We start from the raw sequence: 42401 nt of genomic DNA, 5'->3' as shown, positions 1-42401 counted from the left end.
CCACCGAAACGGCGCCGGCGGCCGGGAACGTCGCGCCGACCACCACGCCGGCGACGGCTGGGCCGACGGCGCGCTGGAACACCGGTCGCACAACGCCTTCGACACCGTTGGCCGCGAGCAGTTGTTCGGCGGGCAGAATCCGCGGCAGGATCGCGCTGTAGGCGGGGAAGAAGAACGCGGCTGCAATCCCCAGCGCGCCGTCGGCCCAGCCGTCGCCGGCGTGGTGGTCGGCGCGACGTTCCCGGCCGCCGGCGCCGTTTCGGTGGCCGTCCTGCTCGCGGCGGGCCTGCTGCTGCTGATCGGAACCAGGCCGGCACTCAGAACCGTTGCACCCCAGCAGGATTCCCGCCCGCGCGTGATGCGGGATCTGCGCGACGGCTTCGTCTTCGTGCTCGGCACGCCGTGGCTGCTGTGGACGCTGCTGTTCGCGAGCGTTTTCGTGCTGGTGGTGCTGGGGCCGATCGAGGTGTTGCTGCCGTTCATCGCGAAGGACCGATTCGCCGACGGCGCACGGGCATACGGTTTCATCCTGGCGTTCTTCGGCGTGGGCAGCGCTCTGGGCGCGCTCGCGGTGTCGTCGCGCCGGATGCCGCGCCGCTACCTGTCGGTGATGATGGCGATGTGGGGCTTCGGCGCCATCCCGCTGATCGTGGTGGGCTTCACCGCCTCGTTCCCGTGGATGGCGGTCGCGACCCTCGCCATCGGGTTCACCGACGGCGCCGGCATGGTCATCTGGGGCACGCTGCTGCAGCGACGGGTACCGACTGCGATGTTGGGCCGCGTCTCGAGCCTGGACTTCTTCGTCTCGCTGGCGTTCATGCCGGTGTCGTTCGCGGTGGTGGGTCCGCTGTCGAAAGTCGTTTCGATGCAGACGATCTTCCTCGTCGCGGGCGCCGTCCCGGTGCTACTTGCAGCGGTCGCGCTGTGGGCGGCCGGGATGCGGCGCGACGAGGTGGCGCACCCGCTGCGGTGAGCTAGACGCCGAAGATCGGCGGCAGAGCGAGCACCATGACCAGGCCCCAGAAGAAGTGGGTGAGCATGGGTGCGAGGATGCCGCCGGTCGCTCGGCGCTCCAGCGCGCACACCGCACCGAGGATGATCGCGGCGAAGCCGAGCATCGGGTTGCCGGTCGTCGCGGATGTCGCGACGACGTAGACGACGGTCGAGATCAGCACCGGATGGAACCGGCCCAGCGCGGTGTAGAGCGCACCGCGGAAGAACATCTCCTCCGCCAGTCCGTTGATGACGGTGATGAAGGTGACGAGCAGCAGCGGTCCGTAATCCGCGAATTCCAGTACCCGCGTGATGTATTCGCGCACTGCCGGGATCTCGCGCGCGATCAGGCCCCCGACGACGAACGCCCCGCCCATCGCCAATCCGATTGCGGTGCCGGTGATCACCGGCCGCTGGTTTCGGCCACGGAACTTCACGCAGCCCAGGTGCAGCGGTCCGGAGAGAAACGAACCGAGGGCCCACACGCCGGCCAGCGCCAGCGTCAACCAGTAGAACGAGTCGTCGCCCGGCGGTCGGGTCAGCGAATAGCCCAGCAGCGCAGCGCCGATGACCAATACCACGGCGACGATGATGCGGCGGCGCTTGACGGTGGCGGGCGGCTCGTGGTGGGGCACCGCGGCCGTCATGGCGATCTCGCGGACCTCTTGCAGGAACCCGGGGCGGTTCTGCGTCGTGTCCGTCATGCCGGGCTCACCTTGGGTACCAGATGCAGCAGCGTGTCCAACCCGGTGCGCACCGCCCCGGCGACGGGGCCGGGGACGACGCCGATGAGCCCGAGCGCGGGCCGGACGAGGTCCGGCGTGACGGCACCGGCCACCTGTCGCAGGCGCAGCGTGTCCCCGCCGGCCCAGCCGGGGTCGGTGTCGGCGAGGTGGTGCAGGTCGGTGAGCTCGTCGACGGGCCTTCGCCCGCGGCTTCCGAGCGCGCGCTTGATTGCGTCCTCAATCCCGATCAGGCCGCCCGGCGGGTCGGGGACGATGTCGCGCAGCCGGGTCTCCGAAGCCATCATCGGGTGATCCAGCGACTGGACCAGGTCGGCTGCCAGTCCGCCCGGCACCGGCAGCACCGCCGCCGTCACCCAGGACACGAGCCCGGTGTCGACGCCATTGACCGGCAGTTCAGCGCGCCACTTGCCGGCGATGCGCGCGTAGGTCCGCAGCAGATCGCCGTACGACGTGGTCTCAGCGCCGGTGATGTCGTACGCCCCGGCGGGCACCCGCTCGGTGTCGGCGGCCGCGACGAGGTAGTGCAGCACGTCACAGATCGAGATCGGGTCGATCGGATTGGCCGACCATGAGGGCATCGGGATGACGACGAACCGGTCGCCCACGTATCGCAGCATCTCGAAGGACGTCGAACCCGCCCCGATGATGATCGCCGCACCCAGCCACACGACGTCGGCTCCGTCCTCGACATGCAGCGCCTCGGCGACTTCGGCACGGCTGGCCAGATGCTCGGACAGGTCGTCGCCGTCGGGCACGAACCCGCCCAGATACACGATTCGCCGGACGCCGGCCTCCTTGGCTGCCCGCGCCACGTTCTCCGCCGCGCGGTTGTCCGCTTCCCGGAAGTCCGGCTGCCCGATGCCGTGCACCAGGTAGTAGAGGACGTCGACGTGGCCGGCGTCGGCGAATGCCGATCGCGCCGAAGCCTCGTCATGGGCGTCCATCGCAACGGTGGTGACGCGGTCCTGCCAACCGAAATCCGCGAGCCTGTCGGGGTTTCGGCTTGCCGCGACCACGTCATGGCCCTCGGAGAGCAGGGCAGTGACGAGCCGGGAGCCGACGTAACCGGTGGCGCCGGTCACCAGGGTGCGCAGACGTTTCACGGTACGCCTGTACCCGGATTGGGCCCTGGAGAATCTAGGCCGTCGCGTCGCGGTGCAGATCGATGAGGTGCTGGTAGACCTGCGCGTTGTACCGATTGTGGTTGACCTCGGCGTCGCTCAGGTCGCGGCGCACCTTCGCCGGCACGCCCGCGACCAGTGACCGCGGCGGCACCGCGAAACCTTGGGGCACCACGGCGCCGGCGGCGATGAGCGATCCCTGGCCGATCGTCGCGCCGTTGAGGATGACCGCACCCATGCCGATGAGTGCGCCGTCCTCGACGACGCAGCCGTGCAGTACGGCGTTGTGCCCGACGCTGACTTCGGCGCCGATGCTGACCGGGAACTCCGGATCGACGTGGATGGTCACGCCGTCCTGGATGTTGGTGCCGAAGCCGATGTCGATGGGTTCGACCTCTGCACGCAGCGTCGCGCCGTACCAGACGCTGGCCCGTGCCGCGAGCGTCACCTGTCCGATCAGGCTTGCGTTCGGGGCCGCCCAGGCTTCGGCATGCAGCGCAGGCGCGCGACCACGAATGGGGACGATCAGCGGTTCAGGCATGCGGGCCATCGTAGTGTGGGCAGTTCGGCAATGTGCAGGTCACACCGGTTGCCGGCAGCGTTTGGCGAGGTGACGACTTTGGTGCTGGCGCGCGACTGCCTCTAACATGCGTTGCGACCTGTCTAGCTGAGGAGCCGTAAGTGAAGACCAGCACCAGCAAAGCCATCGGCGCCGCGACCGGCATCGCGGCGATCGCCCTTTCGGTGCCGCTGGCCGTCACCGCGTACGCCGATCCGCCGGCGCCCGCGCAGCCGGCCACGCCGACCACGCCCACCACGTCGGTAGAGGCCGAGATCCCCAACCCTGAGGGCAAGGGCTGCGACGCGTTCAAGGAAGCCGTGCCGGACTGGAAGTCGCTGAAGACCCTGCCCGTCGGCCGGGCGCTGCAGGCCATCCCCGACGCCAGCACCTTCTACTCCGCGATCTCGGGCGGCTTCAACCCGGCGGTCAACGTGGTGCCGGTGCTGGAGAACGGGCCGTACGTGGTCTTCGCGCCGACGAACGAGGCGTTCGCCGCGCTGCCGCCCGCCCAGCTCGACGCACTGAAGGCCAACCCGGCGGCGCTGACGGACTTCGACTACTACCACGTGTTCCTCGGGCTCCTCGGCCCGAAGGACGTCAAGGGGCAGCGGCCCACGCAGCAGGGCGCGGAGATCAAGGTGACGGGCGAGAACGCCGACGTCAAGATCAACGACACCGCCAAGGTGGTCTGCGGTGGCATCCAGGCGGCGAATGCCCGGATCTACCTGATCGACGCGGTGCTCGACCCGGCCAAGCCGCCGACGGCGGTGACGCCGTCGGGCACGTCGACGTCCGAGACGACGACGACAACCACGACGACCACCACCACCAGCAGCGGCCAGCCCGCCTGATCTCGTTCGCCCAAACCGACGTTTTGGCGGAAAAGTGCGAGTGCAATCCGCCGAAACGTCGGCCTCGAGGAGTTAGACGCCACGCCGGCCAGCCCGCTTAGACCCCCAAGTCGCGGCCGATGATCTCCTTCATGATCTCGGTGGTGCCACCGAAGATCGTCTGGATGCGTCCGTCGACGTAGGCCCGGGCGACGCGGTACTCCAGCATGTAGCCGTAGCCGCCGTGCAGCTGCACGCAGCTGTCGACCACCTTCTTGGCGACCTCGGTGGCCCACCACTTGGCCTTGGCGGCCTCGACCGCGGTCAGCTCACCGTCGACGACGGCACGCAGGCAACGGTCGATGTAGTTCTCGGTGACCTCGAGTTCGGTCTCCATCTCGGCGAGCAGGAAGCGGTTGTGCTGGAAGCTGCCGATCGGTTGCCCGAATGCCTTGCGGTCCTTGGTGTATTGCAGCGTCTCGTCGAAGACCGCGCGGGCGCCGGCGATCGCTGAGATCGCGATCGACAACCGCTCCGACGGCAGGTTGGTCATCAGGTGGTAGAACCCGCGACCCTCTTTGCCCAGCACGTTGGCGCCCGGCACCCGCACGTTCTCGAAATGCAGCTCGGAGGTGTCCTGCGAGTGCAGGCCCATCTTGTCGAGCTTGCGGCCGCGGCTGAAGCCCTCCATGTCGCGCTCGACGACCAGAAGCGTGAAGCCTTTGTGGCCGGCTTCGGGGTCGGTGCGGGCCACCACGACGACGAGGTCGCAGTTGATGCCCGACGAGATGAATGTCTTGGAGCCGTTGACAATCCAGTCGTCACCGTCGCGCACCGCGGACGTGCGGATGCCGGCGAGATCGCTGCCCGCGCCGGGTTCGGTCATCGCCACCGCGATGATGGTCTCGCCGCTGGCGATGCCGGGCAGCCACCGCTTCTTCTGCTCGTCGTTGGTCAGGTCCTTGAAGTACGGGCCGACGACGTCGTTGTGCAGGCTCAGCGCCGGACCGTGTGCGCCCGACCGCGCCATCTCCTCGTCGATGATCGCGTTGAAGCGGAAGTCGTCGGATCCGCCGCCCCCGAACTCCTCGGGCATGTTGAACCCGATCAGCCCGTACTTGCCTGCCGCGGTGTACGCCGAGCGGTCGACGATGCGCTCGGTCTCCCACTTCTCCTGATTGGGGACGAGTTCGCGCTCGATGTACTCGCGGACGGTCTCGCGGAACGCCTCGTGCTCGGCGTCGAAAATCGTTCTCTTCACTGTTACTTGGCCTTCCAAACAGGCTGGCGCTTCTCGGCGAATGCCAGCGGTCCTTCCTTGGCGTCCTCGGAACGGATCAGCGTCCCGATCTCCCGCATTGTTCGTGTCCATCCGGCTTCGTCGCCGGTGATGACACCGTCGTCGACACCCATCGCCACGCGCTTGCTCGCCCACACGGCCAGCGGGGCGTTGCAGGTGATCCGGTCGGCCAGTGCGAGCGCCGCCTCGACCGCGGTGCCGTCGGGCACGACCTGGTTGATCAGCCCCCATTTCAGCGCGTCGGCCGACGACATCGGCTCGCCGGTGAACAGCAGCTCCATCGCGACCTTGCGCGGCAGATGGTCGACGATGCGGAACACCCCGCCGGCGGCGGCGATGAGTCCCCGCTTCACCTCCGGCAGACCGAATTTCGCGCGTTCCTCGGCGACCACCAGGTCGCTGGCGAGCGCCAGTTCGGTGCCGCCGCCCAGCGCGGTGCCGTTGACTGCGGCGATGGTCGGCTTGTCGATGTAGTGGTGCACATACCCGGCGAAGCCCCACTCGCCGTGCTCGGGGTGAAACAGGTTCTCGCGACGCGAGATCGCCTTGAGATCGGCTCCAGCACAGAACGATTCGCCGGCCCCGGTGATGACGACCGCGCGCACCTCGGGATCGTCCTGCGCCTCCTGAAGGGCGTCGCCCACCGCGGTGCTCACCGCGCTGTTGACCGCGTTGCGGGCCTCGGGCCGGTTGAGCGTGATCACCATGACGTTGCCCCGCCGCTCGGCGAGAGCGGCGGGCGCTTGGACGTCTGAGGTCACAGCAGTTCGATGATGGTGGCGTTGGCCTGGCCGCCACCCTCGCACATGGTCTGCAGACCGTACTGAATTCCCTTGTCGCGCATGTGATAGAGCATCGTCGTCATGATGCGTGCACCGGAGCCGCCCAGCGGGTGCCCGATCGCGATCGCGCCGCCGTTGGGGTTCAGCTTCTTCTCGTCGGCGCCGATGTCCTTCAGCCACGCCATCGGAACGGGAGCGAACGCCTCGTTGACCTCGAACACGCCGATGTCCTCGAGCCGCAGGCCGGACTTCTTGAGCGCCTTCTGCGTGGCGGGAATCGGCGCGGTCAGCATGATCACCGGGTCGGCGCCGGCCAGCGTCGCGGTGTGCACCTTCGCGATCGGCTTGAGTCCGAGTTCACTGGCCTTCTCGGCGGACATGAACAGGATCGCGGCCGAGCCGTCGGAGATCTGCGACGAGTTGCCGGCGTGGATCACGCCGTCCTCGCGGAAGGCGGGCTTGAGCTGACCCATCTTCTCGATGGTGGTGCCGCGGCGGATGCCCTCGTCCTTGAGCACCGGGTTGCCTTCTTGGTCCTTGATCGCGACGATCTGATCGTCGAACGCGCCGGAATCCTGCGCGGCGGCGGCCTTCTCGTGCGAGCCGAGGGAGAACTCGTCGAGCATGGTGCGGTCGAGGCCCCACTGCTCGGCGATCATCTCGGCGCCGATGCCCTGGTTCGGTGTCTGGCGGTAGCGGTCCTTGAAGCTCTGCGGATACGGGTTGCCGCCGTTGGCCAGCGAGGCGCCCATCGGCGTGCGCGACATCGACTCCACACCGCCGGCGACGACGACGTCGTAGTGGCCGGCGATCACACCAGCGGCGGCGAAGTGGATGGACTGCTGGCTCGAACCGCACTGGCGATCCACTGTCACGCCGGGCACGCTCTCCGGCCAGCCCGCGGCGAGCAGCGCGGTGCGGCCGATGTCGAGCGCCTGCTCGCCGGCCTGCATGACGCAGCCCCAGATCACGTCGTCGACGAGCGCCGGGTCGACACCCGCCCGCTCCACGAGACCGTTGAGCACCTGCGCGGACAGTTCCGCCGGGTGGACACCCGACAGCCCGCCGTTGCGTTTCCCGACGGGCGACCGCACTGCCTCGACGATGACGGCTTCAGCCATGACACTTCTCCTTCGAATGTGGATTCCACCCGGGTTTCCCCGAACGTAGTGGAACAAAGTTTACTAGGTCAACCTACTGGTTGGTAGGCAGAGGGCGGGCCAGCTCCCGGGCCATGGCGACATGCCCTTCGAAGTCGAGTTCGGTCGCCATTCGGAGGTAGCGACCCGCGAGTTCCCCGAACGCTTCGGTATCGGCGCGGGCTTTCGCGAGCAGAGTACGCAGCCGCAGTCCCCAGAGTTCATTCAGCACGTATCCCGTATCGGTGGGGAGCGCGGCCAAACGCTCGATGGCTCGTTGCGCATCTGCGAGGTCGCTCGCGTCACCTCGCTGTACCAACGCTTCCACGAGGACCCCGACGCACATCGGCATCCAGACGATGTGGCCGATAGTGAAGTAGTCGTCGACGACCGACCGCGCAATCCTGATGGCGCCGTCGAGCTCGCCCCTGGCGGCCATCTCCCTGGCAATGAACGCATCGACGACCGGCCAGTCGTCCGCGGCGAACCGTTCACGAAAGGAGGCGTCGCGCACCTTGGACAAGATCTCCAGACCGGCCGCCCGCTCCTCGGTGCTCACGCAATGCACGAGCGCCACCCCGCGGGCGAGTTTCGCCAAGTACAGCCCGAGGTCCTCGGAGAATTGCTCGGCGAGCGCCAAGATCTCTTCTGTCTCGCGGAGTATCTCGACAGTAGGGATCATCACCCCGTTCGCGATGGGATGAATCCGCGCGTGATACATCACGCTGGCCACCACGAAGGGATCGATGGTCCGCGCCTTCGCGGGGTCGACTCGCCTGGCCAAGGACAGGCCCTGCTCCAAGTCTTCCCGCCACCCGGGCAGGCCGAGATAGCAGCGCGCCATTCCCCGCGACGCGAATACATCGCCGTGCGGCATGATTTGGAAAGTGTCAGCGTCGCCCGGTTCTGCGCCCGACGATGCGACAATCCATTCCGCCAGCCGCAGCACTTCTGCAAGCTCGGCAGTCTCGAACTTGGCGCCGATGGCCCCGCCGGCCAAAGCGGCCGTGACCGCGGGATCGCCGATCGATTCGAGCAGGCGGACGAGCTCGGTGCCTAGTTCCGACGCTTCCTCGCTACGAATGGTGTTCGACTGCGCCGCAACCAGACCCGCCATACCGGCCGCTAAAGACACCGAATCACCTGCGGCAGCGCACAACTCGCGCAACTCGACGTAGCTCCGATCGTCCGGCTCGATACTGCCGACCCGCCACACCGTTCCCAGGAGCATGGCGCGGGGTGCGATGCGCATCGACATTCGGTCGGGGTCATCATCGGGCAACCGGTCGGCCACCTGGCACGCCCGACTCCAGCTCGTCCGCGCCGCGGTGATATCGCGGGAGATCGACCAGCCACCGGCACGCATATGCCAGGCGTATGCGGCGTGGAGATCGCTCGCCGCCTCCAGGTGTTCAGCAATCAGCGACGCGTACTCGTCGGTCAACCCTCGCCCCTCGAGTGCGCTCGCCAGCGCCCGGTGTCGTTGCGCCCGATCGGATTTGAGTTGCGACTCAGACGCGACCGCACGGATCAGCGGATGCCTGAACGCATATTCCGGGCGTGGGCCGAACGCGACTCGGTCGATGAGCTGCGCCTCGATCAGCGGCTGCAGATCCGGACCGTCGACGAGAAGCCTCAACATGTCTTCCTCGAACCGCGCGCCGATGACCGCCGCGGCATTCAGCGTGGTCTTCGCCACGGGCTCGAGCCGGTCGATGCGGGCACCGATGGTCGCCTGCAACGTGGCCGGGACGTTCGCGTCGACGATGTCGGCCTGCAGGCGGTAGCTGCCGGGCTGACCGCCGATGACGCCACGTTCGGTCAGGTCGCGAACGATTTCCTCTGAGAAGAACGGATTCCCGCCGGCACGGCTGCAGACCAGGTCGGCGAGTTCGTGAACGGAGGGGTCGCTGCCCAGCAGTTCGACGGTCAGCGTGGATGCCTGGGTGTTGGTCAACGGACGCAGGACGAGATTCTGGGCGCCGGCCAGCCGGGCTAGTGGTCCGTCGTATTCGGGCCGATGCGTGATGAGTGTCAGCGAGGGTGTCTGGGGAACCACCGAGAGGAAATCCGCCAGCAGCGACTCGCTGGCCTCGTCGATCCAGTGGGCGTCCTCGATCACATAAACCGCCGGTTCGGCACGAGCGAGTGACGCGGCGTTGATCAGGCTCGTCAGCCGCCTGCGCCGTGCTTCTGCGGCAACTTCGGGCAGCATTGCGGTGGCATCACGCAAGCCGAGGAGATCCTCCAGCAGCAATACGTCATCGGGATCGGCGTCGGAAAACTGCGCTCGGATCTGCTCACCGGCCGTGACTGCGTCGAAGGCCTCGATCCCCAGCGCCGCACGCAGCAACCGACTGACAGCGCGGAACGGAATGTCGGTGGTATGTGACTCGCAGTAGGTGGTGAAGACAGGCACCCCACGATTGCTTGCCAGCGCCGATGCTTCACGGACAAGCCGACTCTTGCCGATCCCGGCCGGACCCGCGAAGGTGACGACACATCCCGCGCCGCTCACCGCTTCGTCGAGGAGCGAGGTGACGGTGTTGAGCTCCCAACTGCGGCCGACCAGCGTCGATTCACTGCGGCGCTGCGGCCTCTGCTCAGTGACGGCCAGCAACCGTCGCGCGGATACCGGTGCGTCAGCCCCCTTGATAAACACCAGTTCTGGAGCGGCGAGCGCGACCGTGTTCTCGACGAGGCGGGCCGTGGAATCGCTGAGCATCACTGCACCCGGCGGCGCGACGGCCTCCATGCGTTGTGCCATGCCGACTTGGGCGCCGATCGCGGTGTAACCCAATGCGGCAGAACCGATTTCCCCGGTGATGACCTGCCCGGAGTTCAGGCCGATTCGAAGTTCGAGCTTGGTCTCGGCCTGGATGTCGAGTGCCGCGAGGCAAGCGCGAAAAGCGTGGTCCTCCAGCGTGGCTGGGGCGCCGAACACCGCCATGATGCCGTCGCCGGTGAATTTGTCGACGGTGCCGCCGTAGCGGCGCACCACCTTCGTCGCGAGGTCGACGAGTTCGGACATGATTTCACGCAGCCGCTCCGGCCCGACCTCGGCGGCGATGTCCATCGACCGTACGACGTCGGCGAAAAGTACAGTCACCTGCTTGTATTCAGCGGGCGTCTGCGCGGCGATCGGCGCTCCGCACTGGTGGCAGAACTTCGCGTCGTCCTGCACCTCGCTGGCGCAGGCCCCGCACGCCGTCATGGCAGCTATCGTGTCACCGCCGACACGGCTACCGTGGCAAAACGGTAGTTACCTGCGCATATGCGCGCCCCCGACTGGTTGAACCCTCGACATGGTTTACTGAGTTGCACAGCTGGCCGTCCGGTCGGCTTACGTGTCGTGGGAGTGGGAGTGGCTGGGAGTACACCGCTGGCGCCGATGATCGGCCCGGATGGCGTCGGTGCGGGAACGACGGTCCGGTCGCCGAAGACGGCCGAGCTCGTCGCGGGAACGCTGCGCCGCATGGTGGTCGACGGGCAGCTCAAGGACGGCGACTTCCTGCCCAACGAGGCCGAGCTGATGGCGCACTTCGGGGTGAGCCGGCCCACCTTGCGCGAGGCGGTGCGCGTACTGGAGTCCGAGCGCCTGGTCGAGGTTCGGCGCGGCTCGCGTACCGGCGCCCGCGTCCGGGTGCCCGGTCCCGAGATCGTCGCCCGTCCCGCCGGCCTGCTGCTCGAGTTGTCCGGTGCGACGATCGCCGATCTGATGACGGCGCGCTCGGGCATCGAGCCGATGGCGGTGCGGCTGCTGGCCGAGAGCGGATCCGCCGAGGCTTTCGACGAGCTGGACACGATGCTCGAAGAACACGTGCCGTCCGGTTGGCAGACCGACAGCCTCGCCGAGACGACCGGCGACTTTCACCTGCGCGTCGTCGAGCTGTCGGGTAACGCGACGCTGTCCATCATCGCCGGGATGCTGCAGGAGATCACGGTGCGCCACAACGCGTTTCTGTTCAAGGAGCGCCGACCGGTCTCCAAGGCCGATTACGACAAGCTGATGCGGTCATACCGAAAGCTGATGCAGCTGTTGCGGTCCGGGGATGGCGCGGCCGCCGAAGCGCACTGGCGCAAACACCTGGACACCGCGCGCGATCTGCTCCTGCAGGGCCTCGAGGACGTCAAGGTCCGCGACGTCATGGGCTAGGGGGCGTCCGCGCTGTCCCGTTGCCAGGTCACCTGTACGGGCACGGTGTCATCCCACGGTTGCCGCGTCACCACGTCAGCGACCCGGAAGTATCCCCGCTCGAATTCCCCTGTGGCGGCGTCCACCAAGCGGTACTGCTGGGTCTGGCGGTGAATCGGTTGCCCGTCGATCAGCACGACGCGGATCTCGCCCGGTTCGAACTGGCAACGTTTCTGCAGCGCGGCGATCAACTGTTCGCTGTGCATGTGGCCGTCACCGAAGTTCCAGCCGATCGCGGTGCTGCAGATCCGCTCGCCGTCGGTGAGCACGTAGTCGTCCTCGTCGAGGCCCGCCATCGCCCGGTGCGCGAGCGTGAACATCGCACGGCCGTGAGTGTTGAAGGCGCGGAAGGCATATCCCATGTAGAGGTACATCTGCGCAGTTTCCGGGCTGCCGTAGTACCGCTCCATCTGCGCCTGTGGCATGCTCGCGATCGAGACGATGTTCTGCTCGATCTTCGCCGCTGCCGACGGCTTCACACACCACAGCCCGGTGTCCCAGTTGCCCGCGTAGTACCGCATGCCGGGCAGGAAGGACACCTTGCGCGGGAACAGGTTTCCCGTGACGACGGTGCCCGCGACGACCGCGAACAAGACGATCGGCCACGGGCTCTGCAGATCGCCGAGGCCGATGTCGGTGTGCCCGACGAACAACGCCAGCACCGAGAACATCATGAAGACGTTCCATTCCAGCGGCACCCCCATCGGGATCGACGACAGGATGCCGAAGTGGAACACCAGCATCACGAACGCCGCGATGTACGTCGGCCAACCGCCGGGCGAGAAGAACAACACCAGCGGGACCAGTCCTTCGATCGCCGTGCTGAAATGCGCCAGCCAGCGTGACCGCCGGCCGGGCCGCAGATCGTCCGGGAAGTGTTCGAAGAACTTGCGTTTGATCCACTTCGGCCGGAACACCGGGTTGTTGCTCATCATCGTCGAGATGACGAACGGGAAGTGCTTGTTGAGCTTCGACGTCGCGGCACCCAGCCAGATCACCAGGCACACCAGTTTGGCCGCGATGATGATGTCCGCACCGGCGAACAGGAAGCACGCCGCCAGCGAGGCGTAGACCTCACCTCGCGCGGCCAGGAAGATCACCTTGTCACGCAGGCCGAGAACCGCGAGGACACCGAGGATGGCCGCGATCTGCCACACCGGCAACACGCCCACCGTCGTGCCGAGTGCAGGTATGGGGCCCGTGCCGTCGGATGACAACGCCACGACGAGCAGGATCAGCAGCGCCGCGTACAACAGCGCATCGAAGGGCGTGCGGGTGTCCCCTCTGGTCAGCGGGACGCGGGTGGGCCACGGCGGCAATCGGATCGTCTTCGGCCGCAGCCAGTAGAGGATCGAGCCCATCGGCGGGAAGAACCGGTTGTTCAGCGGCCCGAACCCGCAACCCAGCCCGACGACCTCGAAGAGCATCGTGTACAGCACGACCTTCTCGAACACGATCGGCTCGTTGTACCAGGCGGCCACGTTGGTGAACCCGTCGACACCGGTGGTCGTCAGCGCCACCAGCCAGGCGCCCAGGATGTAGAGCAGGATCTTCACGACGTAGAAGAGGTGCAGGACGACCGGCGTCCCGAAGCCCACCTCGGCCCAGTGCCGTGCCATCGGCACGATCTTCTCGGCGCGGGTGCCCTTGTTCCACTGCTCGAAGTCGACGACGGGCGCGTCCTGCTTCAAGAACCCCATGGCATGACAGATTAGAACGTGTTCTAGCTACGCAGAAGCGGTTCAGGCGTCGGTCTTGGCCGGCGGCCGGTAGAAGATCGCCAGCTGGCCGATGCCTCCCAGCAGGCCCAGACCGAGCGCGATCACGAATCCCCACCACCCGTGCAGCAGATCGGCGAAACCGGTGTCGCGGAACAGCAGGTAGTCGAGGCTGTACTTGCCCGCACCGATGGTCGCGATCGCGACGGCCGTCGTCGCCAGGATCAGGTTGTACTCCCAGCCCTCCTTGACGATGAAAAAGCCGTTCGCCCGGTGCACGGTCCAGGCCGCGACGAGCATCAGCGCGACGAAGCCCGCGGCAGGCACCGGTGTCAGCAGCCCGACAGCCAGGCCCAGACCCGCGGCCATCTCGGTGGTCGCAGCGACCCGGGCATGGAAGGTGCCCGGCTTCATGCCGATACTCTCGAACCAGCCGGCCGTGCCGGGTATCCGGCCGCCGCCGAAGAACTTGTTGTAGCCGTGCGCGGCCATCGTCACGCCCAGCACCACTCGCAGGAACAGCAAGCCGAAATCCAACGCTGAGTCGTAGGCAGTCATAGCTACAAAATCTAGGCCATGTGTTAAGCCGTTGCCCAGCCCCATGCCACGAAACCCCGAACACAGTGCGCGGGTCAGGGCACGAGCGCCGCAGCCAGCCGCTCGACGTACGCGTCGATGTCGCCGATCGCCGACTCCGCCGCGTGCACGCTGATCGCGATCGTGTCACCGATGCCGTGCACGCCGTGGGTCAGCCCCATCATCGGGGACAGGCCGGGGTAACCGGCCGTCAACACGACGGGCGTCCCACCGAAGTGCACATCGGCCGGACCGCGGTTGACACTCGACACCACGGTGTTGCCGGTGACCGTAGCGGACCGCGTCGTAGCGTCGAAATGCGCCACACCCCAACGTATCAGCGCGGCGGGCACTGCCCCAGACGCGCGGTCGGAGGCCGCGAATGCCGGGTGGGCTGCCCGCCGGCGCCGCTGCGCAAGTTCGTGAGCGATCTGCTGCACACGCGCGTCGTGGGCCAAGTCGGGATGCAGGCCGACACCGACATTGCCGAAGTGGTTGTTCGCCTGGCGCACACCGGCCTTCGCCATCGGTACCTCGGCACGCAGGTGCGACGCGTCATCGCCGAGTTCGCGCAGATGTGCCGACAACGCCGTCGAGACCGCCGCCAGCACGCCGACGGTCACCGTCGGATCGGGCAACTCTGCCCGTCGCCTGAGCAACGTCCGCACGTTGCGCACACCGTCAGGCCGACAGTTGCTTCGCAGCGCCGGGCACAAATCCGCCTGCGGCACAACAAGACCAGCCGCGGTATCGCGGAGCAGCTGTCGCTGCGCGCGGGCAGCACGATAACCGCGCCACGGCAGGGCCGCCCCCAGCAGGGGCCGCCGACTCGCCACCGGAGGGACTCGAGCCTCGCGCCCCAACAGCCACGCCGCCAACGCCGATGACCGGACCCCGTCGCCCAACGCGTGCGCGACCTGGACCACGACGACCGTGCCCAGGCCTGTGCCTGGAAGCTCATGGACGGCCGGGAAGATGTGCAGACGCCACGACATGATGCGTGCGTCGAGTTGGTCGGCACCCAAACCGGCCACCACCGCCAGGCACTGCGACCAGTTGGTGCCTGCGGCATGCATGACGAACTGGCTCTCCGACACGTCCCCTACGACCCACCGCGGATACGTCAGCGGATTGCGGTCACGCACCCGCAGCCGCAACTCCGTCGAGTCACGCGCCCGGGCCCCAATTTGCGCCACCGCGGCCGGGATATCGGCGACTGGTCCCGCGAACCCGTAGAGCAGGAACTGGTCACTCGGCACCTTCGCCGACATCCAGTAAGTCTGCGCATCCACCGCAGCCAGTCGACGGGCCATGCACCCAGGCTAGGTGCGGCCGATGAAGTCGACGATGTGACCGGCCACCGCATCCGGTTGTTCCAGCTGCAGGAAGTGCCCGGCTCGCTCCACAGTCGCCACCCGGCTCCCCTCGGGAAGGACGCGCTGCACCCAGTGCGCGTAATCCGCTGTCGCACAACCGTCGTCGAGCCCATGCAGGTACAGCGTCGGCAGCTGCGGCGCGGACAGCCAATGCCGGTGCAATTCGGCGTACTGCACGGGCGGCTTGCTGTTACGCACCGTGGCGCGGTAGTAACCGAGTGCGGCGCGCCAGTTCTGCGGCGCTCCGATCGCTTCGTTGACATGGGCGATGTCCTCGGCTGCGTCGAAACCGGGTGACCACTGCCGCCACAGCCGTGGCACCACCCAGGACGCGGACCGTTCGGGAAGCCCAGGCAATTGGAAATACGTGATGTACCAACTGCGCAGCAGCTGCCGCGGCAACTGGGCGGCCAGTCGGCCGCCGTTCGGAAGCTTGCCCAGCGGCCGAAACGTCGCGGCAGGCGGCACCGACATGATCACCGCCTTCGCGAACGGGCTGTCGGGCATCGCGGCAAGACCGGCACCCGCGATCGCCCCCCAGTCGTGACCGATGAACACGTCGCGGCCCGTCGGCCCGGCGGCGTCGAGAACCCGCAGCGCATCGTCCATCAGCGCACCGACGTGGTAGCTGCCGTCCGATGCCGTCGACGACGGCGCGTATCCGCGCATGAACGGCGCCACCACCCGCCAGCCGGCGTCGGCCAACAGCGGCGCCACCTTGCGCCATCCGTGTGCCGTGTCGGGAAAGCCGTGCAGACACAAGGCAACTGGCGCGTCAGCGGCACCCCACGTCAGCGCACGCAACCGCACCCCCGGAGCCTCGACGTCGAGCAGTTCGGGTTCCGCCGCCACGACTTATACCGGGTCGAATTGGGAGATGAGCCAGCGCCCGTCGATCTTCTCCAACGTCACGCGCACACTCGATGCCGTGTCCGTGGGAGCGTCCTGGCCGACGACCACGGTCTGGTTGACGAACACCAGCACCACGGCCTTGTCGGTATCGGCCGACACCGAGGCCGCCGCCGGCACCGACGCCACCGCCGAGATCTGCTTCTGCTTCGCGCCGGGGATCACCACGTCGTTGATGAGCCCGGTGTAGGACTCCTGGAACTCGCCGGTCAGCAAGTTGCGGGCATCGTTGAGCTGCTGCTCGACGGTGTCCGGCTTGTACGACAGCATCGTGACGGTGCTGTCCTTGGCGACCTGCACCGTTTCGTCACGGGCGGCCTCCGCATTGCGTACGGAGTTGTCCACCCATTTCAGGTAGCCTGCCGCGCCCGCCAGCAGCAGTGCGATGGCCGGCAGCACTCCGAAGGCGAAGACGCGTGCCCAATTGATCCGCCGCTTGGGCGGGCCGGCGACGGGCGCCTCGTCAGCAGGCTCGTCGGCGGACTCGGCCGCATCGGCGTCCTCGGTCTCGTCTGGCACCGATTCGACCTCGGTTTCCGGCTCCGGAGTCGCCGTCACTTCCTCGGCGGCCGAGGTGTCCAACTCGACCGCCTCGGCGGTCTGTCCGGTGCTCTGCTCGCCGGATTCAGCCGTCACATCGGCGTCTTTGTTGCGCTTGGGCAGTCGGTGCCTGCTGCTCACGGTACGAACTCCACGTTCGAGACCTTCGCCTCATCCTCGCCGGTCTTCTGCACCGAGATCCTCATCCGCCACGCCCGTGGCTGTTGCTCCGGAGCGCCGGCGTTGGTGGTGTTCACGGTGACGGCCACCAGCACCTGCCCCTCGTTGTCGTTGGACGACTCCAGACCCGCCTCGGAGATCTTGCCCTCCGACTTGGACTGCGCCTGCTTGACGACCTCGACGAACGGTCCCGCACGCTTCTGGAAGTCGTCGTAGAACGTCCCGGTGGACGAGTCGAGCACCCGCTGCACGTCGGCATCGGCGTGCTCGAAGTTGATCGTCGTGAGGTTCAGCGCTCCCTGGCGGCCCACCTGCAGGAACAGCTTCTGCAGCTGGTCGGCCTTGTGGGACTCGTAGGCCCGGTACCCGAGCCAGCCGACCAGCCCGCCGAGGCCCACGACGAGCACGAGTCCCACGATGGTCGCCAACCGCAGGTGCGACATCCGCCGTTTGACCGGGGCAGGTTCGGCGACGGTTTCGTCCGCGTCTTCGGCCTCGTAGTCGGCCACGTCGTCCACTTCGGGTGCGGGCTCGGCAGCCGGGGCCGTCGACTCGCCGAGGTCCGCCGCGGAGTCGACGTCTGACGTCGACTCGCTCGCTTTCTCCTCGGCGGGAGTGGTTTCGTCTGCCATCTACGTTCCTCTACGGCTGCGGGCCAGGTCGGCTCAAACCTACGTGCCCGCACACCATAGCGTCGGATTCTGCGTCACCGACCCGGTGGGACGAGCATCGACTGCCACGGCCGCTCCCCCGCCGCCCCGGTCGCCAGGTTCGACTGCGTGTACACCTTGCCGTCCGGGCCGACGTATTCGCCGGTCGCCGGGTCGTACTCGGCGGCCGCGACGGGCAGCGGCGGCGTACCCGGCGGAGGCGGCGTCACAGCGACCGGAATGTCCGGCGGCACGTGCGGAATGGCCTGGCCGGACAGTGTGGCGTTCGGGTCGCCCTTCCAGTTGTAGCCGTCGTTGAGCGGCACGTACTGCTCGTCGCTCTCGCACTGCTGCCACGTCGGAGCACGCTTGCCGGGCACCGTGATGCACGGCAGGTTGCGGGCGCCGCGCACGTTGAACGGCGCGTCCTGCGGCGTGCGGCAATACAGATCGCCCTTCGGCCGGTCGGGATAGTCCTCGAAAGTCGGCACCCGCTGCTGCTTGGCCGGCAGGAACCCGGTCGTGCACGGCGGCGGCAGGTTCTGCGGAGGCAGCGGCAGCGGCGCGGGCAGCGCAGGCAGGATCGCGTTGAGGTTGAAGATCAGCGCATCACCCATGTAGTCCTGCTTGGTGTTTCGCTTGTGCACACCAACGGCCTGCGTGACCGCGGTGCCTTGCGGCAACAACACCAGCAGCTGCTCGAGGCTCGGCTGGTAGGCCACAGCCACGTCGCCGACGCTCACCAGGTTCGCCAGCACAATCGGCAGCGTCGGCTGCAGCCGCTCGAACAGCGCGCGCGCCTCATCTGCCGCCCCCGGCGCCCTTTCGAGGATCCCCGCCAGCGCCGGATCCTGGCTGCGCAGTTGACCGGTGATGCTCGCCAGGTTCGCCGCCCACGCCTGGACGGAGCCCGCGGTGTCGGTCTGGGTGTCCAGCACCGGTTTGGACTGGTCTATGAGGGTGACCAGCGGGTCGAGGTTCTTGCGGGCGTCGATGGCCAGGGTCGCGCTTCCGGTGACCAGCCGGCGCAGTTCGGGCCCGAGCCCGCCGACCGCGACGTAGGCCTCGTCGACGACCGTCCTCAGGTTCTCCTGCGGAATCGCCTGCAAGCCGCGAGTGGTGTCGTTGAGGACGACGTTGATGTCCGTCGGCACTTTTGCGCGGCTCGCCGGGATCACGTCGCCGTCTCGCAACTCCGGGCCGTTACCGCTGCGCGGCAGCAACTGGACGAACTGCTCGCCGACGGCGGAAACGCTGTGCACCTCGGCTTCGAGATCGGCGGGGATCTTGACGCCCGAGTTCAGCGACAGCACCGCCTGTACGCCGGTACGGGTCAGCTCGACGCTCTTGATTTCGCCGACCTGCACGCCGCGGTAGGTGACGTTGCCGCGCGGATACAACCCGCCCGTCTCGGGCAACTGGAGGGTGACGCGGTACTGCCCGACGCCGAGCAGCGACGGCAGCCGCATGTAGCCGAAGACCATGATCGCGAGCGCGACAACGGCGATGACGGAGAAGATCGCGATCTGGATGAGGATCCGCCGGGTCATTCGCATGTCATCGCCCCTGATCCCAGCGGTACGGCGCGACCAGCGGGTTGCCTTGCGTCCCACCGCCGCCGGCCAGACACGGATTGGGGAATTGGCCGATGGTGCGTCCCCACTGCAGCTCCAACCACGTCAAATTGCATTCGAACCGCGAGCCGGTGAAGAACCCGGAGTCGATCCGGCTCAGCGTGAGGTCCAGCACCAGCGTCAGGTTCGCGTAGTCACCACGCATCCAGTTGAGCAGCGTCTCCTTCGGGAACGGGAAGGTGGGGAGGAAGCTCAGCGCGCGGGTGAGCGCCGGTCCGGCGTTGGCCAGTTCCTGCAGCACCACCCCGAGGTCCTTGAGTTCTTGCACCAGGGCTTCCTTGGTCTGGTTGACCGAGTCGGCGGCCAGCGCGCTGAACCGGCCGAGCTGGGTGAGCGCTTCGGCCAGGTTCTCGCGCTGGTCCCTGAGCACGGCCAGGGCTTCGGGCACTGTCCGTAATGCCTTGTCCACCACCGGCTTTTGCTCTGCGACCTGGCCGACCAGATTGTTCAGGCTGTCGGTGGCCTCGATGATGTCCTGTTTCTGGTCGTCGAGATGGCCGATCGCGATGTCGAGCTGCTCGATGAGGCTGCGCAGATCGTTCTCACGCCCGGTGAACGCGATGCTCAACGCCTCGGTGATGTCGTGGATGTTGCCGATGCCGCCGCCGTTGAGCAGCAAGGCAACTGAGGCCAGCGCCTGCTCGGTGCTCGGGTAGGAGCTCGACGACGCCAGCGGAATCAGCGAGCCCTCCTTCAGCTTGCCCTGCGGCGCGGTGTCGGTGGGCGGCGCCAGCTCGATGTGCAGCGAACCCAGCAGGCTCGTGATACCGAGCTTGGCCGTCGCGTTGGCGGGCAGTTGGACGTCACCGTTGAGCTCCATGGTCACCAGCGCATGCCAGTCCTGACGCTGGATCTTGGTGACGTGGCCGACGTTGACGTCGGCGACGCGGACGCGGGAGTTCGGTTCGATGTTGTCGACGTCCGGCATCTGCGCCTGGATGGTGAACGCGTTCGGGCCGGTGCCCTCCACGCCCGGCAGCGGAACCGAGTTCAAGCCTCGCCAGTCCGAACAGCCGGACAACACGGCGGCGGCTACCGCGAAGACAGCGGCTATGCGAAACCCCTTGCGTCTCATCGCGGCCCCGCCCCAGGCGGCACCATCAGGCCCTGCAGACCGTCGGCGGGATTCGTCGAGACCGGCGTTTCCGCAGGCAACGGCGGACCGGCGGCGGGCGGCGGCGCTTCCGGCGACGGTGGCGGGGCCTGCCCCGGAACAGGTTGCGGCGGAATGTAATCGGGGCGCAACCAGTCCTCGCTGTAGGTGAGCTCGTTCGGGCGTGTCGAGGCGCCGGAGAAGACGTTCTGCATGATCGGCAGGAAGTTGTACTGGCGGTTCTTCAGGATCGGCGCCATGTACTGCACGCACAGTTTCGCCGACTGCTCGGCGCCCAGCCGTGACGCCGCCTGAACGGCGCCGCACAGGAACGACAGCGGATTGGCGAAGTTGTTGAGCATCGGCACGCTGCTCACCGCACCCTGCGCGGGCTGCCAGATGTTCACGTAGTTCTGCAACGTGTTGGGCGCGACGTGCAGGAACTGTTTGACGTCGGCGAGGCTGTCCGTCAGCGCCTGGGTCACCCCCGCCAACTTGTCCGAGGTGGTGCCCAGCGTTTCGCGGTTGTCGGCCACGAAGGACTGCACCTCTCCGACGACGTTGCTCAGGTCGCGCACCGCGTCGGCGACCTCGTTGGGATCATTGGCGAGCAGGCTGGTCACGCTCGCCAGGTTCTGGTTGAGCTGGCGCATCACGTCGGTGCTGTCCTGCAGTGCCGAAACCAGGATCGCCAGGTTCTTGACCGTGGAGAAGATGTCGGTGCTGTGGTCGCCCAGGGCCGTCACGGCCTGCGACAGCTTGATCACGGTGTCGCGGATGTTGGCGCCCTGGCCGCGCAGGTTGTCGGCGGTGGTGTTGATGACCGCGCCCAACGGGCTCACTCCGCCCGGCTCGGTCGGCTGCAGCGTCTTGGCGAGCTTCTCCAACTGCTGGCGAACCTCGTCCCACTCCACCGGAACAGCGGTGCGCTGCTGCGGGATCACAGCGTTGTCGGCCATCACCGCACCGCCGGTGAAGGCCGGCGTGAGCTGGATGCTGCGGGCGGTCACCACCGACGGCGACAGGATTGCGGCCTTGGCGTCGGCCGGCACCTTGTACTTGCTGTCGTACCAGAACGAGATCTTGACCCGTTCGGGCTGCGGCTCGATCGACTCGATCTCGCCTACGCGAACCCCGACGATCCGCACCGCATCTCCGGGGTAGATGCCGTTCGCGTTCTCGAAGTAAGCGACGACGTGAGTGCGGTTGACCCGTTCCGTGTTGCGGAACAACAGGATCGCGCCGCCGGCCAGTATCACGACCAAGGCGATGGCCAACATGTTGCGTGCGCTGCGCGTCATCGTCCGGCCCCCTCGGGTGCGAGGTGGTCGGTGCCGCCGGGTGCGGGCACCGCGACCGGAGACGGTGTCGGGTCCGGCGTCGACTGCAGACCGGGCGGCGCCTCGGCGGGCGGTCCCGGGGGTGGTCCGCCGGGCGGCGGCGCGGGCAGCGGCGCGCGGGCCGGGTAGCAACCGGGCCCGGGCAACGGCAGGCCCGGCGGGCCGCACGGCCGGTCACCGGGCTTGCCGGTGATCGCGTCGGGAACGGTCAACCGCGGTTCGCCGCCCTGGCCCGTGCGCGGGAACGGCACCGGCAGTGCCGGTGTGCCCGGTTGCCCGACCTGCGGGTCGGACAGCTCCGACGGCAGCAGCACGTTCGGGTCCACGCCCAGGTCCGAGAACGCCGCGTCGATGAACGGCTGCAGGAACTGGCCGGGAAGGAGGTTGGCGACGTAGGTCTTGAAGAACGGCCCACCGGAGACGGATTCACCCAGGGACATCGAGTAGTCGGTGAGCAACTCCAGCGACTTCTGCAGGCGCTGCTTGCGGTTGTCGATGATCGTGAGCACACCGTTGAGCTTCTCGAGCGCCGGCTTCATGGTCTCGCGGTTCTCCCCGATGAAGCCGTGGAGCTGCCCGCTGAGTGCCGAGATGTTGCCGGAGACCTGATCGAGTGCGGCACTTTGACTTTGCAGTTCGGCCAGCAATGCATTGGTGTTGTTGACCAGGCTGACGATCTGGCCGCTGCGATCGGCCAGCACCTTGGTGGCCTTGTTGGCGTTGCCCAACAGGCCCCGCAGCTTCTCGTCGCGTTCGTTGAGCGTGTCGGAGAACCGCGCCACTCCTTCGATCGCGACCTTCAGCTCCGGCGGGGTCTCGGAGAACGTGTCCGCCAGCACGCGCAACGAGTCCGACAACTGGTTGGTGTTCAAGCCGCTGATCGCCATTGCCAACTCGCCCAGCGCATCCGGCAGTTCGTAGGGAGACGTCGTGCGATCGAGCGGGATCGTGCCTTCCTGCCGGCCTTCGCCATGGGAGGTGACTTCGAGGATCTTCGTGCCGAGCAGGCCCTTCGTCTTGATCGCCGCCTCGCTGCGGTCGCCGAGCCGGATGTGTTTGGCGACGGTGAACTTCACCAGCGCGCGTGACCCGTTTAGCTCGATCGACTGGACCTTGCCCACCTCGAACCCCGAGACCTGCACGGCTTCACCGGGTTCCAGGCCGCCCACTTCCGCGAAGTAGGCCGAGTACTGCGCCCCCTGCAGGAACGGCAGACGCTGGTAGTTCAGCGACCCCAGCACGATGCCGATCGTCAGCGCCAGCCCGATGGCGCCGATGACGAACTGATTGCGCTCAGAGAATGACCTCACCGGGGCGCACACCTCCCCGTGGACTGCCCGGCGACTTTCACATACACCGGCTGACCGCCCTTACCGTTGAGCTTGAGCACGATGTCGCAGAGATAGAACGTGAAGAAGTCACCGTAGATCCCTTGCCGCGCAAGCGCCTGGTACGCGTCGGGCAGCGTGTTGAGCAGGTTGTCGAAGTACTCGTGGTCGGCGACCACGATGCCCGCGGCCCGGTCGGTCTCGTGGATCGTCTTGGCGAACGGCGGCCGCGCTTGGGCCAGCAGGTCCGTGATCGTCGCGGCCGCGGCGTTGGTGTAGGCCAGCCCGTTGCTGATGTCTTCCTTGCGTCCGCGCAGCGTCTCGACGAGCTGGGTCAAGGCGTCGACCGCTTTCGCGAACTGGTCGTTCTGGTCACCGAGCGACCCCAGCACGACGTTCAGGTTGACGATCACGTCGCCGATCAGCCGGTCGCGGTCGGCCAGCGTGGTCGTCAGCGCGGCGGTCTGGGACAGGAACGAGTTGATCGTGCCGCCCTGGCCTTGCAACGCGTGGATGAGCTGGCTCGACAACGCGTTGACCTGATCAGGGTCCAGCGCCCGGAACAGCGGCCGGAAGCCGCCGATCAAGGCGTCGAGGTCCAGCGCGGGTGACGTGCGGGCCAGCGGTATCGTGCCGCCGGGTGCGAGCTTCTTGACTCCCCCGGCGCCCTCCTCGAGCGCCAGGTAGCGGCCGCCGATGAGGTCGTCGTAGCGGATCACCGCCTTGCTGCCCTCGGTCAACACCACCGACTGCTCCGCGGTGAACTCGACGCGCGCAGTCGTATCCGGCTGTATCTCAACCTTTTTCACCTTGCCGACCTCGACACCGGCGATGCGCACGAAGTCGCCGTTCTCCAGGCCCGTGACGTTGGTGAATTCGGCCACGTAGCTGTTTGTGACCTCGCCGAAGCGCATCTGCCCGAAGACGGCGAACAGACCGAACACGCCGAGCACGCACACGGACAAGAACACGGCAAGGCGCCACGCGTCGTGGCGAACCTTGGCTGCCATGCCCGGCATTACGTGTCACCTCTCATCGTGTTGTCGGTCATGGGAACGGCGGTCCCGGCCGTGCGGGGGTGGGCAGGGGCGTCGGCCGTAAGGGGGTCGGTTGCATCTGGGCAGGCGAATGGACGATGAACGGTTCGGAACCCGGTGTGGCGCCCGGGTCGCGCGGCGCCATCGGCGGCGGTGCGGCCGGCAGGCCCGGCCACAGCGGGGTGCCGTCGTCCGCATACAGGTCGGCGCCGTAGGCCGGCGCGCCCGGATACGGGATCGGTCCGATCGCCGGTCCGCCGAAGAGGTTGCGGATGCTCGGCGGTTCAGGCACGGCACGAGTGACGGGCAGGTAGTTGGCGTATCCGGGGAAACCGATGCCCGGGTTGGGCCGCCAGTCGAGTCCCGTGCCGAAGCCGGTGTTGGTGACGAGGTTGCGCACCGGCCAGTTCTTCGCCACGTCGGGCAGCGAGCCGCAACTCGGTTTGCCGCCGGGACCACCCTTCGCGCCGATGATCGGCAGGTTGTTGGGGTACCGATAGGGGTCGTCGCCGAGCGCCAGGCCCACGTCCAGCACCAGGGTCCGGCCGTTGCCGCCCGGTCCCTCGTACCCGCCGGTGTCCAGCAGGGTCTTCGCGCCGGTGAGCAGGCAGGTGTATTCCGGGCTGTACTTGAAGAGCAGGTTCGTCGTGGGCTCGAGGACGTTGAGCGCCTTGATGAGGTTCTGCTGGTTCGGCGCGAGCAGGTTGATACCGCTGTTGGAGAAGCCGATCGTGGCCAGCAGCAACGCATCCAGCTGGCTGGCGCGCGCGGCGATGGTTGTGCTGGTGGTGCTGGCCGCATCCAGGGTGGTCAAGATGTCCTGTGCCGCAGCGCTGTACGTGTCGTTGAAACCTTTGAGCGCACGCAGATCCTGGGTCACCGTCTCGTGGCGCGGATTGAGTTCCAGCAGAACCTGATTCGCATCCGTGGTGGCCTGACCGATCAGCTCGCCCTGACCGCGCACCCCCTGGGCGAGCGCGTACAGGGTGCTGTTGAGCTTGGCGGGGTCGATGTTCTCGAGGACGTCGACCACGTTCTGGAACACGGTGTTGGCCTCGACGGTGACGTTGCGCGACTTGATCACCTGGCCGGGCGCCAGGTGCTGCGAACTGGGGTCGCTGGGATAGATCAGATCGACGAACTTGGCGCCGAACACCGTGGTTGCGCGGATCTGCGCCTCGACGTTCGCGGGGATGAACTCCATTTTGTTTCTGTCGATCTCGAGTTTCAGCGCGACGGGTTCGCGGCCGCCTTGGATCGACGCGACCCGGCCCACCTGCACACCGCGGAGCTTGACCTTGGCGTTGGTCTCCATCACCAGGCCGGCTCGTTCGGAGGTCAGCGTCACGGTCTCGGTCCGCTTGAAGGAACCGACGAACAGCGAATAGGTCAGCCACACTGCGACCACCAGGAAGACCACCAGGAACAACGTCCACCACCCGGGGTGCAGGCCCTCTTCTCGTCCTTCCATCGTCACCCGGCCAGGTTGAAGTTGCCGGATTGGCCGTACACCGCAAGCGAGAGCATGACGAGCACGAAGGCGGCGACGATCAACGACGTGCGCACCGCGCGTCCGACGGCCTCGCCCACCCCGGCCGGTCCGCCCTTGGCGGTGAAGCCGTAGTAGGTGTGCACGAGCATGATCACCACAGCCAGAGCGATGCACTGGCCGAACGACCACATCAGGTCGGTGGGGTTGAGGAACGTTCGGAAGTAGTGGTCGTACACGCCGGTCGACTGGCCGTAGATGACGGTGGTGCCGAATCGCGCCGCCCAGAAGGCCATCAGCACGCCCACGCAGTACAGCGGGATCACTACGACGAATCCGGCGATGACCCGACTCGAAGCGAGGAATGCGATGCTGCGGATACCCATCACCTCGAGCGCGTCGATCTCTTCGTTGATCCGCATGGCGCCCAGTTGCGCGGTGGCGCCGGCCCCGATGGTGGCCGACAGTGCGATCGCCGTCGTGGCCGGTGCGATCAGGCGCACGTTGAAGTACGCCGAAACGAATCCGGTGAGGGCCTCGACCCCGAGTTCGGAGAAGTCGCTGTAGCCCTGCACCGCCACCAGTGCACCGGTGGTCACCGTCAGGAAACCGACGATCGCCACCGTGCCGCCGATGATGATCAGCGCCCCGGCGCCCAGCCCCATCTGGGCGATGATGCGGATCAGCTCGACGCGGTAGTGGATGACGACGTAGTGCATGTTGCGCAGCGTGTTGCCGTAGAACTTGGTCTGCACGCCGATGCGGTTCCAGGGGCCCGCCACGCTGCGGAACCGGCTTTTCAGCCAGGGGAACTGGGAGTGCGGCCGCGATACCGTCATTGCGTGATCTTGATCGCTACGGCGGTTGCGACGATGTTGATCGCGAACAGCGCCATGAAGGTGAACACCACGGTTTCGTTCACTGCGTTACCGACACCGGCCGGGCCGCCACGCACGGAAATCCCTTTGTAACAGGCGATCAGGCCGGCCGACAGCCCGAACAACGCCGCTTTCACCAACGCGATGATCACGTCGGTGGCGCCGATGATCAGGGTCAGGCCGGCGGCGAAAGCGCCCGGCGAGACGTTCTGGATGTACACGACGAAGAAGTACGCGCCGGACAGGCCGACCAGGATCACGGTGGCCGACAACGCGAGCGACACGATGGTGGCGGCCAGCACGCGGGGAACCACAAGAGCCTGAATGGGATTGACGCCCATCACGCGCAGCGCGTCGAGTTCCTCCCGGATCGTGCGGGCGCCCAGATCGGCGCACATGGCGGTGGCGCCGGCGCCGGCGACCACGAGCACCGTCACGATCGGTCCGATCTGACGGACGGTGCCGAGGGCGGCGCCCGTTCCCGAGAAGTCGGCTGCGCCGATCTCGCTCAACAGAATGGTCTCGATGAATGTCAGCAATACCGTATAGGGAATCGTCAACAACAGCGTCGGCACGATCGACACCCGTGCCACGAACCACGACTGCGCGATGAACTCGCGCCAGGCGAAGGGCGGCTTGAACATCCACACAAAGGTGTCGAGCGCCATCGAATAGAAGCCGCCGAAGGCGCGCACGGGTTTGGCAAATGCGGTGGAAGCGACCATCACTCGAGCCTTGCCCGCGTGCACTGCACTGACATAGGTCGCCGACCTTCCTCGACACCAACAACCCGCGCCCGTGATGGCTGTTGCCCGAGGTTACACACGGGCGGACGCGGGGGAACCGTATATCGAGAATTTGCGTTCGGCAAAAGCAGACGTCGGATGCCGAAACTCAGCGCCTGTCGGCGGCGTGTTTCTCGGCGCCCAGGGCGCGCAGCGCGAAGTCGAGAACGCGCGCCTTGGCCCGTCGCAAACCTTCGTGGTCGTCGTAGGTTTGCAGGACCATCACCCGGCTGATGATCGCGTTGACCGCGAACGCATCCTGTTCGGGGTCGGCGAGGGGAAACGAGCCGTCCTCACATCCGCGCCGCAGGATCTTCACCAGCGACCGCTCGCGGTCGGCGTGGGCCTTCTCGCGCGTCTCGCGGTAGCCCTTCGCCGCGCGGACCTCATCGGAGTCGATGACGGTGAACTGCATGCGGACCTCGTCGTCGTGAAAAAGTCCGAACATCACCTCGATCCAGGCCTCGAGTCGATCCGCGGGCGCACCCGAACCGTTCTCGGCGACGCGGTCGAGCCGGTCGGCCAAGGCGTCGGTCTCGCGCCGCAGCATGGCAAGAAACAGCTCGTCCTTCGACTCGAAATGACGATAGAAGGCTCGCGTGGACACTTGGGCGCGCTGCAAAATCGCGGCGACCGGGATGGGGCCGGTGTGCGGTTGCGAGAGGCAGGCGTAGGCAGCCTCGATGATGGACTCACGGTCAGGGCGGGCGAGCTCCGGCTGCACGGTAGCAAAGTCTATTGACGCCCTCAGCAACGAGACCGGCAAATCGAGATTTTCACCGCCTGAGTAACGTGAGCCCCGGGGTGAGCCGGAGAGGACGGCCGTGAGCGCGACTGAAAGTCAACTGCAGACCGTTGAGTTCCGCGGGTCCGAAGACGTCACCCTGGTGGCCGACGAGTGGAACCGCGGCGTCGACTCGCAGCTCTCCTCGGTACTGCTGCTGCACGGCGGCGGCCAGAACCGTCACTCATGGAAGAAGACCGCGCAGATTCTGGCCGACCAGGGCTTGCACGTCGTGGCGCTGGACAGCCGCGGTCACGGCGACAGCGACCGCGCACCGGATGCGAACTACACCGTCGACGCCTTGTGTTCGGACACGTTGCAGGTCGTCGAGCAGATCGGCCGACCGGTCGCGTTGATCGGGGCGAGCATGGGCGGGATGACCGGCATGCTGGTGGCCGACGCGGCGGGACCGGAGAAGGTGAGCAAGCTGGTGCTCGTCGATGTGGTACCGCGCTACGAGAAGGACGGCAGCGCCCGCATCCGCGATTTCATGTCCAGCGGTGTCGAGGGTTTCGAGTCGCTCGACGAGGCGGCCGACGCGGTTGCCGCCTACTTGCCGCACCGGAAGCGCCCGCGCAACCCCGAAGGCCTGAAGAAGAATCTGCGGTTCCGCGACGGGCGGTGGTTCTGGCACTGGGACCCGGCGTTTCTCACCGCGCCGGCAGACGACCGGTTCGTGCGCGAGGAGAAGCTGGAGCAGGCGGTGATGGGCCTGACCATCCCGATCCTGTTGATCCGCGGGAAGCTCTCCGACGTGGTCAGTGTCGACGGCGTGAAGGACTTTCTGGAGAAGGTGCCGCACGCCGAGTTCGCCGAGCTCGCCGCGGCGGGGCACACCGCCGCCGGCGACGACAACGACGCGTTCTCCGAAGTGGTGGTGCAGTTCGTCTCGCGGTGACGTCAGGCGAGCAGCGGCACCGCGTCATGACGGGTGTCGGTGAGTATCTCGAACATCGCGCGACGGTCGGCTGTCAGCTCTGCGCGCTCGAAAGCTTTGCCCGCCACCTGAATTCGGCATGAGGCGATCGCCGAGTTGTAGCAGTACTTCGTCCCGCCGTTCGTGTCGGTGTACGTCAGCCCGATGACGTCGGACGGCTCGGTGACGATCTCGCCCTCGATCATCTGCTCGCCGACCCGGCCGCCGAACGTCCACGAGAAAGGCCGATAGCTTCCGTGCGTCTGCAGGCTGCCGCGGATCGACCGCACGGCGAACTCCTGTCCGGCGTGCCGGAACACGAACAGCGTCGCCGACGGCAACGGGATCGGTCCGAGAGTGGCACGAGCCGTGACGATTTCGAGGGTGGTGTCAGGCGCCTCGTCGAATCCGCAGACCTGCCCGAACGCGTAGGCCGGCGTGTGCTTGCTGCCCCAGTTGTGGTTGACGCTGCCCGACCAGCCGTCGACCGCGAACCGGACGTCGTCGAGTTCGAGCAGCCCGTCGAAACGGGCCAACGGGTGACGCACCATCGTCTTGGCGGTGGGAAACCTGGCGGCATAGGCGCGTTCGGTCAGCAGCCTGACCGGATCCTCGCCGCCCGGTGTGATCCGCAGGTCCCAGCGCGCGGATCCGGCGACGCCTTCTGCCGTCCGGTCGTCGAGGACGTTGGCGTCGATGCGGGCGGTCCAGTCGTCGTAACCGAAGGTGGCCGAGTCGATCGGATAGGACTGCTTGAGCGCGCGGTTTCCCGCGCCGTCCGGATCGAAGACCATCACCCACACGTCGGCGGCGGGCTGACCGGCGGTCGGCAGCAGCAAGGTCTGCCGCAACCACAGCGCCCGGGGCAGGTCCGGGTGGTTGGCGCGGATGAAACGAGATTCGTAATACGGGGGCAGCGCGGGCGTCACCCGGTCAGCATCCAATACTTGAGCCGTGACGGGAGCACACATCGCGGCTTACATACTCGCAATCGTGGCGGCGGCCGAAGCCGTCGCGCTGGCAGTGCTCTGGATCCGCTACACCCGCCAGCGCGACGAACTCGACGACGCCCGCAAACGCGTCGACGCCAAGAACATGCTGCTCACCGGCGGCCGGGAAGCGGTCAAGCAGGTGTGGCAGACGGCCAACATCCTGCGCAAAGACGGTCTCGGTGCGGCGGTGCGGTCGTCGATCGAGGACCTCGCGGACTGGGCCGAGGTCGAGCGGCCCGATCTCGCGCGCCTCTCTCCGAGCGGCAAGATGGTGATCCTGTTCTCCGACATCGAGGAGTCGACCGCGCTCAACGAGCGGATCGGCGACCGGGCATGGGCGCGGCTGATCGGAAGGCACGACAAGATGGTGCGCCGCCACGTCAGTAAACACTCCGGTTACGTGGTCAAGAGCCAGGGTGACGGGTTCATGGTGGCGTTCGCTCAGCCGGAGCAGGCAGTGCGATGCAGCATCGACGTGCAACGGGCACTTCGCAAGCAGCCCAACCGGATCAAAGTGCGGATGGGAATCCACATGGGCAAGTCGGTTCGACGCGGCGACGACCTGTTCGGCCGCAACGTCGCGATGGCCGCCCGCGTGGCGAACGAGGCCGACGGCGGCGAGGTGCTGGTCAGCTCGGTGGTGCGAGACGCCTTGGCGGAAGTCGAAGACATCTCGTTCGACCATGGGCGCGCCGCGGAACTCAAGGGCTTCAACGGGTCACACCGGCTCTACTCCGTCGCGACCTAGCCGTCGCGGCTCTCGGACTCGGCGACCCGCTGATGCAGTCGCGCCCTGATGTCTTCGGGCGTGTACGCGTTGCGACGACGCTGATCGCGAGCGACCAGGACCCCACCCGCCACCACGCCGGCGACACTCGCCAGCCCGACCCATTTCCAGATGCCGCGCATGGCAGTGAGTCTGCCTAAGCTGCGGGGGTGAAACCAACCGCGGTGTCACTGCAGCAGGCGCTCGACGCGACACGAACCGGTGACCTCTGGCTCTTCCGTGGCCGCTCCGGTCCGGACCGGGCGATCCAGTCGATGACGAACAGCCCGGTCAACCACGTCGGCATGACGCTCGCGATCGAGGACCTGCCACCGTTGATCTGGCACGCCGAGCTGGGCGACAAGCTGACCGACATGTGGACCGGCCGCAACCAGCGCGGCGTGCAACTCAACGACGCCCGCCAGGTGGTGGAGCGCTGGATCAACAACTATCACCAACGGTGCTGGCTTCGGCAGCTGACTCCGTACGCGAGCCGCGAACAGGAGGACCGCGCGCTGAAGGTGGTCGCGCGGATGGACGGCACACCGTTTCCGAGTACGGCGCGCTTGACCGGCCGCTGGTTTCGCGGCCGGCTCGCCGTCGCGGACTTCACGCGCGGAATCCCGTTCGTACACAACAGGGTTCGCGACGCAACTCAACGTAGAAAGCAGCAGAAGCTGCAGGTCGGATTGCAGACTGCGTATTGCGCCGAAACCGTCGCCATCACCTACGAGGAGATGGGGTTGCTGACGACGGAGAAGCACTACAACTGGTTCGACCCGGGCTCGTTCTGGAGCGGCGATGCGCTGCCGCTGGCGCCCGGCTATCAGCTCAGCGCCGAAATCGCCGTCGAGTTGGACTGATCGCCGCTAGAGGCGCGCGAAGCAGGGGTCGGCGTCTTCCTTGGGGATCGAGGCGTCGCGGCTGGAGAATTTCCCGACGACGCCGGAGCCGGTCACCTCGACACTGTCGGCGTGGATACCGAGCGGGTAGTTGTCGTTGAGCTTTTTGGTCAACTCGCCAAGCGCCGTCTGCACCGCGTCCTTGGGTAGCGGCCCCGTGACGTCGAGCACCTGCAGATTCAGGTCACCATCGGTGACGACGGGCTTGGCGGTGACGCTGTTGTCGCCGGCTTCCAGGATCACCGTGCCCGCAGCGGCGTCGGTGCGCACACCAGTGATGAGGCTGCCGACTCCGGGCAGGTTCGCTGCGATGGTGTCCTTGATGCCGGCCGCCTTCCAGGTCAGCGTCGCGTCGAGTTTTCCGATGGTGCCCTTGGAGTTCCCGGTGTCCTGCAGTCGGACGTCAGCGAGCACCACCTCGGCGGTCATGCCGTCGGCGCTCTGGACACGGTTGCCGTCGGTGGTGACCGAGATGTTGGTGTAGTGCCCGGTGATGTGCTGCCAGAGAAACGGCGGGTTCACCCCGAACGAGATCGTGACGCCGTCGTCGGTCACGCAGTGGGCGACATCGGTCAGGATGCTGTCAGCGCGGTGACGGGCGTACAGCTCGCCGCCCGCGAGTCCGCCCGCCAGCAGGGCGACCACGATGACGACGATCAGAATGATCGATGTCTTGTTGAATCCCCTTGCAGTGCGCCGCTTTTCGTCGCTGGCGGGCGTCGACTGGGGAGGCGGCGGGGCCGGCTGCTGTCGGTGTATCTGCTCGGTCGGTCGCGCGTCGGCGGGTGAGGGCGGCTTGGGATACCGCTGCGGCGGACCGACGTTCGGCGGTCGCGGAGCGTCGAACTGATCGGTCGGCGGTTCGGGGTGAGGCTCGGGGCGTCTCGGCTGATCCGGTCGCCTCGGTGGAGGCGGTCGCTGACCGGGATTGGGCGGAGGTGCGCCACGGCCGCGCCAGTCAGGCGGCCCCGGGCGTCGCGGAGGCTGCGTCACTTGCGCGATTCTGCCTTACTCGGCTGGGAAGAGTCGCCCATCACTCCGGACGAAAGACGGGCTGCCGCTTGGCGAGGTAGGCGGCCAGATTGTTTAGCGAGGACGCCATACCGGCCTTGTGGTCAGCAGCCGAGATTCCCGGCGGCACGTTGTCGGCACGCAGCTCGACGCGAGTGCCGCCGTCGACCCGTCTCACCGTCCAGGTCATGGTCATCGTCCCGTCGAAAGCCGGGTCGTCCGAGGCGAATTCGACGTCCTGGACGACGCGGTCTTCGGGCTCGATCTCGAGGAAGCGACCCTCGACGATGTCCGAGTCGGCGTTGGCTTTGCCGCCATCGCGAGGCGGGTCGGTATACGTCAGGACCATTCGGTAGCACCCCCCGGGGCGGGCGTCGAAGTGGTCGAACCGACAGGTCATCCCGGTCGGCGGCAGCCACTCGGCGAGGACTCCGGGGTCGATGAGCGCTTCGAAGACGCGGGTCAGTGGCGCTTTGACCACCGTCGACGCGCTATCCGTACGAGCCATGGCACCACATTGAACAGGACTTCGGCGGTCCACCGTCAGACCTTTCCCGTTGCTGCCCAGGCGGTAGCGGTGACGGTGAACGGCCCGACACCCAACTGCTCACGCGCGACGGATCGCAGACGTTCGCGGTCGCCGTCATCGAGTCGTTGCACGTGGTCGCCGGCAGGGCCGACACCGTAGGTGTACGGCTCCCACCACTCCTCGAAGGACGGGTGCAGAACATCGACGGCAATCGGCTCTTCTGCGACATCGCGCAGTCCCGCTGCTTCGAAAAGTTCGGTGAGGTGCCCCCGATGCGCGCCGGACAGTAGCGCTTCATCCTGCGCCTGCGGGTCGAGCACGTGGACTGCATCCCAGAATGGTGCCAACGCGCCGGCCTGCCCGTCCCAGACGCACGCTGCGACGACTCCGCCGGGCCGCGTCACGCGCGCCATCTGGCGGATGCCGGCCACCGGTTCCCTCATGAAATGCACCACCAGTTGAGCAAGGGCGGCATCGAAAGCTGCTGTCTCATAAGGCAATTGCTCCGCTGTGGCCTGGCGCACGTCAAGGTCGGGAAAGCGCGCACGGATCGCCTCGACGAACGGTGGCGACGGATCGATCGCCGCGACCTGCGTCCCGGCCGCCAGAAGATGGGAGGTGAGTGCGCCGGGTCCGCAGCCCACGTCGAGCACCTTCTCCCCCGCCCTGACGCCGGTGAATGCAGTGAAGACTTCGGCGAGAGGCTCGGAATACCGGCCCATGAACCGCGCGTAGGCCTTCGGAGAAACCGCGAAACTCACGACGGCGACTCAAGAAGTCAGGCGCGCCCACGGTGGCAGCGGCACCGCCAACAGGTCGGCCGCACCTGGAGCGACGGTCAAGGCCACCATCGCGGCAGCGAGGCGGTGCAGCGGTAAAACGAAGTCGGCACATCCCGTCGCTATCGCATTCGACGGCATACCCGCCGCCCGGGCGGTCCTCGGGTCCTGCACCAAGACGCGACCGCCGCCACGTTTCACTGCCCTGGCGCCTTCGCTGCCGTCGGTCTGATAACCGGTCAAGATGACGCCGAGCGTGGGCACTTCGGCCGCCGAGGCGGCCAGCAAGGCATCGCCGGGCTGAGTGCCATTCGTCGCTTGACCCAGCAGCCACCGGCCGGCGGAATCGAGGGTCGCGTTGACCGCACCGGGTACGACCGCGACGCCGCGGTTGTTGGCCCGTTCTCCGTGGCGGGCGATCCGGACGGGAAGCTGACTGTGTCTCGCCAGCACCGTTGCCAGCGGGTCGTACTCCGTGTGTGTTTCCGCGCGGTGTTGGACGACGGCCATCGGGATCGGGAACGTTGCCGGAATGTCCGCAAGAACGGCCTTGAATGCGTCCATGCCGCCCAGCGAGGCGACCATCACCACCCGCCCGAACACCGACGCTGAGGTCATATGTCGGCTCGCGAACATATGGACAGCTTAAAGGCTTATGTCCGCAACCCGACATAAACCGTTCTTCGGTGGGTAGCCATGTCCAGATGGACGCAGAACTTCGCCGCAACACAATCCTCAAGCAGCTTCCGGACGACGAGTTCGGCAAGTTACGGCGGCATCTGCGCGTGGAAGAGCAGCCGTTGAAGCATCCGGCCTACGAACCGGGCAAGCCGATCAGCGACATCTACTTCCCGCTGTCGGCCGTCTTCTCCGTGGTTGCTGTGACCGAAGACGAGCGGGTGGTGTTCGAAGTGGCCACGATCGGATAGGAAGGAATGGTGGGACTGCCGGTGTACCTGGGCGCGACAACGAGCCCCCAGGCCGCCTTCTGCCAGATTCCCGGTCAGGCCGCACGGATAAGCGTCGGCGACTTTCGCCAAGTGCTGAGTCGCGACGGTGCGCTGCACAGCCTGTTGGGCCGCTTCACGCAGGCAACGATGGTGCAGGTCGCGCAGAACGTCGTCTGCAACGCGACCCACTCGACGGAGGCACGCATGGCACACGGTGGCTCCTGACGACGCGGGATCGCGTCGGCCGCAACGAGTTTCACCTGACGCAGGAGTTTCTGTCGCAGATGCTCGGCGTTCACCGTCCGACCGTTTCCGATACGGCACGACGCCTTCAGGGCCAAGGACTGATCCGGTATTCGCGAGGCACCCTCAACATCACCGACGACGAACGCCTGGAGCGCACTGCCTGTGAGTGCTACGGCATAGTCAAAGCAGAGTTCGACGACATCGGCAACTACGCGCAAGAGTGACGTCGACTCGCTTCTAGAGCCCGAACTTGGCCCGGGCCTGATCGGTCACCGGAGTGAAGAAGTTGACCAGGTTTCCGTCGGGGTCGCGGAACAACAATGCCCGGTTGCCCCAAGGCATCGTGGTCGGCTCAGTGACGACCTCTTCCAATTGACCGCGCAGGCGCTCGTATTCGGCGTCGACGTCGTCGACGGTGAACTCGACGATCGCGCTCCGGTTGGCGGCCGGCTCGGCGGATCCTTCTCCGAACAACGGGACGGTCTTGTCGCTACCGGTCGCCAGCGTGCCCATCGGTGTGGGGATTTCGGCGAACAGCTCATTGGCCCAGACCGCCGCGGCGCCAGTGACAACCTCGTAGAACGCGACGAGTAGCTTCACGTCAGCGGTGATGATGCGGATCGAAGTGAGTTTCACGCCAAGCACGCTAGGCGAGACCTCCGACAAGGCGCGCTTCGATGACTCTCACCCTCGGTGTCAGAGGTTGAACGGAACTCGACAACGTCGCGGTCTGTGCGCCGACGGTCCTCCTGACCAACTTGAGGTTGCCGTCGATCATTTTCGATGCCAGCGGTGGTCCACCTCGCGCTCACCCACGGTGCCGTCTCCTTTGATCCCCAGGCCGTAGATGCGCGTCTCCACCACACCTTTAACGTCGAACTCCAGGTCGATATGAGTCGGCCGAAATAACGTCTGATGTGCCACCCCGTTGACCCCGTTGAGCATGTCAGGCAATTGGCCGTCCTCCAGTTGGATGCGGTGGACTGATGTGCCCGCCGACGACCTGATCTTTTTCTCGCCCATCTCTGCTCTCACCGTTGGCCCTACTTCTGCGCATCTTTCCCACCCATGCCAGCGGAAAAGTCTTTATGTACAGAAATCTAGCGTTGGGAGCACATCCGAGGAGTAGCGCCGACTCGACATGACTGCAGCGAAGCCTTAAATGGTTGATCACACGCAAATACTGAGGGCAATCAACCCGTTAGTGGCCGCTCGCCTACACGTTGAACCGGAATTCGACCGGATCGCCGTTCGTCAGCGCTGCTAGGAGTCGCTTTCATCGATCGACCGCCGTGTCTCTGCCACTGCGCGCCGAATCTCGGCCTCGTCCCTTTTCCTAGCTGCTTCCGAACGATCTTCCCTGTCAGCAACGCGTTGCAATCGCTCGCGCTCACGCTGCTCGCTGGCACCTTCACGCTCGTCCGCACGCCGCTCGCGCTCGTCGGCCACCTGCTCACGATCGTCGGCAATACGGTCCCGTTCATCGGCCAGTCGGTCCCGTTCGTCGGAAACCCGCTCGCGCCGCGACTGTTCTGACTCGCGTCGTTTGAGGATGTGCTCGCGCTTGTCCATCTCAGCGGTACGCCGATCGGCTTCGTCCCCACCATCGGCATCCTCGCTACCGATCATCGGGTAACCCTAGCGCCGCCGCGATCGCTGTGGAATCAGCGAGCGGCGGTGGCTTTGCCGCCCGATCTCTGTTCGTGGCGGAACTCCACCATGTCACCGATAAACGTCTCGCCGGTGACGCACGTCGATAACCCGAACCACCACCCTGTCATCGTGAATTTCATAAATCACCCTGAAATCCCCACGCCTGGCGGAGAACCTGCCGGCAAGGTCAGCCCGCAGCGCCTTTCCAGCCCGTAACGGGTTGTGCGCCAGTACATTCACGATGAACTCCCAACACGCAGCCGCTACCTCTTCGGGTAGTTCCTCAGACAGACTCCTGCGGGCGCGGCGGGTCAGCTCGATCCGATAAGCCGCTATTTGACGATCCCCTTCGCGCGGAGCTCCGCCTCAACCTCGTCGGCGGAGTAGAGGCGCCCAGCGGCAATGTCGGCGTCCGCCTCCCGGACTGCGGCCATGGCGGCTGCGTCGCCGAGGATGTCCAGCGTCTCCATCATCGAGTCGTAATCGTCGGCACTGAGAAGCACCGCCGCGCGACGGCCCTGCCGGGTGACTTCGATCCGCTGATGCGTGCGCACGGCCTCGTCGACCAGCTTTGAGAGATTGGCGCGCACTTCTGCCAGCGGAAGAGTTTCCATGTACAGAATTCTAGCGTCCGTAGCACATGAACGTCGTCACGAATTTGACCCGACTGGTAGCGCGACATGACTGACACCGCGAGGACGCCGTTAAATGGTTGATCCCACGCAAATACTGAGGGCAATCAACCAGTTAAGGGCCGCTCGACGCCGCTCGGACTAGACGTTGAACCGGAATTCCACCACGTCGCCGTCTGCCATGACGTAGTCCTTGCCTTCCATCCGCACCTTGCCCGCCGCCTTCGCCGCGGCCATCGACCCGGCTCCGACCAGATCGTCATAGGACACGATCTCGGCCTTGATGAAACCTTTCTCGAAGTCGGTGTGGATCACCCCGGCGGCCTTCGGCGCGGTGTCACCCTGGTGAATCGTCCACGCGCGCGACTCTTTCGGGCCCGCAGTCAGAAACGTCTGCAACTTCAGCGTGTGAAAACCCGCTCGCGCCAACGCATCCAGCCCGCGTTCTGTCTGACCGATCGATTCGAGCAACTCGGCGGCAGACTCGTCATCGAGCTCCTGCAACTCAGCCTCGATCTTCGCGTCGAGGAACACCGCGTCGGCGGGCGCCACCATCTCGCACAACTCCGACTTGCGCGCCTCATCGGTCAGCACCGCCTCGTCGGCGTTGAACACGTACAGGAACGGTTTGGTCGTCAGCAGGTTCAGCTCGCGCAGCGGCGCGGTGTCCACGCGCGCCGCGAACAACGTCGTCCCGCCGTTGAGAATCCCCTGAGCCTCCGCTGCGGCATCATGTGCCGGCCTGCGGTCCTTGTTCGTCCTGGCTTCCTTTTCCAGCCGCGGCAACGCTTTCTCCAGCGTCTGCAGATCGGCGAGGATCAGCTCGGTCTCGATCACCTCAATGTCGGACTTCGGGTCGATGCGCCCGTCGACGTGGGCAACGTCGTCGTCGCTGAACACTCGCACCACCTGGCAGATCGCGTCGCTCTCGCGGATGTTCGCCAGGAACTTGTTGCCCAGCCCCGCTCCTTCGGAGGCCCCCTTGACGATCCCGGCGATGTCTACGAAGGTGACCGGCGCATGAACGATCTTCTCCGACCCGAACATCTTGGCGAGCTCGGCCAATCGCGGGTCGGGCAGCGGCACGACACCCTCGTTGGGCTCGATCGTGGCGAACGGGTAGTTGGCCGCCAGCACGTCGTTGCGCGTCAACGCGTTGAACAGCGTCGATTTACCGACGTTGGGCAGGCCGACGATTCCCAGGTTCAAGCTCACAGAGTCCAGAGTCTAGGAGACCGCAACGGGCACGCCCGAACCGCGCTGACAGCCACACACAGCGAAAGCCGGTACGGTCTACCTGTGTCAGCACAGCGCGCACGGTCGGCGGTGGCCGCCGACCATCGTTCCGCGCATCCCGATTTCCCGGGTGTTCCCGGCTGGGGTGCGGTGCTGATCGCGATCACCTTGACGGCCATCGGCTTCGCGTTCGACGCCGGATCGGGCAGCAAGGAACTGTCCGCGGTCTTCGCCACGTGCTACTTCCTCGGCTGCCTGGTGGCCGTTCTGGCAGTGCGGCATCATGCGCTGTTCACCGCGGTCATCCAACCGTCGCTCATTCTCTTCGTCAGCGTGCCGGGGGCTTACTTCCTGTTCACCGGAGGCCAACTCACCGGCGTGAAGGATCTCGCGATCAACTGCGGTTATCCGCTGATCGAACGCTTTCCACTGATGTTCTTCACGTCGGCGACCGCCCTGTTGGTCGGCTTGGCGCGCTGGTACCTCGGGCGGTCGACTCGCAGCGAATCCCCGCGCGACACTGACGACCGGCCCGAGCGGACGAGCAGCGTGGCAACGACGTTGAGCAGCGTGACGACCAAGTTGACCGCCGCGGTGGCGTCGCTGGTGGCGCGCAAGCCCGTCGACGAGGCCGAAGCGCCCGCCCGCCGCAAGCGGTCCCAGACCGCCAACCGGTCCGCGCGCAGCGGCCGGACAGCGTCGAATCGCGGCGCTCGGGCGACGAGCCGGACCACGCCGCGCCCGCGCCACATGCGGCCGCCCGAGACGGAGATCATCGAACCGGTGGCCGAGCGGCCGAGGCGCAGTCGCTCCAGCAGGCTGGCCGATCCGACATCACCGGCCGAGCCGCGCCGCAGGCCACGGCCGTCCGGCTCGCGGCAATCCGGTCCGCCTCCCGCCGAGCGCCGGACGGGATATGAGCGGACCGGATACGACCGCACCGGCTACGAGCGCCCGAGCTACGACAGAAGCGGCGACCGGCCCGAACGTCGCCGCCGCTTCGACGACTACCAGCCGCGCGAGCCCCACGGCAGAAACGGCAACGGGACGCACCATCCGATCTCCCGGGTGCGCTACCGCGGCGAGGAGACCGACGACCGCGCGGATTACCGCACCCGCCGCCGCACCTCACCTCAGCGCGACGCCGACGCGTGGGAGTACGACATCTGATTCGTCGGAGCGCTAAGCGCGCGCGGGGCGGATCTCCCTCGGCAGCGCGAACACCAGCGTCTCGTTGGCCGTCGTGACGGGCTGCACCACGTCGTAGCCGTATTCGGCCAGCCGCTCGAGCACGCCGCGCACGAGGATCTCCGGCACCGACGCACCGGAGGTGACGCCGACGGTCGTGACCCCGTCGAGCCAGGCCGGGTCGATGTCGTCGGCGTAGTCCACGAGGTGGGCAGCGTCCGACCCGGCGCCCAGCGCGACCTCCACCAGTCGCACCGAGTTCGACGAGTTGCGCGAGCCGACGACGATCACCAGCTCGCACTCCGGAGCCATCGCCTTGACCGCCACCTGGCGGTTCTGCGTGGCGTAGCAGATGTCGTCGCTCGGCGGGTCCTGCAGCGTCGGGAACTTTTCCCGCAGCCGGCGCACGGTCTCCATGGTCTCGTCGACGCTCAGCGTCGTCTGCGACAGCCAGATGACCTTGCTCTCGTCGCGGACGGTGACGTTGTCGACGGAGTCCGGCCCGTCGACGAGCTGCACGTGATCGGGCGCCTCACCGGCGGTGCCGATGACTTCCTCGTGACCCTCGTGGCCGATGAGCAGGATGTCGTAGTCGTCGCGCGCGAACCGCTTGGCCTCGTTGTGCACCTTGGTCACCAGCGGACAGGTGGCGTCGATGACCTTGAGGTCGCGCTCCTTGGCGGTCTGATGCACCGTCGGCGCCACCCCGTGCGCGGAGAACACCACGATCGCCCCTTCGGGCACTTCGTCGGTCTCGTCGACGAACACGGCGCCGGCCTTGGCCAGGGTTTCGACGACGTGGCGGTTGTGCACGATCTCGTGCCGCACGTACACCGGGGCGCCGTGTTTCTCCAGCGCACGTTCGACGGTCTCTACGGCGCGGTCCACTCCCGCGCAGTACCCCCGCGGTTCGGCCAGCAGCACCCGCTTGCCGGTAACGCCACCGGTCACCGAGCTGGACGCGCCCGGGATCCCCATGTTGATAGTCGGCGGCATGGCACCCAGGGTACGCATTCGCGGCCCACCCGGCCCAGCCGAGCAGCCCGCCGTAGGCTGGGGGCCATGGCAACCGCACCGTATGGGGTCCGTCTGCTGGTTGGCGCGGCGGTGACCGCCTTCGAGGAAACCCGCAAGCTCCCCCAGACCATCCTGATGTACCCGATGACCGTCGTGAGTCAGCTCGCGCACCTGGTGATGAAGATGCAGCAGGACGTCGCCGACCTGGTCATCAAGGGTGACGAGGCGCTCGACTCGCTGTTCCCGCCCAAGGACGAGCAACCCGAGTGGGCCACCTTCGACGAGGATGTCGACGACTCCGAGACCGCGACCGTCACCTCCATCGACGGCGAGCGCCTGACCGAGGGCCGTTTCGCGCTGTTCAGCAACGGCGAACCGCAGTCCTCGGCAGCCGAGCGCGAGGACGCGCCGGCCGGGCCGGGCGAGACTGCCGAGACGCCGGAGATCGTCACCGAGCTGGATTACGAGTCGCTCACGCTCGCGCAGTTGCGCGCGCGGCTGAACACGCTGCGGGTCGACGACCTCGAGGCGCTGCTGGCCTATGAAGAGGCCACGAAGGGCCGCGCACCGTTTCAGACCCTGCTCGCCAACAGGATCACCCGCGCGTCCGCGAAGTGACCGACTCGGAGCAGGGCCAGAGCCCGGATAACCCGTATCCGGTCCGCTCCGTCTCGATGCTGGTCAAGGGCTGGATTGAAAAGCTCGGCACCGTCTGGGTGGAAGGTCAGGTCGCTCAGCTCTCGACGCGGCCCAACTCCGGCACCGCCTACATCACGCTGCGCGATCCGTCGCTCGACATGTCGCTGTCGGTGACCTGCCCTCGCGAGCTGGTGCTCAACGCGCCGGTCAAACTTACCGAGGGCACCCGGGTGGTCATGCTGGGCCGACCCAACTTCTTCGTCGGCCGGGGGTCATTCTCCTTGCGGGTCAACCAGATTCGCGCAGTAGGCATGGGCGAGTTGTTGGCCCGGATCGAACGGCTGCGCCAGCTGTTGGCCGCCGAGGGCCTCTTCGATGTGCGGCTCAAACGCCCGATTCCGTTCCTGCCCAACACGATCGGCCTGATCACCAGCCGAGGCAGCCACGCCGAACGCGATGTGATCGCCATGGCCACGAACCGTTGGCCCGCAGTCCGTTTCGCGGTTCGCAATACGGCTGTGCAGGGACCCAGCACCGTCCCGCAAGTGGTCGAGGCGCTGCGCGAACTCGACTCTGATCCGAACGTCGACGTGATTGTGATCGCCCGCGGCGGCGGCAGCGTCGAGGACCTGTTGCCGTTCTCCGACGAGACGATGTGCCGGGAGATCGGCAAGTGCACCACCCCGGTGGTCAGCGCCATCGGCCACGAGCCCGACAGCCCGCTGTGCGACCTCGTCGCCGATTTGCGCGCCGCCACGCCGACGGACGCGGCCAAGCAGATCGTTCCCGACGCCGCGGCCGAGCAGGCCTTCGTCACCGAGTTGTGCCGGCGCGGGGGTCAGGCGCTGCGCAACTGGGTGCACCGCGAGGAAAGCGTCATCGACCAGTTGCGCAGCAGGCCGGTACTGGCTCAGCCGCTGGCCGCCATCACCGCGCGCGCAGATGAGGTGCACCGCGCCC

Annotated in this window: 47 protein-coding genes; 12 read left to right on the top strand and 35 right to left on the bottom strand. The window is 66.8% G+C overall.

The window, feature by feature from the left end; all coding sequences use genetic code 11:
* Nucleotides 1-973, top strand: a 973-nt coding sequence (locus tag A5663_RS19630) for an MFS transporter (protein WP_156744561.1), incomplete at its 5' end; no start/stop codon positions are given.
* A 1-nt stretch (nt 974) separates the two neighbouring features.
* Here the strand turns inward: A5663_RS19630 and A5663_RS19625 are convergent.
* From A5663_RS19625 to A5663_RS19615, 3 genes are read right to left on the bottom strand one after another with little or no spacing between them, the layout of a single operon-like run.
* A complete protein-coding gene (locus A5663_RS19625) occupies nt 975-1697 on the bottom strand; it encodes a CPBP family intramembrane glutamic endopeptidase (RefSeq protein WP_068153002.1) in 723 nt (240 codons plus the stop codon).
* Nucleotides 1694-2842 carry an NAD(P)H-binding protein gene (locus A5663_RS19620; RefSeq protein WP_068152999.1) on the bottom strand — a complete coding sequence of 383 codons (1149 nt, stop codon included), beginning with the start codon at nt 2840-2842 and terminating at the stop codon, nt 1694-1696. The genes A5663_RS19625 and A5663_RS19620 overlap by 4 nt, the downstream gene beginning before the upstream one ends.
* 34 nt (nt 2843-2876) lie before the next feature.
* Nucleotides 2877-3401 carry a gamma carbonic anhydrase family protein gene (locus A5663_RS19615; protein ID WP_068152995.1) on the bottom strand — a complete coding sequence of 175 codons (525 nt, stop codon included), beginning with the start codon at nt 3399-3401 and terminating at the stop codon, nt 2877-2879.
* Between the two features lie 140 nt (nt 3402-3541).
* Here A5663_RS19615 and A5663_RS19610 point away from each other — a divergent pair, with 140 nt between their 5' ends.
* Complete coding sequence (locus A5663_RS19610) at nt 3542-4273, top strand: fasciclin domain-containing protein (protein WP_068152992.1); 732 nt, start codon at nt 3542-3544, stop codon at nt 4271-4273.
* Between the two features lie 97 nt (nt 4274-4370).
* On the opposite strand, the gene A5663_RS19605 is transcribed toward A5663_RS19610, so the two are convergent.
* From A5663_RS19605 to A5663_RS19590, 4 genes are all read right to left on the bottom strand, one after another.
* Nucleotides 4371-5513, bottom strand: a complete 1143-nt coding sequence (locus A5663_RS19605; protein ID WP_068152989.1) for an acyl-CoA dehydrogenase family protein — start codon at nt 5511-5513, stop codon at nt 4371-4373.
* 2 nt (nt 5514-5515) lie between these two features.
* Nucleotides 5516-6313 carry a crotonase/enoyl-CoA hydratase family protein gene (locus tag A5663_RS19600; protein ID WP_068152986.1) on the bottom strand — a complete coding sequence of 266 codons (798 nt, stop codon included), beginning with the start codon at nt 6311-6313 and terminating at the stop codon, nt 5516-5518.
* Nucleotides 6310-7455, bottom strand: a complete 1146-nt coding sequence (locus A5663_RS19595; protein ID WP_068152983.1) for a thiolase family protein — start codon at nt 7453-7455, stop codon at nt 6310-6312. Before A5663_RS19595 ends, A5663_RS19600 begins: the two co-directional genes overlap by 4 nt.
* Before the next feature lie 73 nt (nt 7456-7528).
* A complete protein-coding gene (locus A5663_RS19590) occupies nt 7529-10687 on the bottom strand; it encodes an adenylate/guanylate cyclase domain-containing protein (protein WP_068152980.1) in 3159 nt (1052 codons plus the stop codon).
* A 150-nt stretch (nt 10688-10837) separates the two neighbouring features.
* On the opposite strand from A5663_RS19590, the gene A5663_RS19585 reads away from it, so the two are divergent.
* Nucleotides 10838-11629, top strand: a complete 792-nt coding sequence (locus A5663_RS19585) for a FadR/GntR family transcriptional regulator (protein ID WP_068152977.1) — start codon at nt 10838-10840, stop codon at nt 11627-11629.
* Here A5663_RS19585 and A5663_RS19580 read toward each other — a convergent pair.
* The 15 genes from A5663_RS19580 to A5663_RS19510 all read right to left on the bottom strand — a co-directional run bounded on the left by A5663_RS19580 (nt 11626) and on the right by A5663_RS19510 (nt 27925).
* Entirely contained in the window at nt 11626-13368 is a 1743-nt protein-coding gene (locus A5663_RS19580; protein WP_068152973.1) for a DUF3556 domain-containing protein, read from the bottom strand. The genes A5663_RS19585 and A5663_RS19580 overlap by 4 nt on opposite strands.
* A gap of 42 nt (nt 13369-13410) precedes the next feature.
* Nucleotides 13411-13944 (bottom strand): DoxX family protein, encoded by a 534-nt coding sequence (locus A5663_RS19575; protein ID WP_068152971.1) that lies wholly within the window; start codon nt 13942-13944, stop codon nt 13411-13413.
* Between the two features lie 74 nt (nt 13945-14018).
* Nucleotides 14019-15275, bottom strand: a complete 1257-nt coding sequence (locus A5663_RS19570; protein ID WP_068152968.1) for a WS/DGAT domain-containing protein — start codon at nt 15273-15275, stop codon at nt 14019-14021.
* A gap of 9 nt (nt 15276-15284) precedes the next feature.
* Nucleotides 15285-16190 (bottom strand): alpha/beta fold hydrolase, encoded by a 906-nt coding sequence (locus A5663_RS19565; RefSeq protein ID WP_068152965.1) that lies wholly within the window; start codon nt 16188-16190, stop codon nt 15285-15287.
* A 3-nt stretch (nt 16191-16193) separates the two neighbouring features.
* A complete protein-coding gene (locus A5663_RS19560) occupies nt 16194-16928 on the bottom strand; it encodes a hypothetical protein (RefSeq protein ID WP_068152961.1) in 735 nt (244 codons plus the stop codon).
* A complete protein-coding gene (locus A5663_RS19555; protein ID WP_068152958.1) occupies nt 16925-17599 on the bottom strand; it encodes an Mce protein in 675 nt (224 codons plus the stop codon). The genes A5663_RS19560 and A5663_RS19555 overlap by 4 nt, the downstream gene beginning before the upstream one ends.
* A 74-nt stretch (nt 17600-17673) precedes the next feature.
* Complete coding sequence (locus A5663_RS19550) at nt 17674-19173, bottom strand: MCE family protein (protein ID WP_068152953.1); 1500 nt, start codon at nt 19171-19173, stop codon at nt 17674-17676.
* A 1-nt stretch (nt 19174) separates the two neighbouring features.
* A complete protein-coding gene (locus tag A5663_RS19545) occupies nt 19175-20326 on the bottom strand; it encodes a virulence factor Mce family protein (RefSeq protein ID WP_068152951.1) in 1152 nt (383 codons plus the stop codon).
* On the bottom strand, nt 20323-21645 hold the full coding sequence (locus A5663_RS19540) for an MCE family protein (RefSeq protein ID WP_068152947.1): 1323 nt from the start codon (nt 21643-21645) through the stop codon (nt 20323-20325). The genes A5663_RS19545 and A5663_RS19540 overlap by 4 nt, the downstream gene beginning before the upstream one ends.
* Complete coding sequence (locus A5663_RS19535; protein WP_068153025.1) at nt 21642-22994, bottom strand: MCE family protein; 1353 nt, start codon at nt 22992-22994, stop codon at nt 21642-21644. Before A5663_RS19535 ends, A5663_RS19540 begins: the two co-directional genes overlap by 4 nt.
* Nucleotides 22991-24031 (bottom strand): virulence factor Mce family protein, encoded by a 1041-nt coding sequence (locus A5663_RS19530; RefSeq protein WP_369816673.1) that lies wholly within the window; start codon nt 24029-24031, stop codon nt 22991-22993. The genes A5663_RS19535 and A5663_RS19530 overlap by 4 nt, the downstream gene beginning before the upstream one ends.
* A gap of 28 nt (nt 24032-24059) precedes the next feature.
* Entirely contained in the window at nt 24060-25520 is a 1461-nt protein-coding gene (locus A5663_RS19525) for an MCE family protein (RefSeq protein WP_068152944.1), read from the bottom strand.
* Nucleotides 25521-25522: 2 nt separating this feature from the next.
* Nucleotides 25523-26377, bottom strand: coding sequence for an ABC transporter permease (locus A5663_RS19520; RefSeq protein WP_068152940.1), 855 nt, complete (start codon nt 26375-26377; stop codon nt 25523-25525).
* Entirely contained in the window at nt 26374-27141 is a 768-nt protein-coding gene (locus A5663_RS19515; RefSeq protein ID WP_068153019.1) for an ABC transporter permease, read from the bottom strand. The genes A5663_RS19520 and A5663_RS19515 overlap by 4 nt, the downstream gene beginning before the upstream one ends.
* 169 nt (nt 27142-27310) lie before the next feature.
* Nucleotides 27311-27925 carry a TetR/AcrR family transcriptional regulator gene (locus tag A5663_RS19510; protein ID WP_197503468.1) on the bottom strand — a complete coding sequence of 205 codons (615 nt, stop codon included), beginning with the start codon at nt 27923-27925 and terminating at the stop codon, nt 27311-27313.
* A 100-nt stretch (nt 27926-28025) separates the two neighbouring features.
* On the opposite strand from A5663_RS19510, the gene A5663_RS19505 reads away from it, so the two are divergent.
* Entirely contained in the window at nt 28026-28883 is an 858-nt protein-coding gene (locus A5663_RS19505) for an alpha/beta fold hydrolase (protein ID WP_068152937.1), read from the top strand.
* Nucleotides 28884-28885: 2 nt separating this feature from the next.
* Here A5663_RS19505 and A5663_RS19500 read toward each other — a convergent pair whose 3' ends face one another.
* Complete coding sequence (locus A5663_RS19500) at nt 28886-29872, bottom strand: hypothetical protein (RefSeq protein WP_068152935.1); 987 nt, start codon at nt 29870-29872, stop codon at nt 28886-28888.
* On the opposite strand from A5663_RS19500, the gene A5663_RS19495 reads away from it, so the two are divergent.
* Nucleotides 29856-30641, top strand: a complete 786-nt coding sequence (locus A5663_RS19495) for an adenylate/guanylate cyclase domain-containing protein (protein ID WP_068153013.1) — start codon at nt 29856-29858, stop codon at nt 30639-30641. The genes A5663_RS19500 and A5663_RS19495 overlap by 17 nt on opposite strands.
* On the opposite strand, the gene A5663_RS23160 is transcribed toward A5663_RS19495, so the two are convergent.
* Nucleotides 30638-30802 (bottom strand): hypothetical protein, encoded by a 165-nt coding sequence (locus tag A5663_RS23160; protein ID WP_156744560.1) that lies wholly within the window; start codon nt 30800-30802, stop codon nt 30638-30640. The genes A5663_RS19495 and A5663_RS23160 overlap by 4 nt on opposite strands.
* A 42-nt stretch (nt 30803-30844) precedes the next feature.
* Here A5663_RS23160 and A5663_RS19490 point away from each other — a divergent pair, with 42 nt between their 5' ends.
* The gene (locus A5663_RS19490; protein WP_068153011.1) at nt 30845-31522 is read left to right on the top strand and encodes a guanylate cyclase; all 678 of its coding nucleotides are present in this window, start codon (nt 30845-30847) and stop codon (nt 31520-31522) included.
* Nucleotides 31523-31528: 6 nt separating this feature from the next.
* Here the strand turns inward: A5663_RS19490 and A5663_RS19485 are convergent, their stop codons facing one another.
* The 4 genes from A5663_RS19485 to A5663_RS19470 form a co-directional block, all read right to left on the bottom strand.
* Nucleotides 31529-32206 (bottom strand): DUF2993 domain-containing protein, encoded by a 678-nt coding sequence (locus A5663_RS19485; RefSeq protein WP_369816672.1) that lies wholly within the window; start codon nt 32204-32206, stop codon nt 31529-31531.
* A gap of 388 nt (nt 32207-32594) precedes the next feature.
* Nucleotides 32595-33080 (bottom strand): SRPBCC family protein, encoded by a 486-nt coding sequence (locus tag A5663_RS19480; protein ID WP_068152928.1) that lies wholly within the window; start codon nt 33078-33080, stop codon nt 32595-32597.
* A 35-nt stretch (nt 33081-33115) separates the two neighbouring features.
* Nucleotides 33116-33862 carry a class I SAM-dependent methyltransferase gene (locus A5663_RS19475; protein ID WP_068152926.1) on the bottom strand — a complete coding sequence of 249 codons (747 nt, stop codon included), beginning with the start codon at nt 33860-33862 and terminating at the stop codon, nt 33116-33118.
* Nucleotides 33863-33871: 9 nt separating this feature from the next.
* The gene (locus A5663_RS19470; RefSeq protein WP_231976838.1) at nt 33872-34498 is read right to left on the bottom strand and encodes a chemotaxis protein CheB; all 627 of its coding nucleotides are present in this window, start codon (nt 34496-34498) and stop codon (nt 33872-33874) included.
* A gap of 68 nt (nt 34499-34566) precedes the next feature.
* Here A5663_RS19470 and A5663_RS22800 point away from each other — a divergent pair, with 68 nt between their 5' ends.
* From A5663_RS22800 to A5663_RS23650, 3 genes are read left to right on the top strand one after another with little or no spacing between them, the layout of a single operon-like run.
* Nucleotides 34567-34809 carry a hypothetical protein gene (locus A5663_RS22800; protein ID WP_156744559.1) on the top strand — a complete coding sequence of 81 codons (243 nt, stop codon included), beginning with the start codon at nt 34567-34569 and terminating at the stop codon, nt 34807-34809.
* 9 nt (nt 34810-34818) lie between these two features.
* Nucleotides 34819-35055: a hypothetical protein gene (locus tag A5663_RS23655; protein ID WP_231976837.1), complete on the top strand. Its 237-nt coding sequence runs from the start codon at nt 34819-34821 to the stop codon at nt 35053-35055.
* Nucleotides 35004-35300 carry a Crp/Fnr family transcriptional regulator gene (locus A5663_RS23650; RefSeq protein ID WP_369816674.1) on the top strand — a complete coding sequence of 99 codons (297 nt, stop codon included), beginning with the start codon at nt 35004-35006 and terminating at the stop codon, nt 35298-35300. The genes A5663_RS23655 and A5663_RS23650 overlap by 52 nt, the downstream gene beginning before the upstream one ends.
* Nucleotides 35301-35313: 13 nt before the next feature.
* Here A5663_RS23650 and A5663_RS19460 read toward each other — a convergent pair whose 3' ends face one another.
* The 6 genes from A5663_RS19460 to ychF all read right to left on the bottom strand — a co-directional run bounded on the left by A5663_RS19460 (nt 35314) and on the right by ychF (nt 38576).
* The gene (locus A5663_RS19460; protein WP_068153008.1) at nt 35314-35712 is read right to left on the bottom strand and encodes a VOC family protein; all 399 of its coding nucleotides are present in this window, start codon (nt 35710-35712) and stop codon (nt 35314-35316) included.
* A 138-nt stretch (nt 35713-35850) separates the two neighbouring features.
* The gene (locus tag A5663_RS19455) at nt 35851-36099 is read right to left on the bottom strand and encodes a hypothetical protein (RefSeq protein WP_068152922.1); all 249 of its coding nucleotides are present in this window, start codon (nt 36097-36099) and stop codon (nt 35851-35853) included.
* A gap of 240 nt (nt 36100-36339) precedes the next feature.
* A complete protein-coding gene (locus A5663_RS22795) occupies nt 36340-36705 on the bottom strand; it encodes a hypothetical protein (protein ID WP_082974253.1) in 366 nt (121 codons plus the stop codon).
* Nucleotides 36706-36798: 93 nt separating this feature from the next.
* On the bottom strand, nt 36799-37020 hold the full coding sequence (locus A5663_RS22790) for a type II toxin-antitoxin system RelE/ParE family toxin (RefSeq protein WP_231976840.1): 222 nt from the start codon (nt 37018-37020) through the stop codon (nt 36799-36801).
* A gap of 41 nt (nt 37021-37061) precedes the next feature.
* A complete protein-coding gene (locus A5663_RS19450) occupies nt 37062-37343 on the bottom strand; it encodes a type II toxin-antitoxin system Phd/YefM family antitoxin (RefSeq protein ID WP_068152920.1) in 282 nt (93 codons plus the stop codon).
* 159 nt (nt 37344-37502) lie between these two features.
* Nucleotides 37503-38576 (bottom strand): redox-regulated ATPase YchF, encoded by a 1074-nt coding sequence (gene ychF / locus A5663_RS19445; RefSeq protein WP_068152918.1) that lies wholly within the window; start codon nt 38574-38576, stop codon nt 37503-37505.
* Nucleotides 38577-38660: 84 nt separating this feature from the next.
* Between ychF and A5663_RS19440 the strand changes: the two genes are divergently transcribed.
* On the top strand, nt 38661-39767 hold the full coding sequence (locus A5663_RS19440; protein ID WP_068152915.1) for a DUF6542 domain-containing protein: 1107 nt from the start codon (nt 38661-38663) through the stop codon (nt 39765-39767).
* A gap of 12 nt (nt 39768-39779) precedes the next feature.
* On the opposite strand, the gene A5663_RS19435 is transcribed toward A5663_RS19440, so the two are convergent.
* Nucleotides 39780-40781, bottom strand: a complete 1002-nt coding sequence (locus tag A5663_RS19435) for a 4-hydroxy-3-methylbut-2-enyl diphosphate reductase (protein WP_068153006.1) — start codon at nt 40779-40781, stop codon at nt 39780-39782.
* A gap of 66 nt (nt 40782-40847) precedes the next feature.
* Here A5663_RS19435 and A5663_RS19430 point away from each other — a divergent pair, with 66 nt between their 5' ends.
* Nucleotides 40848-41420 carry a lipid droplet-associated protein gene (locus tag A5663_RS19430; RefSeq protein WP_068152912.1) on the top strand — a complete coding sequence of 191 codons (573 nt, stop codon included), beginning with the start codon at nt 40848-40850 and terminating at the stop codon, nt 41418-41420.
* A partial coding sequence (gene xseA, locus A5663_RS19425) for an exodeoxyribonuclease VII large subunit (protein WP_068152909.1) occupies nt 41417-42401 on the top strand: 985 nt, incomplete at its 3' end. The genes A5663_RS19430 and xseA, both read left to right, overlap by 4 nt.

The organism is Mycobacterium sp. E740 (assembly GCF_001672895.1).
GTDB lineage: Bacteria > Actinomycetota > Actinomycetes > Mycobacteriales > Mycobacteriaceae > Mycobacterium.
The sequence above is the reverse complement of the archived record's forward strand: the minus strand, read 5'-3'. Positions and strand labels throughout refer to the sequence as shown.

Excerpts from the sequence above, each read along its gene's own strand:
- A5663_RS19625 (WP_068153002.1), bottom strand. The coding sequence starts at position 1,697 with ATGACGGACACGACGCAGAACCGCCCCGGGTTCCTGCAAGAGGTCCGC.
- A5663_RS19615 (WP_068152995.1), bottom strand. The coding sequence starts at position 3,401 with ATGCCTGAACCGCTGATCGTCCCCATTCGTGGTCGCGCGCCTGCGCTG.
- A5663_RS19595 (WP_068152983.1), bottom strand. The coding sequence starts at position 7,455 with ATGGCTGAAGCCGTCATCGTCGAGGCAGTGCGGTCGCCCGTCGGGAAA.
- A5663_RS19590 (WP_068152980.1), bottom strand. The coding sequence starts at position 10,687 with ATGACGGCGTGCGGGGCCTGCGCCAGCGAGGTGCAGGACGACGCGAAG.
- A5663_RS19580 (WP_068152973.1), bottom strand. The coding sequence starts at position 13,368 with ATGGGGTTCTTGAAGCAGGACGCGCCCGTCGTCGACTTCGAGCAGTGG.
- A5663_RS19575 (WP_068152971.1), bottom strand. The coding sequence starts at position 13,944 with ATGACTGCCTACGACTCAGCGTTGGATTTCGGCTTGCTGTTCCTGCGA.
- A5663_RS19570 (WP_068152968.1), bottom strand. The coding sequence starts at position 15,275 with ATGGCCCGTCGACTGGCTGCGGTGGATGCGCAGACTTACTGGATGTCG.
- A5663_RS19555 (WP_068152958.1), bottom strand. The coding sequence starts at position 17,599 with ATGGCAGACGAAACCACTCCCGCCGAGGAGAAAGCGAGCGAGTCGACG.
- A5663_RS19550 (WP_068152953.1), bottom strand. The coding sequence starts at position 19,173 with ATGCGAATGACCCGGCGGATCCTCATCCAGATCGCGATCTTCTCCGTC.
- A5663_RS19545 (WP_068152951.1), bottom strand. The coding sequence starts at position 20,326 with ATGAGACGCAAGGGGTTTCGCATAGCCGCTGTCTTCGCGGTAGCCGCC.
- A5663_RS19540 (WP_068152947.1), bottom strand. The coding sequence starts at position 21,645 with ATGACGCGCAGCGCACGCAACATGTTGGCCATCGCCTTGGTCGTGATA.
- A5663_RS19530 (WP_369816673.1), bottom strand. The coding sequence starts at position 24,031 with ATGCCGGGCATGGCAGCCAAGGTTCGCCACGACGCGTGGCGCCTTGCC.
- A5663_RS19525 (WP_068152944.1), bottom strand. The coding sequence starts at position 25,520 with ATGGAAGGACGAGAAGAGGGCCTGCACCCCGGGTGGTGGACGTTGTTC.
- A5663_RS19520 (WP_068152940.1), bottom strand. The coding sequence starts at position 26,377 with ATGACGGTATCGCGGCCGCACTCCCAGTTCCCCTGGCTGAAAAGCCGG.
- A5663_RS19515 (WP_068153019.1), bottom strand. The coding sequence starts at position 27,141 with ATGGTCGCTTCCACCGCATTTGCCAAACCCGTGCGCGCCTTCGGCGGC.
- A5663_RS19500 (WP_068152935.1), bottom strand. The coding sequence starts at position 29,872 with ATGTGTGCTCCCGTCACGGCTCAAGTATTGGATGCTGACCGGGTGACG.
- A5663_RS23160 (WP_156744560.1), bottom strand. The coding sequence starts at position 30,802 with ATGCGCGGCATCTGGAAATGGGTCGGGCTGGCGAGTGTCGCCGGCGTG.
- A5663_RS19480 (WP_068152928.1), bottom strand. The coding sequence starts at position 33,080 with ATGGCTCGTACGGATAGCGCGTCGACGGTGGTCAAAGCGCCACTGACC.
- A5663_RS19470 (WP_231976838.1), bottom strand. The coding sequence starts at position 34,498 with ATGACCTCAGCGTCGGTGTTCGGGCGGGTGGTGATGGTCGCCTCGCTG.
- A5663_RS19455 (WP_068152922.1), bottom strand. The coding sequence starts at position 36,099 with ATGGGCGAGAAAAAGATCAGGTCGTCGGCGGGCACATCAGTCCACCGC.
- A5663_RS22795 (WP_082974253.1), bottom strand. The coding sequence starts at position 36,705 with ATGATCGGTAGCGAGGATGCCGATGGTGGGGACGAAGCCGATCGGCGT.
- A5663_RS19450 (WP_068152920.1), bottom strand. The coding sequence starts at position 37,343 with ATGGAAACTCTTCCGCTGGCAGAAGTGCGCGCCAATCTCTCAAAGCTG.
- A5663_RS19435 (WP_068153006.1), bottom strand. The coding sequence starts at position 40,781 with ATGCCGCCGACTATCAACATGGGGATCCCGGGCGCGTCCAGCTCGGTG.
- A5663_RS19430 (WP_068152912.1), top strand. The coding sequence starts at position 40,848 with ATGGCAACCGCACCGTATGGGGTCCGTCTGCTGGTTGGCGCGGCGGTG.